We start from the raw sequence: 57,671 nt of genomic DNA, 5'->3' as shown, positions 1-57,671 counted from the left end.
ACAGAGTTATTGAGATTGCTAAGAATGTTGAGGTCTCTTCAAGGGGGGAATTGGAGATTACCTCCATTAATGAAGCTTACTTAAACCTTGGTGAGCTCGATGTGGAACTTCTAGGTCGGGGATTCACGTGGTTAGATACAGGAACTCATCAAAGTCTTGTCGACGCAACTAACTTTGTACGGACTATTGAAGATCATCAGGGTATCAAGATCGCCGCTCCTGAGGAAATTGCATATATTAATGGATGGATTGACAAAAAACATTTGTGGAATTGTGGGGAGAAGTTGAGTAAGACGGGGTATGGTCAGTATTTGATGAAAGTAGCTACAGGTAAAATACAATATTAATAACTGAAAGTGTGGTAACCATGAAAATTAAAGAAACCTTACTGCAAGGTGTATTAGTCGTAGAACCAGCTGTTTTTGGGGACCACCGAGGTTGGTTTATGGAGACGTATAGCGGAGCTAAGTTTAAAGAGCATGGAATTGACATGGATTTTGTACAAGATAACCAATCCTACTCTGCAACTAAAGGAACATTACGTGGTTTGCATTATCAATTGCATCCCAAAGCACAGACGAAGCTGGTTCGGTGTACACGCGGTGCTATTTTTGATGTAGCCGTAGATATCAGAAAAGGCAGTCCTACCTATAGTAAATGGTTCGGCATTGAACTAAGTGCTGAGAATAAGAAGCAACTGCTGATCCCAAAAGGATTCGCTCATGGATTCATGACACTAACAGAAGACGTAGAGGTTCAGTATAAGTGCGATGAGCTTTATGCCCCGGAATGTGATGGGGGTATTTTGTGGAATGATCCTTCTATTGGTATCGAATGGCCTATTCATGTTACACCAGTGCTGTCTGCCAAAGATGAGAAGGCGCCTTTATTAAAAGAGGCAAATTTGAATTTTTTTTATGAAAACTAATATTAAAGATAATAGATCGGGAGTGTGCGTTCATTGAGTAAGCAAAAGATGCTGGTTACGGGTGGTGCCGGATTTATTGGAGGCAACTTCGTACAGTATATGGTAGATAAATATCCGCATTATGATATTGTGAATTTAGATTTGCTAACTTATGCGGGTGATCTAACGAAACATAAGGATATTGAGTCTAAATCGAATTATCGGTTTGTTAAAGCTGATATTGCTGACCGGGAGGCAATATTGTCTCTTTTTGAGTTGGGAAAATTCGATTATGTTGTTCATTTCGCTGCGGAGAGTCATGTGGATCGCTCAATTACTGATCCTGCGATATTTGTTCGTACGAATGTTATGGGTACACAGGTACTACTGGATGCAGCTAAAAAATTCGGCATTACTAAATTCCTCCATGTCTCTACGGATGAAGTGTATGGCGAACTTGATTTTGATCCTACTGTATTTTTTACCGAAGAAACACCTTTGCAGCCTAACAGTCCTTATAGTGCTAGTAAAACAGCGTCTGATTTGCTAGTCCGTGCTTATTATGAGACCTTTGGGTTACCAATGAACATAACACGCTGCTCGAACAATTACGGCCCCTATCATTTTCCTGAAAAACTGATTCCACTAACCATCTCAAGAGTTTTAAACGAAGAGAAGGTTCCTGTATACGGGGATGGAAAAAATATTCGCGACTGGCTCCATGTCTGGGATCACTGCGCGGCCATTGACCTTGTCGTGCACCAAGGAGTAAGCGGTGAAGTTTATAATGTAGGTGGTCATAATGAGAGAACTAATCTTGAAGTAGTTAAGACGATTATCAGTACCTTGGGGAAATCTGAAGATTTGATTGAATTTGTAACAGATAGATTAGGACATGATAAACGCTACGCCATTGATCCAACGAAACTTGAGAATTTAGGTTGGAAGCCAACTTATACTTTTGAGACCGGAATTGCGCAGACGATCCAATGGTATATTGATAATGCTGAATGGTGGCAACAAATCCTTAGTAACGAATCGCATAAGTGATTTATGCACGACTTAACGGTTAAGAAAAGAAAAGGTAATTTAATGAATAAAAGATTTGTCCTTTTCGTATGCTTGCTATTGTTAATTACTGGTTTATTCAGTGCAGGCCGTTTCTTAGCTCTATCTGAACCTCCCAAGCAAGCCGATGTCATCATCGTCCTAAGCGGAGGCCAAGGTCGTGTGGAAAAAGCAGCTGAGTTATATAAAGCAGGCTATGCTCCTTATATAATTCTTTCCAATGCTAAAGAGTCGACGAGTAAATCGGGTGACATGGTCCAAACCGCCCTAGCTTTAGGCATACCCCAGGACGTTATTTATACCGAGAACGCGGCGGATAGCACTTATCAGAATGCCGAGTACACTCTTCCTATAATGAAAGAATACGGTTTTAAATCTGCGATTGTTGTTTCCTCTGACTTTCACATGCGGAGGGTGAAATTTCTTTTTGGTCGTGTGTACAAAAAATCGGAGATTGAGCTGACATATGTGGGTTCTGCATCAGGATATAACGCTAAACGCTGGTGGAGTGACCGAAAAAGTAGAGAAACAACGTTCAACGAGTATGTGAAAATGATCGGCAACACCTTTGGTTACAATGGTCCGGAGGCAAAAAGTACTCTTGATCAGATTAAGAACTGGTTTCGCTAATCTGCTGTAGAATGTTCACTATAATCCGACAAAAACAGTTTTTTTCTTATCTTGGCTTAAGGCGCATTACGACAAACAATATTGTTTAATAGTTTTATACTTAGAACTATATCAATATTATTCTCGTGGGAGAGACGCCAAATGCCTAATTACTATTTTAAAGAAATATGGACGCCTTTAAAATTAGTGAATATTCGTTTTTATCTGGATGATGAAAATCGTGTTTGGGTTAAAGTTTGGTCTAAGCATCGGCGACTTCTAAAAAGAGTAGAGTCTACTATATAACTTCCGAGGTCTATCTCTTTTGGCTGAGAAGTTTTAAGTCACTGAGCAGTGACTTATTTTTTTGGAGAACGGACTTTTTGACGATTTTAAGAACTAGTAGGCCCTAATGTTTCCTTTTTGCTATCACAACCTTATAAATTAGCTAAAAATAACTCATCCTAACCGTAGCGAACCTACGGTTTTTTATTTATAATAATTATTATCTGGATTTCATAAAGCGTTCAAAAAATCTGTAAAAAGTCTTATTTTCGTGTGATATACTTAACACAGTGTTTTGAGATGTTGTGAAAGTGAACGGTATGTAAGATATTAATTTATATAATTGGATTTCAGCAACTTATAGAGACTAGGATGGTGAACTATCGATGCACATCGTCGTCGTTGGCCTGAATTATCGTACGGCTCCCGTGGAGGTTCGGGAACAGTTTGCTTTTGCGGAAAGTGATCTTCCGGCAGCGCTCCATCAACTGATGAAGACGAAGGGTGTGCTAGAAGGGGTCTTAGTAGCTACCTGCAACCGTACGGAAATTTATGTGGTGATGGACCGCCTTCATATGGCTGGTTATTTCATCCGCGGCTTTATGGAGCAATGGTTTGGTGTGAAAAGTGAGCAATTTGCTCAGCATATGTATATTTATGAAGACGAACAGGCGATTGCGCATTTGTTCCGCGTGACTTGCGGCCTGGATTCCATGGTGATTGGGGAGACGCAGATCCTGGGACAGGTGCGGAGTTCTTTTCTCACAGCTCAGGCTGAGGGTGTAACTGGAACTTGGTTCAATCGGTTGTTCAAGCAAGCGGTGACGCTCGGCAAAAGAGCACATAGTGAAACGTCAATCGGCGAGAGCGCAGTATCGGTCAGTTATGCGGCTGTGGAGCTGGGCAAGCGGATTTTTGGCATGTTCACTGGGAAAAAAGTGCTGATTCTCGGCGCCGGCAAAATGAGCGAGCTTACCGTGAAGCATCTATACAGTAGTGGTGCGGCAGAAGTGATTGTCGCTAACCGTACGCTGTCGCGTGCGATTGAATTGGCGGAGAAGTTCTCGGGTAAGCCGAGCACGATTGAAGATGCGTTAACAACTCTAAATGAAGTAGATATCGTGATCAGCTCGACAGGAGCAGACGGGTATGTGCTTACGGCTGATAAGGTAGCGCATGCTATGAAACGCCGCCCTTCGCGGCCGCTTTTTATGATTGATATTGCTGTACCACGTGATATTGATCCTGCGGCGGCAAGTGTGCCGGATGTTTTTTTGTATGATATTGACGATCTGGAGGGCATTGTGGAGAATAATCTGGAAATGCGCCGAAGTGAAGCTGCGAAGATTGAAGTGATGATCAGCGAAGAAATGGATGAGTTCCAACTGTGGCTCAAGACGCTTGGGGTAAGACCGGTGATCCGGGCGCTCCAGGATAAATCGAATACGATTCATGAAGAAACGATGGAGAGTCTGTTCAACAAGCTGCCCGAGCTGGACGAGCATCAGCGGAAAGTGATCCGCCGCCTGACTAAAAGTATCGTGAACCAGATGATGCATGATCCGATCAATGTAATTAAAGAGCTGTCCGGCGGTAAGCAAGGGAATGAAGCTCTTGATTATTTTTCCAAAATCTTTGCGTTGCAGGAACAGCTCAAATCCGATTCAGATGATGGAGACATTGCCCCGGTGAAGCAGTCTAGTTCTGGAGAACGTACGGCTGGCAGCGCTGATTTCTCTGTGCCTAAAACGGCGCTTGCTCCGGCAGGCTTGCTGGGTGGGTGAATAATATGCAACTGCTGAACGGAATATATGATGCCGCTCTGCTGGTCTATGCCCTGAGCCTGCTGTTTGTTTTCTCGGATTGCCTTAAAAGGAGTCCGGGTGGGAAGCGGTTAGGCACGGGGCTTCTTGTTGTTGTTGGTCTTTTGCAAGTTGCAGGACTTGGAATTCGTTTCTCTCAGGAGAAAGGCCTGCCTATTTTTACACCTTATGATTTCTTGTTTTGGTTTGCGTTTAGTATTGTGCTGACTTCGCTTGCGGTGGCGTTTACACGTGGTGGCGAGTTTACGATTTTGCTGCTCAGTATGGCCGGGTTTAGTGTTTTTCTGCTTAATCGGGTCTGGCTGACGGCGGGTGGGCATACGCTCGAGACTTGGAGTGCGGTGTATGGCTGGCTGACGATGCATGTGATTTTGGCAAATTTGAGTTTTGCAGCACTGACGTTAGGGACGGTTTTTGCAATATTATACTTGTTCCTGCACACCAGACTCAAAAGCAAGAAATGGAGCGACCGGATCCGTCGTTTGCCGAACCTGGAGACTACAGATAAATACTCTTATACCGCTATTTTGGTGGGCACTCCTTTGCTGGGAATATCGCTGGTGGTGGCGGGTTTATCTATAGTTTCTGAGGGACGGACGCTTTTATTGAAGGATTTAAAAGTATTAACGACTCTTATCGGTCTTGGGATTTACATATTTTATATTATCTTTAAGAAGTCCGGGCGGAAAAGTGGAGTAAGTATGGCTCGCTGGGCGATTTTAGGATATGCTTTTATTATCTTAAATTTTCTGTTGAATTCTTGGTCTGATTTTCACGGTTGGAGCGGGGAGTGAAGGGCATGACGCGTTATTTACCCATAATGCTGGATTGTGAAGGGCAGCCCTGTGTGGTTATTGGCGGTGGTGTCGTGGCTGAACGTAAGGTGAGCGGGCTGTTGGAAGCTGGAGCGGCGGTTAAGGTGATTAGTCCTTCTTTGACAGATCCGCTTGATTCTCTAGCTGAAAAAGGTCTTCTGATCTGGATGGACCGTACTTATGCTCCCGGAGATCTCCGTGGGGCCTTTCTCGTATATGCAGCCACTAACGATAGGGCGGTTAATGAAGAGGTTGCGCGGGAGTCTAGACGGCTTGGAATTCATGTGAATGTGGCCAGCCATGCGGAAGCGGGAAACTTTATCACGCCCGGAGTGGTTCGGAGGGGACGTTTGACGGTAGCTGTATCTACTTCAGGTGCTGGCCCGCTTGCGGCAACGAAGATCAAAAATGTGCTTGAAAAAGCGCTGGATGCGGCGTATGAGCCATATTTGGATTTTGTGCATGCCATGCGAACCCGGATTAAGGAAAAAGAACCTTCTGCTGAAGTTCGTGGAAGGCTTTTGCGGAAGCTTGGCACGCTGGATGTGTTGAACGAGATGAGTAATGGTACCTTCATAGCGTGGAGCCCGGAGGATATGGACGCTTGGATTGCTCAGCAACGGGTGGAGTAAAAGTGCGCGTGGACACTGTAAAGATTAGAAAATTGGGTTAGATTAAGATATGAAGTGGATGAGCGGTTTTGAGTAACTATAATGAATGGCTGAGTTGGCTCGTAGTGGCTGAGATGGTGGAATGTACGGTATAGATACTGTTGAATTGGGCTTAAGTGGCTGGGATGGCGGAATGTACGGTATAAATACTGTTGAATTGGGATGGAATAGCTTAGATGGCGGAATGTACGGTATAAATGCTGTTGAATTGGTTCGTAGTGGCAGGAATGGCGAAATGAGCGGTATAAATACTGTTGAATTGGGCTTAAGTAGCTGAGATGGGGGAATGTACGGTATAAATACTGTTGAATTGGGCTTAAGTAGCTGAGATGGCGGAATGTACGGTATAAATCCCGTTGAATTGGGCTTAAGTAGCTGAGATGGCGGAATGTACGGTATAAATCCCGTTGAATTGGGTTGAAGTAGCTTAGAGGGTGGAATGTACGGTATAAATGCTGTTGAATTGGACTTAAGTAGCTGAGATGGCGGAATGTACGGTAACAATGCCCTTAAAATAAGCAACAGTCGCCGAATGAGCTAAAAGAAAGGCAAAAATGCCTCAAATTCGGCGGGAATTATCCGAAGTAGCGAATTCAAAGGCAATAATGCCTTTTTTAGAGTGAGAGTAGTTAATTGGTTAGTTTGGGTTTGGATTTCTAGTGCAAGGTTCTGCGGTGAAGAGTAAGAGGCGAACGTTACCAGGAGGAATGGACAAATGCGTAAGGTTATAGTGGGGAGTAGACAAAGCGCGCTTGCGTTGACGCAAACGGGACATGTGATTGCTGATCTGGAGCGACTTAGCGAGGAGCATGGTTTTGGTTTTACTTTTGAAGTGAAAAAGATCGTCACCAAAGGTGACCGCATTCTTGACGTTACTTTATCCAAGGTAGGCGGCAAAGGGTTGTTCGTGAAAGAAATCGAGCAAGCGATGCTGGAAAAAGAAATCGACATGGCGGTGCACAGCATGAAGGATATGCCATCCGAGTTACCGGATGGGTTGATCAATGGTGCTGTGCCGAAGCGTGTCGATCCGCGTGATGTTTTGATCTCTAACGGAGGCGTCTCGCTAGACGAGCTGCCTCAGGGTGCACGCGTAGGCACAAGCAGCCTACGCCGATCCAGCCAGCTCGCTGCGCTGCGGCCTGATCTGGTCATTGAGCCCGTGCGCGGCAACATTGACTCGCGGCTGCGCAAGCTGGAGAGCGGCGAATACGACGCAATCCTGCTGGCGGCGGCGGGGCTGTCGCGCATGGGCTGGCAGGATCGCGTGAGCGCCTACCTGCCGCCGGAGGTTTGCCTGCCCGCTGTAGGGCAGGGCGCACTCGGCATCGAGTGCCGCGCAGATGACGCTGACCTGCGGAAGCTGCTGGCATTATACAACGACGCCGATACGGCATTGACGGTAGCGGCGGAGCGCACGTTCCTTGGCGTGCTGAATGGCGGCTGCCAAGTGCCGATTGGTGCTCATGCGGTGCTTGACACAGCCGCCAAAGCTGCTACCGCTGAGCACAAAGTAATCTCGTTAACGGGGATGGTGGGAACACCGGACGGTTCAACGATTTTGAAAGAAACTTGCACGGGGATTGACCCGGTACAGCTCGGCGAAGAAGTCGCTAAAAAGCTGATTGCAAGAGGAGCGGAGAAGATACTGTCAGACGTTAGGGGATGAGTGGATTGACGGGGAAGGTTTATTTGGTAGGTGCAGGTCCCGGGGACGCAAAGCTGATTACTGTGAAAGGCCTCGAGTGTATCCAAAAAAGCGACGTACTGGTGTATGATCGCTTGGCAAGTCCTAGATTGCTGAAATGCATGAAACCCGGCGGGGAGAAGATTTATGTAGGCAAGCTGCCGGATCGCCACACGATGAAGCAGGAAGAGATTAATCAATTGTTAGTTGATTTGGCTTTACAGGGGAAAACAGTGGTGCGGCTTAAGGGTGGGGACCCTACGATTTTTGGCCGGGTGGGTGAAGAAGCGGAGCTGCTGCGCAAAAATGGGATCTATTACGAAATCGTACCGGGCATCACGTCAGCGATCAGTGTACCTGCCTATGCGGGTATACCTGTTACGCACCGCGATCATGCCTCTTCCCTATCGATTATCACCGGGCATGAGAGTCCGGATAAACTGGATCATTCCATTCATTGGGATAAAGTAACGAACGCCACAGGAACGTTAGTGTTTCTGATGGGCGTAGCTAAAATAGGTTATATCAGCGCTCAGCTGATCAAGCACGGACGGCCGCCAGAAACACCAGTGGCACTTGTGCGCTGGGGCACCCGCGCGGATCAGGAGACGCTGACGGGAACCCTCGCCGATATTGAGGCGAAGGTGAAGGCGGCGGATTTTCAGCCGCCGGCAGTCATCGTCGTCGGTAACGTGGTGCTGCAGCGTGAGCAGCTGAAGTGGGTCGAGGCGATGCCGTTATTCGGCAAACGCATCGTGGTGACACGGGCTCGCAGCCAAGCAAGCGAGCTGGTGGATAGAATTGAAGAACTCGGCGGGGAACCCTACGAGTTCCCGGTGATCGAGACGATCATGCCGGAAGGGGCAGAGAAGAAGGCGAAGATTGCAGCGGCGTTTGGCGCGCTGGAATCGTACGACTGGGTATTCTTCACTAGCCCGAACGGCGTGGAGTTTTTTTGGCGCCACTTGGCGGAGCTGGGGGCGGACATTCGCGGGCTACACCGCGCGCGTATTGCAGCGGTGGGGCCAGGCACAGCCGCCGCGCTGGCGCAGCGCGGGGTGACCGCTGAGGAACTTCCGGCGAAGTTTCAGGCGGAAGGTCTGATTGAGACGTTCGGTCCCCAGCTGCTGCCGGGGCAGAACGTGCTATTGCCGCGCGGCGATCTGGCGCGGGACTGGCTGCCGGACAAGCTGAGAGAGCTTGGCCTTCAGGTGACAGACGTGGATACCTATGAGACGGTTGTCACGGGTGAGGATGACGTCGAGCTGCTGAAGCTGCTAGAGGAAGGTCGCGTTCACGCGGTAACCTTCACCAGCTCGTCAACCGTGCGTAATTTCATACACATCCTGAAACGGATGGGGCTTGAAGATCCGCTCCCGCTGCTTGCAAATGTGAAAATCGCCTGCATCGGCCCGTTAACGGAGCAGACTGCGGTAGACGCGGGACTGACACCGGGACTCTTGCCTGAAGAGGCAACCATAGATGGTTTGGTGCAGGAGCTCTGCCGCTGGAATGCGGAGACTCAGCTGCAGTAGCGCTCGGATCGAGGATAGAACGAAGCAATAGTTTACAGGTGTGCTTAGCTTACTTTCTGGTGGGAAGGTAGAAGCTGATTACTCTGCGGGGAGAGTAGTAGCTGTTCAAAGGAGAAAGGCAGGGCCTGCTTAGAAATATAGCGCTCAGCTTATATTTAGTTAGATTACAGGCTAGAGTTTGTTCATAGTTACTAAATAGTTCGTGGTTACACGTGAGTTGGTAGTTATTAAATAGTTCGTAGTTACATGTGAGTTCGTGGTTACTAAATAGTTGGGGTTACATGTGAGTTTAGAGTTTGTTCGTAGTTACTAAATAGTTCGTGGTTACACGTGAGTTGGTAGTTATTAATGAGTTCGCGGTTACTTTTACTAACTAACATTTGTTGGTTTACTCGCCGTTATATCTACGCTCAAAAGTGCCACATCGCTACCTTCAAGTAACATATAAATTGAACTCCGAACGTAGTGACTTATGGAGTTCGGAGGATAATATTTGGTTGTAAACTAACAGGTATGTAGAGAATATGCAGTAGGTTAATGTGAGCAGATCTGCTTGAGGTTTAGGTTTAGTTGTACTTCATACAATTAAATTTTCTATATATCAGCTAAAGTCGAGTTTAGTTGTAGTATGTGCAATTAAATATCCGCTAAATGAGGAATCTTCGCACTTTTGTAATAATAACTGTAGAGAATGCAACTAAAGCTTACAATTAGGACAAAACATCGAGATAGTTGCACAAACTACAACTATACGTAGTTAGCCTGTGGTCGGCGGTTTGGTTGCGGCTAATTTAGACTTGGCTGTGGCTAGTTGTAGTTTGCTGCCAGACACATAATTTGGTTTTATATTTTATTTTTCAGGAGGATGAACAAATGAGCTTTCCAATTACACGTCACCGTCGTTTGCGCGGTTCTGCTGGAATTCGTGGCATGGTTCGGGAGACGATACTGAATGTGCTGGATATGGTACAGCCTATTTTTGTGACTTATGGAACAGGTGTGAAGAATGAGATTAGCTCGATGCCGGGTGTGTATCATTTTTCGCTGGATACGTTAAAAGCAGAAGTGGACGAGATTGCCGCACTAGGCATCCCGGCAGTATTGTTGTTCGGGATTCCTGAGACGAAGGATGCTATCGGTTCTTCCGGTTTTGCAGAGGATGGAATTGTGCAAGAGGCTACTCGCTTGATCAAGCAGTGGTACCCAGAGCTGTTGGTCGTTGCAGATACCTGCCTTTGTGAATTTACGGATCACGGACATTGTGGAATGGTGCATACGCATACGGTGAATGGTGTGGTCCATGGCGATGTTATCAACGATGCCTCGCTGGAGCTTTTGACTCGTACGGCGGTATCCCAAGCAAAAGCTGGAGCAGATATTATCGCCCCTTCCAACATGATGGATGGATTTGTTCACGCAATTCGTGCGGGACTTGATGAGAACGGCTTTGAGCATGTGCCGATTATGTCGTATTCGGTCAAATATGCTTCGGCGTTTTATGGCCCTTTCCGCGAAGCAGCGGATTCAGCACCACAGTTCGGGAATCGCAAAACATATCAAATGGACCCTGCCAATCTGCGCGAAGCACTCCGTGAAGCAGAATCCGATGTGCTGGAAGGCGCGGATATGTTAATGGTGAAGCCAGCTCTGGCTTACCTAGATGTGATTCGTACGATTCGTGATCAGTTTGATCTTCCTTTGGTGGCTTATAATGTGAGTGGAGAATATTCCATGGTAAAAGCAGCGGCACTGCAAGGCTGGATCGACGAGCAAGCCGTTGTGCTGGAAATGCTGACGGGCATGAAACGTGCTGGTGCGGACATTATTATTACTTATTTTGCAAAAGATGCAGCCCGCTGGCTGCGCGGCTAATCTTCATCACACCGACATCGCGGCAGCTAATAAATGTTTGTACAAGCTTGTGTAACCAAGAAGAGAATAGGAGTGAAGATACATGAGTAATGTGCCAATGGCGCGTAAAGAGGAAGCGTCCCGGAAGGCTTTTGATGAAGCAAAACAATATATTCCCGGCGGGGTGAACAGCCCTGTACGGGCGTTTAAATCCGTAGGTCTGACTCCGATTTATGTGGATCATGGGATAGGTTCGCGTATTTTTGATATCGACGGCAACAGCTTTATCGACTATGTGCTCTCATGGGGTCCACTGATTATGGGTCATGCGCATCCTGAGGTTGTGAAGGCATTGCAGGAGACAGCGGTAAAAGGGACAAGCTTTGGCGCTCCAACGCTACTGGAAACGGAAATGGCAAAAACCGTTGTTGAACGAGTGGCATCTGTAGATATCGTACGCATGGTTAACTCTGGAACGGAAGCTACGATGAGCGCGATTCGTTTGGCACGTGGTTACACTGGGCGCAGCAAAATCTTGAAGTTCGAAGGCTCCTACCACGGTCACGCCGATAGTCTGCTTATTAAGGCTGGCTCTGGTGTAGCTACATTGGGCTTGCCGGATAGCCCGGGTGTCCCAGAAGGCGTTGCAATGAATACCATTACGGTTCCTTACAATGATTTGGAGTCCACTCAGATTGCTTTCGAACGTTTTGGCAATGAGATTGCCGCAGTGATCGTAGAGCCGATTGCCGGCAACATGGGCGTGGTTCCACCGCTTCCAGGCTTCCTGGAAGGGCTTCGTAAATTAACTTCTGACAATGGTTCGCTGCTTATTTTTGATGAGGTTATGACAGGCTTCCGTGTTAATCGTGGCTGTGCTCAAGGCTTGTTCGGGATTACTCCGGATATTACTTGTTTTGGCAAAGTTATCGGCGGCGGACTTCCAGTGGGTGCTTATGGCGGCAAAAGAGAGATCATGGAGCAAATCGCTCCTACTGGACCGATTTATCAGGCGGGCACACTTAGTGGTAATCCATTGGCGATGGCAGCCGGATATACTACGCTCAAGCTGTTGACCCCGGAAGTATATGATCGTCTGGAACAATTGGGTGCACGTCTGGAAGCGGGTTTGAAAAAGAATTCAATTGAGACTGGCATTCCGCTCACTATCAACCGGGTGGGATCGATGGTTTGCCCATTCTTTACTGAAGGACCTGTAATCAATTTTGAAACGGCTAAGTCCAGTGACACGGATCTTTTCCGTCGTTATTTTGGTCATATGGTAAACCAAGGCATCAGTGTGCCACCTTCACAGTTTGAGGGGATGTTCATATCGGCTGCACATAGTGAGCAAGATATTGATGATACCATTGAGGGCCATTATAATGCCCTGAAGGCCCTTTGAGCATCGGAGCCGGAGAAAGAACCGGTGGTGGCGCTTGGACCCGGCGTGGAGAGTGGCTGGAGGTAACACCCGGCAAAATCATTACTGGAGCCGAGGATACGCAGGCAACGATTGACAAGTGGCTGTTAGAAACTGTAGGCATGCCCGAGAAACTTCATCTGCGGTTACGCCGCGAGGGAGGCATTCAGTGGAAAGGCGACCGGCTTCGGCTGGCGCTTTTTCCCGATCGTGAAGCGGGGCTTGAACCGATATGGGAAGAGCTTGAGGTGCTGTATGAGGATGATTTTTGCCTGGTAGCTCATAAACCAGCTGGGCTGGCGGTACATCCCGATGGCAGTGGAACAGGTGTAACTCTGGATCACCTCGTAGCTGCGCATTATATCACTTCCGGCGAAAATGTGGCTGTGCGCCATATTCACCGCTTGGACAAAGATACAACGGGTCCGGTGATGTATGCGAAAAATGAGTTCGCACAGTTAGTCCTGGACGAGAATATGCGTGAAAAAAGCATCTCGCGGCACTACGCCGCGATCGTTGAAGGCATCGTGCCGCCTGCGCTTAAGGTGATCGATGCCCCGATTGGGCGCGATCGGCATCACGCTGCGCGCAGACGGGTCTCGCCCGGCGGACAATCTGCCGTGACGCGAATCATCGAGCGCGAGGCACTGCATGGCGGAAGCCTGGTGCATGTGCAGCTGGAGACTGGACGGACGCATCAGATTCGCGTTCATCTCAGCCATATGGGTCATCCCTTGTATGGGGATGAACTATATGGCGGTCCGGTTTGGGCTTCCAGCGCTGCCGGCCGCCATGCCCTGCATGGCGAGGCATTGTCCTTCCGCCATCCTTGGAGCGGAGAACAGCTGGAAGTCAGCGATCCGTGGCCGGAGGATATGCTGCAGCTGCGAGAGCTGCTGTCTGAAGCACCCTGACAGATACGTAAGTGGCTAAGGAACAGTAGAATCAGCAAAAGCTGGTTCTGCTGTTCTTTTTCTATTTTTTCAGAAAAAAAACATCTATCCATGTCTTATTAATAAAAGCAGCATATAATACTTTGTTCTTACGAAGTAGTGCATCTATCAGCAGGCTGAAGGTTTGGTGAGCTCTTAAATTCATGAAATTTATTAGCATCCTGTCCGGTTAGTACTACCAAAGTTGTCATGCCTCTCTGTTTGAAGCATATACATGTGGGGAGTAACATTTTGGGCTTATGCTCTGGGCCTGTCTCAGGGTTAGATTATGCCAAGAAGGAGGACATATCCCGTGTTTGATCAGTCCCACGGCTTGCGGTTTGATATTTACGAACGCATTCACCTTTCGGAAGAGCTTCCGGGAATAGCTGAGCTGGAGGAGGTTGAACTACTTCCGGAAATTCAGGTGATTCAGCGGGAGGATCGTGCCGAGTTATATGGTCAGCTGTTGCTTACCGGGCTTTACCGGAGTGAAGATGACCGAACACAACGTCTGGAGCATGCCATTCCCGTGGAAATCACTGTTCCGCTTACACGCGTCAGCTCGATTGAAGATATTGGGGTAGAGATTGAGAATTTTGATATCGATCTGCTCACGATGCGCACTGTGAATATAACAGGCGTATTATCGCTGCGGGGGATCGGTGGTGCGGACCCTCAACCTCAACCAGCCTGGCAGCAAGAGGAGTATACAGTCGCCTATTCTCCTGTGAATGATGACAGGGTAGAAGCTACTACGGAGCTACAAGAACAGGAAAATGATGCACTTTATGAAAATTCTCAGTGGACCTTTGGTGAGGATGCCTCACAGGTTGCTGTAGAAGAACATGAGCATGCCGAAGCGAATGAACAGGAAGCAGAAGAATCATTAGTCTCAAGTGGAGCCGCTCATACGTCCCCTGTAGTCAATTTCTCATCCGGTCAGGAGAAGGACAAGGGAGCTAAAGCACGGACACATAGTCTGGAGTCCCAAGTTGAGGATGCTAAAGCGGGTTTATCCGATTACTGGTTTAAAGCCGAGGCCCAGAACAAAGAGGTTGAGGTGTCTCAGCTGAATCAAGCAAGCTATGTGAGCGAAGAGAACCAACAGTCGGCAGAGGAATATTTTACTCCTAGAGAGACCGCTGTTCCAGCCGTTAGTGCAGATGCAATTCAGGATATCCCTGTGTTCGCTTCTGAAAATGAGGCTAATAATGCGCTTCCTAAGCAAGAAGAGAATACTGCGCCGATTAATGAGAATGCGAACGAAGTTTTTGTTTCACAAGAGAGTGTGGCTTCTCATGAGGAGAAACAAGATCTTAAGATCGCCTTGGGCAGCAAAAAAGAAGCAGAAATTCCGGAAAAAGAACATCTCACCTTCTCCTCTTTACTAAGCTCCAGTCGTGTCCGTAAAGAGCAGGAAGCTCTGCAGTCGGATGCAAACACATCTGCAGCAGTGGACGTTCCAGAGGTTGGCAATAATACGGAATGGAAGAGCAGATTCATTGCCAGCGCGGATGGAGCTAACATGTTCCGCAAAGTTCGGCTGTGTATTGTGCAGCGTGAAGAAACACTGGATACCATAGCAGAGAAGTATCAGCTAAGTGCGCGGGAGCTGGTAATGTATAATCGCTTATCCGGGCAGAGTGTAGAGGAAGGTCAAGTGTTGTACATCCCGTAATCGAATCGTGATGCGTACACACATGAATAGGTGAATCCCGATCAGGTATTAGGATCGGGATTTTTGCTGTTTCTTTGTTGGAAGGGATGCTTCAGAAGAAATAAGTCGAAATTCAGCCTAAAGTCCCGCTGCAAAGGCGTATCCAGGTTGACTAGGGGGGGCTCAAAATGTATTATGGAGTAAGCAATATCTAAGTAAAGACTGGGAACGGGAAGAGTAGGCGGTCAGCCCTTCAGAGAGCGGAATTGCAAGTGCTGTGACATTCCGTAGGAAACAGCCCCCGAAGTCGCCCCGGAGTCGCCCTTCTGAGCTTATCTTCATATTTGTGAAGGATAAGTTAGGTTGTGGCCGGTAGCAGCCGTTATTTGTACGAGTGTCGCGCTAAGCTTCTGAATCCGTAGGGTAAGAAGTGTAGTTTTATTTTTCATTGGCGCGAAACAAAGGTGGTACCGCGAAAGAATGACCTTTCGTCCTTTGAGACGAGGGGTCTTTTTGTTTTTTTCAGAGACCTGTGCGCTCTATACAGCAACTTTATTAACAACTATAAGCAACTACAAGTAAACTAGTGGAGGTATCAGAGAATGGCTGACCAAAACCATCTAACAGCGGCAGATGCTGCCGCTACGAATGAATCTAAAAACGAGATGCCAACAACGTATGATCCGAAGGCAGCAGAACAGAAATGGTATTCCTACTGGACAGAGGGCGGATATTTCCGCGCAGGCCAGCGTCCGGATGCTAAAGCCTATAGTATTGTGATCCCGCCGCCAAACGTAACGGGAATGCTGCACATCGGGCATGCGCTCGATTTCACATTACAGGATATCCTGATTCGTACTAAACGGATGCAGGGCTTCGATACGCTTTGGTTGCCAGGTACGGACCACGCAGGTATTGCAACACAAACGAAGGTAGAGCAGAAGCTGCGCGAGCAGGGGATTTCCAGACATGACCTCGGACGTGAGAAGTTCCTGGAGCAGGTGTGGGATTGGAAAGACAAATACGCGAACACCATTCATGAGCAGTGGGCAAAAATGGGACTTTCCCTTGACTACTCCCGCGAGCGTTTTACCCTCGATGAGGGTTTGTCTAAGGGAGTTCGCGAGGTATTTGTTAAGCTTTATAATAAAGGCTTGATCTATCGCGGTAAACGTATCATCAACTGGGACCCGGCGGCTCGTACGGCGTTGTCGGATATCGAGGTTGAATATAAGGAAGTTAACGGTCATCTGTACCACCTGCGTTACCCCCTTAAAGATGGCAGTGGACATATCACTGTAGCGACCACACGTCCGGAGACGATGTTGGGTGATACGGCAGTTGCTGTTCATCCTGAGGATGATCGTTATAAAGATCTGATTGGTAAAACGCTGATCCTGCCGATTATCGGCCGGGAGATTCCAATTATCGCTGACGAGTATGTAGATAAAGAGTTTGGTAGCGGTGCGGTTAAGATCACGCCAGCTCATGATCCAAATGACTTCGAGGTAGGTCAACGGCACAATTTGCCGCAGATCAACGTAATGGATGAGAGCGGTACGATGAACGAAGAAGCAGGACCTTACAAAGGTCAAGACCGGAGTGAATGCCGTAAGGCCATCACGGCGGATCTGAAGGAGCAAGGCGTTCTGATCTCTATTGAAGATCATGTGCATCAAGTTGGACACAGTGAACGTTCAGGAGCGGTTGTTGAGCCTTACCTGTCCACACAATGGTTCGTGAAGATGCAGCCCCTCGCCGAAGCTGCCATCAATGCACAGAAGGATGGTAATGGGGTTAACTTTGTACCTGAACGGTTCGAGAGAACCTACCTGAACTGGATTGAAAACGTACGCGACTGGTGTATTTCCCGTCAGCTTTGGTGGGGGCATCGTATTCCGGCTTGGTATTCTGAATCTACCGGTGAGCTGGTTGTGGCGAATGACGAGGAAGAAGCGCGCCGGATCAGCGGCTTAACCGACCTGAAACAGGACGAGGATGTTCTGGATACTTGGTTTAGCTCCAACCTCTGGCCGTTTGCAACCCTAGGCTGGCCGAATGAAGACAGTGCAGATTTCAAACGTTACTATCCGAACGATGTGCTCGTAACGGGCTACGATATTATTTATTTCTGGGTAGCGCGGATGATCTTCTCGGCACTAGAATTCACCGGAGAGAAACCATTCTCGGACGTATTGATGCATGGTTTGGTACGGGATGCTGAAGGACAAAAAATGTCCAAATCACTCGGAAACGGTGTAGATCCGCTTGAGGTTATCGAGAAGTATGGCGCAGATGCTATGCGTTATATGATTTCTACCGGCAGCACAGCGGGTCAGGATTTACGCTTCCGCTGGGAAAAGGTAGAGCAGGCGCGTAATTTCGCTAATAAGATCTGGAATGCGTCACGCTTCGCCCTCATGAATCTTGAAGGAGTTAGCTTCGAGAATATTGACATTACTGGTGAGCTAACTACGGCTGACCGTTGGATTTTACACCGCCTGAACGAAACTTCTCGTGAAATTACGCGTCTAATTGACTCGTACGAGTTCGGCGAGACCGGCCGCCAGCTGTACAACTTCATTTGGGACGATTTGTGTGACTGGTATATTGAGTTCGCGAAGCTGTCGCTTTACGGAACGGATGCCGCAGCCAAAGCGAAGACACAGTCCGTACTTGCTTATGTACTCGACCGCACCATGCGCTTGATCCATCCGTTTATGCCGTTTATTTCGGAGGAAATCTGGCAGCATCTGCCGCATGAAGGAGAGACAATTACTTTGGCTGCTTGGCCTGAGTATGATGCTGCTCTGGAGAACCCGCAAGCGGTAGCGGAAATGAACCTGCTGATGGATGTAATCCGGGCAGTTCGTAATATCCGTGCTGAAGTAAATGTACCGATGAGCAAAAAGGTTGATTTGATTATTAAAGCGAGCAATGAGGAAACGCTGAGCATCATTACTCGTAACGACAACTACATCGGACGTTTCTGCAATACCTCTTCTTTCGAAGCTGGCCTGAATCCGGAAACGCCAGACAAGGTAATGTCCGCTGTAGTAACGGGAGCGGAACTGCTTCTGCCTTTGTCGGGGCTGATTGATATTGAACAAGAAATCGCTCGTCTGGAAAAAGAAGTGCAGACGCTGAACAGCGAAGTAGAACGCGTAGAGAAAAAGTTGAGCAATCAGGGCTTCGTGGCCAAAGCTCCCGCAAAAGTTATCGAAGAGGAGCAGGCGAAGCAGGCAGATTATTCTGCCAAACGTGAGAAAGTACTTGCCCGCATAGCAGAGCTGAGAGGATAAGAGACATGGATGACCTAAATCGGGGCGGGAGCACCGCCCCTCTTGCGACATATACCGAAGCGGTTAACTGGATCAAGGGCCTGATTCCTTTTGGAATCCGGCCAGGTTTAGACAGAATTGAGATGTTGATGGACAAGCTGGGAAACCCGCACCGTCGGCTGAAATTTATTCATGTGGCGGGTACCAACGGCAAAGGCTCCACCTGTGCTTTTTTGACAAGCGCACTTTTGCAAAGCGGCTATTCTGTCGGCACCTTCACGTCTCCGTATATTACGAAGTTCACGAACAGGTTCCAATATAATAATACGGACATTCCTGAAGAAACTCTTCTTGAGCTAGTGAATACCCTTCGTCCTTTGGTAGATGAGATTGCAGAAACGGAATTTGGCTCACCAACGATGTTTGAGGTAACTACAGCTGTGGCCATTCTATTTTTTGCGGGTGTTTCTTGTCCGGATGTTGTCGTATGGGAGACTGGGCTTGGGGGAAGGCTGGATGTAACGAACATCGTTACTCCGATCGTGTCGGTGATTACAAATGTCGGCCATGACCATATGGATATTCTGGGAGATACACTTGAGAAGGTTGCAATGGAGAAAGCCGGAATTATCAAACCCGGTGTACCTGTTGTTAGCTGCGTAAATCAACCGGAAGTCGTGGCTGTACTCAAGGAGAAAGCGGCGGCTTGCCGCTCTACTCTTTATCTTGCCGGAGAAGATTTTAGCTATGAAGCTACTGGAATCCATGGGGATGTGCAGACCTTTAACTTTAAGGGTCCCTTCCGTTCGCTTGAACTTGGGATTGTGATGAAAGGCGAACACCAGATTAGCAATGCGGCGGGAGCCATGATGGTTCTTGAAGTTTTGCGCCAGTATATGGCGTTCATGTTAGAGGATGAAGATGTTCTGGAAGGATTGCGTCATGCATTTTGGGCTGGAAGGCTGGAAGAGGTAAGTAAATCTCCGAGGATCGTACTGGATGGAGCACATAATCCGGAAGGCGCGGAGAGCCTTGCCAAAAGCCTGCCACAGCTCTATAAATACGGTAAATTAAATTTACTTATGGGAATGATGGCAAATAAGCATCATGAATCCTACTTTAAGCATATACTGCCTATAGTGGATACGCTCATCCTGACCGAACCGGATTTCCAGAACAAAATGGACGCGGAGAATCTGCAGGTTATCGCAGAAAGTCTGCGGGATAAATATGCCAAGGAAAACTTGGTAATCATAGTAGAACATAATTGGGGAAAAGCGCTGCAACAACTGAAGTCGATTACAGCGGAGGATGACCTTGCCGTCGTATCTGGTACGCTGTATTTGATTTCTGACGTGCGCGGTACACTTTTGCAGCAACCCGATACTGAAAAAGGCTGGTGACGACTGTTGGATACTACTGAACGCGTGCATTTTATAGGGATCGGCGGCTACGGTATGAGCGCGATTGCCCGAGTAATGCTAGAAATGGGATATACGGTTACGGGCTCCGATGTGGCTGCCCAAGAATTGACGGATAAATTGATTGCTAAAGGTGCCAAGATTTATATTGGGCATACAGCAGAACAAGTAAAAGGTGCGGATCTGGTCGTGTACTCAACGGCTTTGTCCAGCGATAATGTGGAATGGGTAGAAGCAGAGCGTCTTAAGATTCCAATTCTGCACCGCTCACAAATGTTAGCCCGTTTATTGAACGAACGTAAAGGGGTAGCCGTTGCCGGAGCGCATGGTAAAACAACTACATCCTCTATGATCGCACTTGTAATGGAAGAGTGTGAAGTTGATCCTACGTATATTATCGGCGGAGAGATTATGAACGTCGGTACGAATGCAAAGGCAGGACAAGGCGATTATGTAGTGGCGGAAGCGGATGAGAGTGATGGCTCTTTCTTGCACTATCACCCTTGGCTTGGAATTGTCACGAATGTGGAAGCAGATCACTTGGAGAATTACGGCGGAGATTTTAACCGTCTCAAGGCTGCTTATGTACAGTTTATGAACCAGACCCGTGAAGACGGCACTGCGATTGTGTGTGCAGATGACGAGAACGTGATTTCTTTATTGCCTGAAGTGTCAGGTAAGGTGATTACTTACGGCATCAAGTCGAAGACTGCAGATTATATTGCCACAGACATCGTTCTTGGCGACCGTCAGGTTTCGTATACGATGAACCATAATGGCGTAGTATTGGGACAAATTGAACTATCCGTGCCAGGCCAGTACAATCTGTATAATTCAATGGCTGCGGTTATCGCTTGTTTGAAGTCAGGAATCTCTTTTGAAAAAATCGCTGAAGCGATCGTGAAATTCCATGGTGCGAAGCGCCGTTTTCAAGTGCTCGGAGAAGTCGATGACATTCTGGTCATCGATGATTATGCGCATCACCCAACTGAAATTCAGGCGACAATCAGTGCTGCTAAGGCAACGGGGAAACGGATTATTGCCGTATTCCAGCCTCAGCGGTATACACGTACGTTCTTCCTGCTAGATGCCTTCAGCCGTGCCTTTAGCGAAGCAGATGAGGTGATCATCACCGACATCTACTCTCCGGCAGGTGAGAAGCAGATTGAGGGGGTTACATCTGCGAAGCTGGTTGAGCTTATTGTGCAGAACAGTAACGCTGGTGCAAGACATCTGCCAACCAAAGAAGATGTGCTTGCTGATCTGAAACCTCGTATTGCCCCAGGTGACCTAGTGATTACGATGGGCGCAGGCGATATCTGGAAGGTTGGATACGCATTGGCGGACGGCTTGAAGAAGCGTTAATACAAACACAGGCCTACACGAGAATATTCATATTCTCTTGACCATAGCACTTCCCCCGAGGTTCCATCAGATAATCTACATGTTTATCTGGATAGGGCTTTTGGGGGGGTGCTTTTTTACTTATATTTATATGTATGAAAAGAATATGTACTTATTTAATATGGTAAAAAAAACCTATAGTATATACCAATAGTCTTGTATAGTAATAGTAATGATATAAGGAAAAGGAGAATACAGAATGATAGCCCCAAAGAAACACAAATATTTTATAGGTATGCTTTGTTTATTACTTATTTTTACGTATTCAATGCCAGCATTAGCAAAAAACACTGTTGAAAGACAACACTGGGCAGCTCAAACCATCGCCACATGGAATGAAAAGGGATTGCTAGATATTAATGAGAATATCTCGATTTCACCTGATCAGCGAGTCACACGTGGAGAATTAATTGCATTGATAAACAATGTTTTTGGTTATGAAGATACAACATCTACTGAATTTGTGGACATCCCTATTAATGCGTGGTATCAAAAGGATGTTGAGAAAGCTGTTAATGCTGGATATTTAAAAGGCATTATGAATTCAAAAGGTCAGTTAGAGGCTGGAGCGGAACAAAAAGTAACACGTCAAGAAGCGATGACATTAATCAGTAAAGCGTTTGATTTTCAGTATAGTGAAGCAGATCAGAATTCGCTTAAAAAATTTGTGGATTATAAAAAAATTGCTCCCTATGCCTATGACAATCTTACATATGCTGTAAATAAAGGATTTCTCTCTGGTTTTCCTGATAAAACCTTAAGACCAGGTGACCAAGTTACCTTTGCAGAGGCACTGACGATATTAAATAATATATCCGGAGAAATAATTACAAAAGAAGGAACTTATAGCACGATGTACAAAAATAACGTAGTGGTGAATACCCCTAACGTTACATTTAGTAATACGACAATTCAGGGTGATCTGTATCTTGTTGAAGGAATTGGTGCAGGTGATGTTACTTTGGATCACGTAACTATTAAAGGGGATATATATGTACGGGGCGGTGGAGAAAACAGCATTAAGCTCAATGATTCTACTGTAGAGGGTAAACTGTCGGTTGCAAAACAAAACGGTAAGGTTAGAGTTTTGACTACAGGGAGTACACATATCCCTAGTGGAGAGCTTTACAGTGGGGCAATTATACAGTCCGATAATGGAAACATTGATAATATCAAGGTTGTAAACAATGCAGCAGATCATTTAATCAAGTTGGCTGGAAATTATAAAAAGGTCGAGCTAGCTTCAGTTAATACGAGAGTGAATTTTACTAACGGAAATATAGATCATTTAGAAGTTATTAATCCCTTAAGCTCTCCTAATAAACTTCCTTATATTCTTATTCTTGATAAAGGTACTACAATTTCGAAGATGCTTATCAAAGCAGGAATTAATTTATCTGGTGAAGGCGAGATAGATTATGCGAAGGTCGAAGTTAATAATGTATCATTTGAGTTTACACCGAAGAAACTGGAATTGCTAGAGGGTATAACCCCAACCCTGAAAAATACGCAACTTAATACTGGCGCTGTAGTGGGCGGAGCCAGTGGTGGTGGTAGCGATAGTGGTAGTGGTAGTGGTAGTGGTAGTGGTAGTGGTAGTGGTAGTGGTAGTGGAGGAGGGTCAGAAAGTATTGTTGATCCAGATGAAGAGGATGTTTTACAAGCTAAATCAGCATTGTTACTTGAAATTGACTCAGAAAATGTCATGAGCAATTTAGTATTACCCTCTAAAGGCTTAAATGAAACTACTATATCGTGGAATTCTTCTAATCCTGAAGTTTTACAAGCTAACGGTACTATCAGTCGTCCTGGGTTAGGAGAACCTGATGTTAGCGTTTTATTAACGGCTACGATAGTCAAAGGGGGATTTTCAGTTAACAAGCAGTTTGAAGTGATTATTAAAGCTAAACAACAAGTAGAAGTGGATGAAGATGATCGTCTTGCCTTACAGGAGGCAAAGCTGGTATTCACCTTAGGAGATACTAGTCAGGTTACGCAGAATTTGATTTTGCCAACTATGACCCAGGATGGTATTAGTATTGTCTGGACCTCTCAAAATCCAGAGATTGTTAGCGAGAGTGGTCATATTTACAGGTTAGAATCAGTGGATAGGGATGTTGTCTTGAACGCGACGCTTACAAAAGGTAACATTCAAGTCACAAAAGATTTTGTGATTATCGTAAAATCCATTCGGTTTGACACTATTTCAAGTGATCTTCTTGCCGCTAAAGAAGCCTTGGATTTAGGAGATATAAGTTCAGTAACCGGAGATGTTTATTTACCTACAAAAGGATTAAATAATACTTTGATTATTTGGCACTCAGATAATACTAATGTGATCTCTGCCAAGGGTAAAGTGACAAGACCAGAGTTTGGAGAACCTGACGCAACGGTTACATTAACCGCTACGATATCCAAAGAAGAGGTTTTGACATCTAAAGTTTTCAACGTCACTGTAAAAGCAAAACTTGAGGGTTCCCTGAAGAGTTTTGTATACAATGGATATAAAGCTTCTATTGACAACTCCAAGGGGCAGGTTAATTTGCTTGTACCAAGGTCAACAAAGCTTGAAGATGGGATTATTAACTTCGTTACTACGAACGGAACCTTAGCTATTGATGGGATACCAATAACTGAAGGTCAAGCAGTTAAACTCCAATCTAAACAGGAGATAACTGTTACTGAAGAAGGAAAAGAAGTAAATAGCTATCTGCTCATTGTGGAAGTATTAGAGTCGGGATTGCCAGCAGTAATTATTACCACGGAGGCTAACCAGGCAATTCTTGATAAAGAAAATAAAATTGACGCAGCTATGAAGATCGTTGATGGAAGCACTCAAACCTATGGAGTAGGATTGTACGATGGCGCTATCACGATTAAGGGCAGAGGAAACAGTTCTTGGAATATGCCTAAAAAATCATATGCAGTTTCTATAACGAATTCAGCTCCCGTCCTAAATATGCCAAAAGATGAAGATTGGGTACTTATTGCTAATTATGCGGATAAGACACTCTTGCGAAATTATACGGCATATAATCTTGGCGAAATGATAGGTATGAAGTATAGCCCAAGAATGAGGTATGTAGATCTATTCCTAAATGGAGAATACCTAGGGAATTATCTCATAGGGGAAAAAATAGATATATCAAAATCACGTTTAAATATTAATAAACTGAGTGCAAATGATACATCTGAAGAGTCGATAACTGGTGGATATTTGATTGAGAAAGACTGGTTAAATAGATTGGATGTAGATGATAACTATTTTCAGACAACACGAATCGCTGGTGAAAATGTTTTTGCCATAAAAAAGCCAAAATCAAATAAGATTAATTCACAACAATTAAGTTATATCAGTACTTATTTTGAGGAAGCTGAAAAAGCATTGTACAGTGATCATTTTACGGATATATCAACGGGATATAATAAGTATTTTGATGTTGATTCTGTCATCGATTGGTACTTAATCAATGAGATTTTTAAGAATGCAGATGCTGCTTTTGGAACTAGTGTTTATTTCTACAAAGACAAAGGCGGAAAACTATCAATGGGGCCGCTCTGGGATTTTGACATTGGTGGGGGAAATATAAACTATGCTGATTGTGACGACCCTGAACAATTTTATATTAAAAATGCAGAGTGGATATCCAGATTTTTCGAAGATCCGAAATTTGTTCAACGTGTAAAAGAACGATGGACAGAGATCAAAGGTAATCAACTACCTGCTATGTTTAGTTTAATTAATCAAACTAGCTCAACACTAGAACTTTCTCAGAGATATAATTTTGAGAAATGGCCAGTTCTGGGAATGGACATATGGCCTAACCCCGATGGTTGGCAAGATCGGATTACGTATGATTCAGAGGTGGATTATTTTATAAATTGGTTAACCAAACGTATTCAATGGTTAGATGACGCATTTTTAAAAATGTAAATTGAAATAGAGCTACAAAAGCACTTCCCCCGAGCTCCGTGCAGGGGGAAGTGCTTTTTTGTATACTTAAGCGGTGTATGTACATTCTAAAAAATGAAATAAATAGGGTATTTGCTGAACTAGCCATTGAGTGCTATAGTGCTGTCAGTAGAGGATCAATTTTTCCGTGTAGGTGGTGACTCATGGACTCCCAGCTTGATATCAAAACGTTAGTGTATTTATTTATTTTTGGAAATCTATTTATATTGCTGCTGATAACCAATTACCGGAGGAGCGCTCCTAAAGACAGGGCATCCACCTTATTCATACGCTCAAAGGCGGTGCAGCTGCTCTTCTGGTGTTCATTATTATTATGGGGTCATATCCCCCGCGCTTTATCCATTCCACTTAGCAACGCTTTGATTCTTTTAGGCTGCTGTCTGGAGATTATTGCTTTATTGCTGATGATGGGAATCCTTGGTCAGCGGATAAAGTTGTATTACATAACGCTTTCCATACTTAGTTCGATTACTTTTAGTATTGTAGCGATCTTCTTTCATCATTCCAGCTGGCGCATAGCCTGTACCTCATTATGGTCGATACTGTTTATTGTCTATCCAGCTTACCACCTCACGGTGAACCCCAAAGGCACCCCTCTTCAGAAGATACTCGGAATATTGTTTTACGCTTTTGCAGGGATTATGCTGCTCCGCGCGATTGTTGCATTGATCTGGGAGCCAGAGATGAACGTGTTCACAACTAATCTTTCGCAGTATTTATATTACCTGGGGATGTATTTATTGTTGATTGTGGGAGCCGCAGGCTTTATTCTACTTTCTAACGAGCATTCCTTTGTAAAACTGAAACGAATCGCTAGCTACGATGATCTGACTGGAATCCTTAACCGTGGAGCATTTCTTGAGGAAGCTGAGGTACGGCTTGAGAAGGCAGTTGCTGAGCAAGAGTACTTTTCGTTTATGCTGCTGGATTTGGATCATTTCAAAGAAATCAATGATACATACGGCCATGATACCGGCGATGTGGTTCTGGAAGAATTCGCATTGACGATTAAGGACAACCTCGAAAACAGCGATTTATTCGGCAGGCTTGGCGGCGAGGAATTTGCAGTTATCCTTTGCGGGCTGGATGAAGCTAGCTGTGACCGGAAAGCTGAAGTGTTACGAAAGGCAGTAATGAAGACACCTCCACAAAAACTCTTACAAGGCTATACAGTTAGTATAGGTGTAATTACAATCATGCCGGATCAGGAGATCTGGATAAATAAGTTGTACAAGCTGAGTGATAAAGCGTTATACCAAGCCAAACAAGAAGGAAGAAACCGAGTGGTCAGATACAATTATATTTATTGAGCTTGGAGAATACAGGGGGTGAAATTCACTAACATGCATCTGGATCTCAAGACACTGCTGGTCTGCCTCTTTATGTGGCAATCCTTTACGGTATTACTTATTGTCGTCTATCGTTTGCGTTACGCGCAGGAACGGACTTCTACCTTCTTTGTCACGGCAAAATATTTGCAGCTGGCAGCTTTAATTCTCCTTTTGCTGAATGATTTCACAGACTCACGACTTCCCATTCCTATCAGTATGCTGCTTGCTCTAGCTGGAGGTACGCTGGAAAGCTTAGCGCTTCTGATGCTTCTCAGAGTTTTTGGGAGTAGGATTGAACGATATTATACGATCCTGTTCGGAGTATCCATTGTCATCATAGTGCTACTGCATTTAATTATGCCAGATGAGCGGTTCGTTATGGCTGCAACTTGTCTATTTGGGATTATGATCATAGCTTTGCCTGCTTACATATTAGCTGTGAAGATTAGAGAAACCTCTCTCCAGCGAACCATAGGATTGTTGTACTTTGTTGTAATTTTAGCGCTGGTTAGCAAGGGACTTGAACCGTTTTATTTGATGTTAGGATGGAATGCTCAGACCTCTCACTGGCTGCAGATATTTTTTTATCTGGGGATTTATTTGCTTATGTTCTTAGGAACTGCAGGCATCATGCTGCTTTATAGGGAGGATTCCTTTACAGAATTGGAACGGGTGGCCACTTATGATGTGTTGACAGGTATTTTGAATCGCAGATCCTTTGTACAGCGCGCCCGGCCTTTAATAGCTGCCTCAGCAATGAAGAAGCTGCCGTATTCTTTTTTACTGCTGGATGTGGATCACTTTAAACGCATAAACGATACCTACGGCCACAATACCGGCGACCACGTTCTAAAGGATCTGGCTCATAAAATAAAACAGCAGCTTGGCAATGGTGATCTGTTCGGAAGATTCGGTGGTGAGGAGTTCACTGTGCTGCTGCATAGAGCCGATGAACAAAACAGTGATATGATTGCAGAGCGGATGCGCACAGCCGTTACAGGGGCGGTCATTCATGGTGTACCCTTGCATTACACGATAAGTGTTGGCATCATCACGGTGGATTCAGGTGAACGATACTCATTGAACACTCTTTACAAACTTAGTGACACTGCATTGTATCAGGCTAAGAAAAAGGGCCGGAACTGTGTAGTTAGAAGCTACGACATCTAAAGTGTCTTCCATTCGACAATAAGCGAGGGAGACGCTTTTTTTGTATGCAAAGAGGCGTAGTACATATTACCTAACGTTTCAAACTCTATAAATTGAGCAATTCATGATTATGTATGCCGTGAAAAAGGGGTTTTGAGTCTATTTTTCAGAAAAGGCGGCGTTTTATAAGGGGAAATCGTGATGGATTTCTGGAAACTCAGAAAAAAACTTAAAAAATTTTAGACTTCTCCTATAAATCGACAAAACTTTTAAGTGAAATGAGTTACTATTGAACTGCATCTAAAGTTTCAGTTAGTAGATGGGGGTTTTTATTACAAAATACAAGGAGCCAGAGTCATGCGAGAAAGAATGCTGTTCCTATCAGCCCAGAATCAAACCGCAGAGGATTTAGAAGGAGAAATGAGAACAGGGAGTATTCTCGAGATTTTGCTTGGGAAATTTGATATAGATTTGCTGACGTACGGTAGTGCCAATCAAACCGTGTCTATAAAGGAGCGGACGGCACTTACGGTTCATAACATTAATGAAGATTATACGACCTGGAGGCCAATGCTGCGCCCCTTACATAAATTGCGGAATTTCTCAAATTTGAGTCATATAGATAAAGATATGAAAAACACTATTTTGGAGCTTTGCCGTTCAAATAATTATAAGCATGTATTTATATCGCATGTCCTACTGGGAAAATGTATTGATATGGTGCGGAACCTGCTTCCAGAAGCCAGTGTGATCACAGATACCTATAGTTTTGCAAACGGAAGCGGAGGATCTGCCGGAGAGACTGGGAAGTTAAGCAGGAATAATCCGTATAATAAACTCAATGCTGCATGGGATCGTAGGAATAAACGGCGATTAATGAATAAAACGGGTCTACTTTTAGCAACCTCGGAATGGGATGCACTAGCGTTCAAATCTCTATCATTTGCTGATGCCCGTAAGGTTCATGTTGTCCCTCACTTCATCAAGATGAATGAGTATGAGACTTTTGCAGAGCCTGTGACTAAAGAAAATTTAATTGTGCTGCACTGGAATATGAATATGAGACTGGGAATAGATGCAGCCCGAGTATTCTTTAAAAAAACCTATCCCATGATTAAGGAGCAAGTGCCCGATATCAAAAGTTATATTATCAGCTCAGAGGTTCACCCGGAGGTCATGACTTTGATTAAGGAAGATGAATCGGTCATAGTCACTGGACCAGTTAATTCCTCCGCTGAATACATACGACGTTCTAAAGCTGTTTTGGTGCCTATCCTTGAAGGCTGCGAAGTTTCTAGAAATATACTGGAATCCTGGGCGCTCAAAACGCCGGTGGTTACTAGCTCTATCATGTGTGAGAAGCTGAATTGTGAGCATAACCGAAATATTTTGTTGGCTAATACCTCGGTTGAGATTGTTGGAAGTGTATTGAATTTACTGAAAAATCCTGAGCTTGGCGCCATTATTGCGGATCGTGCGCATGAGACTTTGTTGAAAAATTACGAAATGAATCATGTTAAGAGTAAGATTCTTAGTCTTGTATAGAGGGTTGTCAGACATGAGGCTTGCTGCTCTGGACAACAAATAACCCGCGAGGACCATTAAAAGTCCTACGCGGGTTATTTGTTGACAGGATTTTAGAGCAAGTTGCGGCGCAGTTCTTCTGGTGATTTCGGAGACAACATCCCAAGTGGAATATCGAAAACAGTACGCGCTCCGCTTTGACCTTCTTGACTCATACGCTGAGCAGCTCTGGCATAAGCCACAAGCACACTAGCTGTAAATTCAGGATTGCTCTCCAGCTTCAGGCCAAATTCAACAATTTGTTTCGTGCCTTCTCCTGTTACACCACTGCGAATAACAAACCCGCCGTGCGGAATACCGCTATGCTGAGCTGCCAGTTCTTCTTCATTGATGAAAGTAACCGTAGTATCATAATCTGCAAAATAGTTCGGCATATTCACGATTTCTTCGCGAATGCGCTCTTGATCTGCACCAGCCTCAGCTACTACAAAACACTCTCTAAGATGTTTTTCACGAGTAGTAAGTTCTGGTGTTTCACCCGCACGGATGGCCTCGATAACCTCTTGTACTGGAACAGTATATTGTACGCCACCTTTAACGCCTTCTACTCTGCGAATGGCATCGGAGTGACCTTGGCTGACGCCTTTACCCCAGAAAGTATATTCTTTACCTTGTGGCAGAATAGCTTCAGCTAGCAGACGGTTCATGGAGAACAGGCCTGGATCCCAGCCCGTAGAAATTACGCTGAGTGTTCCGCCTTGTTTAGCTGCGGCATCAACGGTCGCAAAGAACTCAGGGATTTTGGCATGAGTGTCAAAGCTGTCCACGGTATTAAACATCCGGGCAATAGCTGGTGTCTGTTCTGGCAGATCGGTAGCCGATCCTCCGCACAGAATCATAGCATCTACTTTTCCCTTATATTGTTCGACGGCAGAGATATGCTCGAATTTCACACCGGTTTCACCGGCTTCCAGTTGTCCAGGCTCTCTGCGCGTAAAGATCGCAACCAGCTCGATATCTTCACTTTGGTTAATAGCCTTACGTACACCTTTTCCTAAATTACCGTAGCCCACAATTGCTGCTTGAATTTTTTGTTTCAGAAAAAGCCCTCCTAAACTGTAATGAACTAAAATCCTATTTCTAGCTTAACTAGTATAGTGCACACTTTTAGCTCTTTTTATATAGTATATAAAAGTTACATGTAATGTAAACTGAATCCGTATAACTTTCATTATTCATTTGGCTATAAAAATAGCATATCTCTCTATTGTCTATCATATATTTCCATATAGATTAGATGAGGTGAGGTGTTACTGTTGAATAACGGAAGAATGACATTCCGATTTGACGTGAATAAGGACGAGCCTAAGCCAAAACCGCAGGTAGTGGAGCGCTGGTCCAGTGGCGGACTGGGTACAGCTGAAGAATATGCAGAGGAGCTGCGCAAGGAGGTCGGTCCAGCACAGCAGCATACTTGGGTGCAAGAACCTGATCTACGCTCTATGCGTGAGGCACCGCCGGAGGATGCTTACGACTATTACTCAGGAACTGTAGATCCACGCCAGCAAGAATGGGACGAACAGGATAGAGATTTCAGAAATACGCAGCAATCGTATCTGCTCTCAGATTTGGTACTGGATGATAGAGATAAATCAGCAGAGGTTTATACGGGAGGTTATGGGGGCTCATATCATACTCGTCGCCCATCGTATTGGTGGAAATTATCCCTGTCTGTGGTGGGGGCCATCGGCACAGGTCTACTGCTTGGGTATGCGGCGCTTTCCTTTTTTTATGGAGGAAACATGGACAGTAGTTCAGGAACCGGGATAACAGATACATTGGCTACTTCAGGGCAGACTTCCGGAGCTAATGATCCAGCAGGTGTAGGAACCTCGGGATTGCCGGTTACGGGCACAGATGATGCCGGCAAAAACAGTATTCCTGTTCAAGTGGCTGCGCAAAGCTACTACCTGCTGCAGTATGGCGTATTCAGTACGCCGGCAGGCGCGGAACAAGCTAGACAAGAGCTGTTGGACGCTGGCTTGGCTGCAGGCTTGGACCCTGCTGACGGAAATCGTGTATATGCCGGAATGTCCTCTGACCGTGAACAAGCTAAGCTGCTCAGCAGTGGACTGAAGAATCAAGGGATTGAGCTTTATGTAAGAGAGGTGGATCTTCCCGGAGTGGAACGATTAGGATTTGCCGGAAATGCGGAGGCTGTGAATAGTTATTTTGCGGTGAGTGGACAGTTGCTCAGTGAACTAAGCAGTCAATCCGCTTCTTTACTCAGTGGCGGACAAACGGATGCGGCAGCTAATACCTCAGCTGTGAGTGATCTTCATCTCCAATGGAGTGAAGCTGTTAAAGCTCTGGAGCAAGGCATAACGCCTGAAGCCAAAAGCATTTGCGCAGCGCTAGAGAAATCTATGAGCCAAGGAATTTCAGCACTGAGTGAATATAACAAGAACAAGGCGCAAGCCCTGCTTTGGGAAGTGCAGGAATCCATGCTGAGCTTCTTGACCAGCCAAAAACAGCTGCTGTCTGCTATGAATTGAATGCTTGGATTGCGGATTCAAAATAACAACAAGTCTCCGGGGAATTGGGGGCTTGTTGTTTTTTTCGGAGAAGGGTATCGTTCCGCAACTTTTAGGGCAAAAGGTGGTAAACATTACCGTAGGGGATTTTACGTTTGTATTGATCACCGTTTCACCGTATAATAATTAGGGTGTCAAAAAATGGCGAGGGAAGACTGAGATGAAGAAGAAAAATGTAGGAACACTGCTGTTATTTCTAATTCTAGGCTGGCTGGCTGGAGCCTGGATCGCCAAGCTGCTGCAGCCCGTAAAGGCTCTGTCTTTTCTAACAACATCGACTGTGCTCAAATGGTCTCCGCGAGCCGATTTAGACATCATAACCTATGACATCACTATTCATTTGAAATTGTGCATGCTTAGTCTCGCCGGTATTATTACAGCTGTATGGCTGTACCGCAGACTGTAACTCTCGTTACTGAGCAAGAAGGGACGTTTACAACGTGGACAACTCACCACTCATTATTCTAGCCTCAGGTTCACCGCGTCGACGTGAGCTGTTATCCTTACTGGGTTTACCCTTTGAGGTCATTACCAGCGAAGCTGATGAGAGCACACCGCCGGATTGGACGCCGGAGAGAATCGTGCGCAGTCTAGCTTTGCGAAAAGCAGAAGCCGTAGTAGCTACAGCCGGAGAGCGTAACGCAGTCATTATAGGAAGCGACACAATTGTTGTACTAGATAATACTGTGCTAGGCAAACCGGTGGACAAGCTGGACAGCAAAGCGATGCTTACCAGACTTCAGGGCCAAACTCATAAGGTATACACGGGTGTAGCCTGCCTCGGACTCCCGAATGGGAAGACTATAGTGGAGCACCGTGTTACTTCCGTAACGATGAGGGCAATGACTGAAGAGGAAATTGCTGCTTATATAGCTACGGGAGAGCCCGCTGATAAGGCTGGCTCTTATGCGATACAAGGGCTTGGGTCCATTTTGGTGGAACGAATTGAAGGCTGTTATTTCAATGTAGTCGGATTGCCTTTGTCGCTTCTTGGCGAAATGCTATCCGAGTTCGGTATAACTGTATTGAGCCGGTAGGAAGCCTGGGGAAAGAGGGATAGGGATGGAGTCGCAACCAATTATGCTGCGGGACCTCCCCCATGAAGAACGACCTAGAGAGCGCATGATGCATTATGGGGCGGAATCATTAAGTCAAGCGGAGTTGTTAGCCATTCTGCTGCGTACGGGAACACGCCGCGAGTCGGCTATTCATATTGCACAGCAGATGCTGGGGAAGATCGGTGGCCTGCGTGGGCTAGTTGACCTTAGCATCGAAGAACTGACCAAAATCAACGGTATCGGTCCTGCCAAGGCCGTACAACTAAAAGCAGGCATCGAACTGGGAAGGCGCCTTGCGAATTCCAGGTTCAATATGCCGGTCATTATCCGCTGTCCTGGGGACGCTGCTGAGATTCTGACTGAGCAATTGCGTTATTTGCAAAAGGAGCATTTTGTCTGTCTGTTTCTGAACACGAAGAATCATGTGATTGGACAAGAAACATTGTCCATGGGCAGCCTGAATGCTTCGATCGTTCATCCTCGTGAGGTATTCAGAGCAGCTATAAAATGCAGTAGCGCCTCTATTATATGCGCGCACAATCATCCTAGTGGTGATCCAACACCTAGTCCAGAAGATATTTCCCTAACTGCTAGATTGCTTCAGGCAGGTGAGATTATCGGAATAGATGTGCTGGACCATCTAATTATCGGAGATAGCAGTTTCGTAAGCTTGAAAGAAAAAGGACATATGTAATATAAATGTAGATTTACTTAGGAAAAGGAGAAATTAGCATGTTGGGTGGTTTCACAAAAGATTTAGGAATTGACTTGGGGACAGCGAATACGCTTGTCTACGTACGCGGTAAGGGTGTTGTTGTAAGAGAGCCTTCCGTTGTAGCCATTAACACTGATACTAAGACGATTGAAGCTGTGGGTGAATCCGCCAAAAAAATGATCGGTCGTACACCTGGAAATATCCGTGCGATCCGTCCGATGAAAGATGGCGTTATCGCTGATTTTGATACAACGGCTACGATGATTAAATATTTTATTCGTCAAGCACAGAAACAGCGTTCTATGTTCCAGCGTCACCCTAATGTAATGGTCTGCGTGCCATCTGGCATTACTGCTGTAGAGCAACGTGCGGTAGAAGATGCTACCAAACAAGCTGGAGCTCGTGAAGCTTACATTATCGAAGAGCCTTTTGCTGCTGCTATCGGCGCGGATCTGCCAGTATGGGAGCCTACAGGTAGTATGGTTGTAGATATCGGTGGAGGTACAACTGAAGTTGCTGTAATCTCGCTCGGCGGTATTGTTACTAGCCGTTCAGTGCGTGTTGCAGGTGATGAAGCGGATGAGTCCATCATTCAATACATCAAACGTCAATACAATCTGATGATCGGTGAACGTACTTCGGAGCAGCTCAAAATGGATGTTGGCTCTGCCCTTCCTCTTGAAAAGGCTGAAACCATGGAAATTCGCGGCCGTGATCTCGTAACAGGTCTGCCAAAAACACTTACAATTACTTCTGATGAAATCTGTGAAGCTTTGTCTGACACAGTGAATGCTATTATTGAAGCTGTTAAAGTAACGTTGGAAAAATGTCCGCCAGAGCTTGCAGCAGATATTATGGATCGTGGAATTGTTTTGACAGGTGGGGGAGCTTTGCTTCGCAACTTGGATAAGCTGCTTGCACGTGAGACGGGAATGCCGGTTATTGTTGCTGAGAATCCACTGGACTGTGTAGCTATTGGAACCGGTAAGGCACTTGAGAACATTCATTTGTTCAAGAGCCGCAGCGGATCCAGTCTTCGTTCGAAGAGATAAGATGATGTTCTACCACTTGTGTAAGTCAACCCCTGTTATGGGAGAAATACTGTTGTTAGAGGGTGTTGAAACTGTTTAAACTCTTAAGCAATAAACGTCTGTTTATTCTGTTGATTACACTGGTGCTGTTCATTGTGGTAATGGGCTTCAGCTTGGCAACAAGGAAAGGCTTGTCCTGGCCGGAGAACTTTCTCAGAGATTCGACTGGTTTCGTGCAAAAAATGTTCTACAAGCCCGCTGGATATGTAGCGGGCTTGTTTGAAGATATTGGAAATCTGAGTGATCTTGCTAAAGAAAATGAACAGCTTAAAATTATGGCTGCCCAGTATGCACGTGATAAAGCCCAGTATAATTTTATTAAAGTACAGAATGAAGACTTGGAAAAAAAATGGCAATTCACTAAAGAACAGAAGAATTTGTATAAGTATGAATATCGTATTGCGCAAGTAATTAGCCAGACTACAGAACCAAGCAACAGCACCATTGTAATTGATTTAGGCTCCAAAGATGGTGTCAGACCTAATATGTCTGTTATTTCAACCGATGGTCTGGTAGGTGTTATCAGTCAAGTTAGCAATTTCACTTCTACTGTGAAACTGATGACCATGATGGACACTAATGATCCTAATTCCCAGCCGCCTATTGCGGCAACTGCCTTTAATAAAGAGGGTAAGTCCTTTGGGATGATTGAGAGTTATAATCCAGAGACGAACAGACTGCTGATGACCAAGATTCCACCGGGTGATCCTATTGCAGCGGAGGATACTATTCTGTCTTCCGGTATTGGAGGCTTGTATCCAAGGGGGTTGACAATAGGCACAGTTGAAAGCGTCGATGTTGGTGAATTTGGATTAACCTCCACAGCAGTGATAAAGCCTTCAGCAGAATTTCAGGACTGGAAGCATTTGATTGTTGTGTTTACGGAGGAGCGTGCTGAATAGTGAATATGCGCAGATCAGTTCTTATTCTGATACTGTTCCTCTTATTTATTGTGGAGGGAACCATCTTACCTTGGCTGATTCCAGATGTGTGGCAGATGCGAATCATTCCGAATTTGGTTTTTGTAGTGTTATTGTTCGTGACTATATATCATCATCGGCATACAGCACTTATATTGGGATTATGTTTTGGAATGCTGCATGATGTCGTTTTTTACGGCAGAATTCTTGGAGCACACTCTTTTGCGATGGGATTGTCGGCTTATTTAATCGGCCTTTTATTTCAGATTCCACGTGCTCCGCTGCCCCTTATGATGACTGTGGTTCTGCTTGGAAGTCTACTTGGGGATAGTATACTATTTGGTATCTATAGTGTATTTAATCTTAATCAAGAACCTTATAGCTGGGCGATTTTGAATCACATGCTGCCGACGATGCTTTTTCATTTTGCCATCGGGCTACTCTTCTACATACCGGTTCGGCGCCAGCTTGAGCTAATCAAGAAAGAAACGAATAAGGAAGAAGCGGCTTAAAGAGCTTCTATTTTCTTTCTATACAAAGCAGGAATTTAAGGGGCCCGGCACGAATGAATGAGGATAGGGGGCCAGGCATATGACAGTAAAATCCAAGCATGTAAGGATTAAGGGCATCAAGGATGGCCTGATATTCCTGCTAGACGACAAATGTCCCTTTGAAGATCTTCTGAGCGAGCTTCGCTATAAGCTGGAGCACAGCCATCAAAATATTTTAACTGGACCGATTGTACATGTGGACATAAAGCTGGGCAATCGTACCGTAACTGAGGAAGACAAGGAAGCTGTGCTGGAGATTCTTAAGGGACAGGGAAATCTGTTGATTCGATCTATAGAGGCGCTTCCAGCGCCCGGCGGTGAGGATAATGACGCATTGTTTCTGATGAGCGGAATTCTACGTTCCGGTCAGGTGCTGCACCATAACGGAAATCTTCTATATCTGGGGGATGTGAACCCTGGGGGGACCATAACCTGTTCAGGCGATATTTATATACTAGGTTCGCTAAGAGGGATGGCGCATGCTGGAGTAGACGGGAATGAGGAAGCGATTATAGCTGCTTCTTTAATGTCTCCAACGCAGCTGCGAATTGCCGATATTATTAGTCGTCCGCCCGATGAATGGGAAACCCGAGAAAGCAGTATGGAATTTGCATATTTAACAAACGGAGCTATGCAGATCGATAAGATTCATAATTTGGTCAAATTACGTCAGGATTTAAATGTGTTTAAAGGGGTGTAGCCTCCATGGGAGAAGCGATAGTCGTAACCTCGGGCAAAGGCGGAGTTGGCAAAACAACCACAACAGCCAACATTGGAACCGCACTTGCACTGCAGGGCAAAAAAGTATGTCTCGTCGATACCGACATTGGACTGCGTAATCTGGATGTAGTTATGGGGCTTGAGAATCGTATTATTTATGATCTTGTGGATGTAGCGGAAGGACGTTGCCGCCTTAATCAAGCGCTCGTTAAAGACAAGCGCTTTGATGAATTGTATATGCTGCCTGCAGCTCAAACAAAGGATAAAACGGCTGTCTCTCCTGAACAAGTAAGAGATATCATTCTTGAACTAAAGAAGGAATATGAGTATGTTCTGATCGATTGTCCGGCAGGAATCGAGCACGGCTTCCGCAATGCGATTGCCGGTGCGGATAAAGCGATTGTGGTTACCACACCAGAGCATGCCGCTGTACGGGATGCCGATCGTATAATCGGACTATTAGAACAGTCGAGTGTGGAATCGCCGAAATTGGTGGTAAACCGTATTCGCCCAGGTCTTGTGAAGTCTGGGGATATGCTTGATATTGAGGATATATTACAGGTGCTGAACATTGATCTTATCGGAATTGTTCCGGATGATGAATTAGTCATTAAAGCCGCAAATAACGGAGAACCTACAGTTATGAATCCCGATTCTTCAGCTGCTATTGCCTATCGCAATATTGCACGCCGAATTCTAGGTGATGCTGTACCCCTGATGCAGCTTGACCGCAAACCGGGAGCATTTAAGAAACTTAAGAAATTTTTCGGCATGTCCTAGTCTTAAGTCTAGCGATTTTACTATAAAAACATAATTGATCCCATCCATAGAGAAATCTACGGATGGGATTTTTTGTATTATAATAGGCAATGATACAATGCAAAGAATTGGGGCTCATGGTACATAAACAAATTCGGATGACCTTCCCTATGGAAAAATGAAAGAAGAAAAGTTACTGTGAACAGATGATAGAGAGTTACTGGGCAGACCCGATATGCTGTCCATGCTGTAAGCACCGAATGTTGCTTGTGGTCATTTGGCACACAGAATATGGACGGATTTATTATTATGACGAGAAGTGAGAATATAAAAATCAAAAGAAATGAGTAATACTAAGGAATGAAAAAAGAGGAAGGTCAAAAGATGCAATAGGATAAGGAAAGGGAACAGTCCCTATGGAGTCCATAGGAGGAAGATATGAAGCCTGAAGAATGGGTGGATTATGTCTGTGTGGAATGAGGGATGGTAGATCCTGTACCCGAATTTATAGTGACAAAGTGCTCATATGAGCTGGAAGCCGGAGAATTTCTAGAGTTTTTCTGTCCAGCTTGTAACGGAACCTTTGTGAATAAGCTTACTAGCCAGCAGACAAATGACCGCTGGCTAGTAAGCTTATTCACCCGTAGGGTGGTTTTGTTCTGTGATTGCGTCAATATCATCACCTATCTTTATCCAGCCTTAATCCTCTTCGAGTTGAAATTTAATTTACCTCAACTGTCGGCCCACCTTAAGCACCATGCCTCACACCTTAACATCCTACACTGGATCAAACAGTACAAGCGTTACCTGCTTCCGCTCCTACAGCGAGTACTGTCAGTAGAAAAATAAAGGGTTAGACTCGATGCTATGTTCCACGCGAGTATCCCAATTGTCATACTTTATAAAATATGTTTTTTACTTCCCCTAGCAAATTAAACAGCGACAGCAAAGGACGAGAAAATAAAGTCCAAGACTGTCGCTGTTTAATTGGATTTCGGTAAATGCCCCAAAATAAAATTATTACATTTAGTGATTATTGGTAGTTTCTAATATATCCTTTTGCTGTATGAGTCTCCGCAAATACGTAAACTTTATATTGCCAACCTAAATTCATGTAGAAAGTAAGTGAGTCTGAGCCTTGGCCTGCATCTAATAAAATAAAACTGGTTCCTGGATCATGAATATTCATCGAGGTCCATACTCCATTACCTGTATTGTAGTAAACATATAATGAAGCTTTTCCAGCTGATTCAAGTGTAATTTTTCCGTACTGGCCAGCTCCATTAATGGGATTTGAGAATTGATAGGTAACAGGAGCTACAACAACACTCGTAGATTCTCCCGCTACAAAAGGTGCAATAGAGTCAATCGAAGAAGGGCTTGTGTTAGCACTAGATTCATTCGCAGGAAACGTAGCTTCCCCCGCTACAAAAGGTGCAATAGAGTCAAACGAAGGTGGGCTTGCGTTAGTACTAGATTCATTCGCAGCAAACGTTGGAACTGCACTTACTAAAGAAATAGCAGCCGTTAAAAGAAATAAACTAGAGATTTTTTTCATAAGATGTTTTTCCTCCAAATATATATTTTTTGTACTTAATTACCATATCAAATACTGATATAGAAGTGAATGGTTAATAAGTAAAATGATCCCTTTTTCCTACAGGATATTTATCCAAAAGAAATAATGTCGATTTTTGTCTTGTTTTTCAATCATGATAGTTCAGTTCGCCACATTATGGGATGGCAGATATTCCGGAATTCCATTTATTCCAGAGCAGGCCAAGCTGAACCTGCCGCTCCAGTGGAAGATTAAACATGCGGAAATACTGCACAGATTCCCAAAAGGCCAGTTGAGTAAAGATAGGCATGTTGGGATGAATTTCATCAAAAATGTATTTCTGGAGCACATAGACGGCAAGGACCACAAATAATTGACTATATACCGCATTTTCTGTCGTTCCAAATAGATAAGGCACATTCAGATGCTGTTTAATCCACCGGAAAAAGACTTCAATTTGCCAGCGTGTCTTATAATTCTTAGCGATAACGTGAGGGGCAGCTTTTCTCACATCGGTCACAACCCGCACAATTTCACTCCGGTTATTTTCAAATTCAACGACCCGATGCCGATGTCGCTTTGCGATCGATTCCGCCACGTTCAGAGGTATAGCTGGTCATGAAACAAGGTGCCATGCAACTTAATGCCCTCTGATTTTTTTGTATGGGGCCCAAGGCACTCGGGAGTTTGCCGCTGTGACCGTAGTCGAGTCAATCAGTAGAAGATCTCTGGGAAGATTCAGATGACGCCAGGTTTGACGGTTACATATTTTTCCTTAACAATGTGAGCTTAAGGAACAGTCTTATATATCTCGCTTAAAAGCTTAGCTCATTCTAGTACTTTCCGGTATTTATATGGCCTACCTTGGAGGGGCTTGTTCTAAAGAGACTTCCGTGCTTCATAAAATGGAAGTAAAACAAGCCCGTCCGGAGGGATAAATATGGATCAGAAATCAGATATCAAGAATCGCCGCAAGGAGCGTATTCGTAGTTTATTGGAGGAACTCCCGGAAGTCTCAGCAGTCTCAGGAGTTTCGGAAGTCCCGGAACTTGAAATAGCGGACGCTCCCCCTTTATTTATTATGCCGGATAAGAGTACGAGCTTTAAGGAATGGGGAACAGGATTTAAGAATGCGGATCAATCCTCTGTAGAGCCCGATCCAGAGGTGATGTGGAAAAAGAGTCGTGGAGGCTGGGAGGATAACGGCGGTGGAGGCTCAAATTTCACTGCTGGTTTTATTCGGCGCTTTGTTGCTAGTGTTCTTGTGTTTGGAGCGGTGTGGGGGATTTTTGCGGTACATCAGCCATGGTCCTATAAGATGCAAGCTTTTATTAGTGATGCGTTAAGCAATGACATGGATTTCACGGCTGTGAGAGTCTGGTATGAGGAGAACTTTAACGGAGCTCCAGCGTTCATTCCGATATTTGGGGATAAAGATGAGCCTGCTCAAAAAGTGGCCGCTCATCATCAACTTACTGCCCCGATAGCTGGGAGCATTGTCCAGCCTTTTGCATCTACGCTAAAAGGGGTGGAAATTATGCCTCAAATCGATTCAACCTTAAATGTGACGGTGAAAAGTATAGACATGGGACGTATTCTCTCCATCTCTAAGGAGCTGGAAGGGGGCATTCGAATTGCTGTTCAGCATTCAGGCGGTGTCACTGCAGAATACGGACATTTGAGCGGCACCAAGCTGGAGGTTGATGACTGGGTGCAGAGCGGGGATTCACTCGGTTGGATGATGGAGAAGGACGTATCCTCAGCTTCAACACTATTTTTCGCAGTGATAAAAGACAAGACTTATATTGATCCTACAGAAGTGGTATCGTTTGATTAGGATCTTTGGTATCGAACTGTCACTACATCCACTGTTCGTGATCATTATGTTATTCTCCGTGGTCACGGGACAATTTCTAGAGCTGCTCACCTTATTTACGATTGTCTTCATTCATGAAATGGGACATGTCGTTGCGGCTCTTTTGGCCGGTGTTACAGTTAAGTCGGTTCAGCTTCTTCCGTTTGGCGGAGTGGCTGTTATTGAAGATCATGGGCGGCTTACAGCCAGTCGTGAGATCGGAATAGCCCTTGCCGGTCCACTGCAAAATGGAATTATGATCGTTATTGCTTTTGGACTTCAACAAGCCGGTTATGGCAATCAGGAATTTCTGACCTATTTTATTCATGCCAATGCCATTATTGGGCTTTTTAATCTAGTGCCAGTGCTGCCGCTTGACGGAGGTAAAGTGCTTCAGGCCACTATTAGTTTAGTACTTCCTTATTACTACACTTTGTTATGGACTGGACGGGTGAGTGTAGCCGCAAGTGTCCTTGTGATTATATATGCGCTGCTGCCTCTTGGAGCGGGTGGAGGCCTTAGGCTGAATATGGTCATGATCGGAGCTTTTCTGCTGTATTCGAATTTCACCGACCATCGTAATTTACCGTACCGGTTTGTTGCTTTTTTGATGAATCGGGAGGCTGTTTATGAGTATCATTTGCGAACAGGAAGCGTAGCTCGTCCAATAGTTGCATTATCTGCGAAACCTTTAGATGATATATTGCGTCTATTTAAACGTAATCAATATCATTTTATCTATGTGTTAAACGGTAAAGGAAATGTTGTTGCTGTTGTGCCGGAACAGCGCTTAATATCAACCTACTTCGGAATATAGTGTATTTATGCAGAGAATGTGAAGGAATGAACGAACGAAACCAGAGGTGAAGCCATGAAACAGATGATCGTTCACTGCACGCAGCACATTACCCGAATGGCTCTTCTGGAAAACGGAAGGCTGGTGGAGTACGCGGCTGAACGCGATCAGCAGCAAGGGTTGGTCGGCAGTTATTACAAGGGCCGTGTGATTAACGTACTTCCAGGTATGCAGGCTGCTTTTGTTGATATCGGACAGAAGAAGAATGCTTTTTTATATGTTGATGATGTATTGCATCCTAATTTGGATAAACAGCCTGATGTGAAGCCCTCTATCGAGACGCTTTTGCAGCCGGGACAGGATATTGTTGTTCAAGTGCGGAAAGAGCCGAGCGGCGGAAAAGGCGCGCGTGTAACGACTCATTATACGTTGCCCGGGCGCTGGATGGTGTACATGCCCTTTGCAGAATACGTCGGTGTCTCCAAAAAAATAAGCCGGGATGCAGAGCGCAGTCGTCTCAAAGGAATCGGAGAACGTCTGCGAATGAAAGAAGAAGGGCTTATTATGCGGACGGTTTCTCAGGACGAGCCACATGAAGCTGTGGAGGGTGATCTTTCTTTTTTGCGTGCCCAATGGGAGAATATTACACGTAAGGCACAAACGGTAGAGGCTCCCGCTTTACTACATCGTGATCTTAGTATTGTCCAACGCTTTATAAGAGATGCCTTTAATCCGCAACGGGATCAGTTGATTATTGATTCATCTGCCGCAGCTAGAGAAGCAACAGCCTTTCTGGACGACATGGCTCCTGAAGGGTACAAGCCAGTCTGTCTTTATAATGGAGCGGAGTCTATTTTCGCTGCTTATGGTATTCAGGATCAATTGCTCAAGAGCTTCAGCCGCAAAATCACGCTGGAGGGCGGAGCAACAATGATCTGGGATGAGACAGAGGCGTTAACCGTAATTGATGTCAACACCGCTCAATACATTGGCGGAGCATCGCTTGAAGAAACGGTTACTAATACGAATTTGCTCGCAGCTGAGGAGATCGGTCGTTTGATCCGGTTACGCGATACTGGTGGAATCATTATTGTCGATTTTATTGATATGGAACAAGAGCTTCACCGCAAGATGGTCACAGAGCGATTAGAGAAAGTGATCTGCAAGGATCGCACCAAAACACATATTTTGGGGTGGACAAGACTCGGGCTGCTCGAGATGACCAGAAAGAAGGCAAGGCATGATTCAGCCAGCTTTGCGCCTGTGATTTGCCAGTGCTGCGGGGGAACCGGAAAAGTTGGAGAATGGCTGGAATGAGTTGACGATAAGTCATAAGTATGATACTATCTTCAAGTATGTGTTTGATGCAGTTGATCCTGCACATGCTGTAACCGCTCCGATCGGGTACATAAGCGCAGTTCCTACGGGAATTCTGCCACCTAGACTAGGCGAGTCTGAGACATGAGGAGGTGCAAGTAAAATGTATGCAATTATCGAAACTGGTGGTAAACAATACAAAGTCCAAGAGGGCGACGTTTTGTTCATTGAAAAGTTGGAAGCTGAAGACGGCGCAAGTGTAACTTTTGACCGTGTATTGGCTGTTTCTAATGATGGTGGTCTGACTGCAGGAACTCCGCTAGTAAGCGGCGCGTCTGTAACAGCTAAAGTCGAGAAACATGGTAAAGGCGCTAAGGTTGTAGTTTACAAATACAAACCTAAGAAGAACTACCACAAGAAACAAGGTCATCGTCAACCGTACACGAAAGTAACTATCGAGAAGATTCAAGCGTAAGAAGGTGCGTTAATGATTAGCGTGCGGATTACACGATTATCGGATCTAGGAACTATCGTTGGCTTTGAGGTTAAGGGGCATGCGGGTTATGCGAAGCGTGGCGAAGATATCGTATGTGCCGGGGTATCCGCTGTAACAGTTGGAACCGTCAATTCGATTGAGACCTTGACCGGAATCTCCATGGATACATCCATGAAGAACGGATTCTTAAGTGGAACATTAAGTTCTGTTGAAGATTTCGATACTTCCGCGAAGGTACAATTGCTGCTTGAATCCATGGTCGTAATGCTGAATGATATCGCAGAATCATACGGGAAGTATATTCAAATACAGCAAGTAAATATTTAAAGAAGGAGGTTGACAACATGTTGAAATTGAATCTTCAATTGTTCGCATCGAAAAAAGGTGTAGGTTCCACAAAAAACGGACGGGATTCCCATTCCAAACGTCTTGGCGTGAAACGTGCTGACGGTCAAGCAGTAACCGGCGGTAACATCTTGGTTCGTCAACGCGGAACAAAAATTCACCCAGGAACTAACGTAGGCATCGGTAAAGATGATACTTTGTTCGCAATGGTGGATGGCGTAGTGAAGTTCGAACGTTGGGGCCGCGATCGCAAAAAAGTGAGCGTGTACCCAGTTGATGTCGCTCCGGTAGCAGCGGCACTGGAAGCGTAAGCTTACGGACCATATGAGCAAGTAGAAGCCTCCGGCATGAGTGCCGGAGGCTTTTTTGTAGAATATTCATAATTATTTGTGATGCAAAGTTGGAATGGTTAGATAGATGTGAAATTCTCGTTATTATCTCTGGTGAACTACAGTGAACGCGTGTGTTATACTAGGAAATGGTAAATGATACTAACAAAACAAATTATCTAAACGAAGTCATGAATTTTGCGAACTGAGGGACGGGGAGAAAGAATGAAATCCTGGAAAAGTGCAATCTGGGCAGTCATGTTATCCGTAATGCTTCCTTTAGGTCTTTTGTATTGGCATACTTCTCTTCTGACGTGTCTATTACTCGGAGTCTGGGTAGTGGCAATCGTTGCTTTCAGTTTTATCTGGAGCCAGCGTCATTATGAACGGGAGCTGCGTATACAAGAGAACACTCTGCAACAGGCGGCGATTCGGACACTGAATCATCATCGACATGATTGGATGAACGATTTGCAGATTCTATACGGATATATTCAGCTTGGAAAGCCTAATAAATCCGTGGAGTGTGTGGAAAGAATAAAGGAACGCATAGCACTTGATAGTCGTATCGCTAAGTTGGGCATTCCTTCATTGGTTTTCTATATCCAATCCTTCCGAACTAACAGGTCTAGTCTGGAATTGGAAGTTCAGGTGGAGGAAGGGTTGCAGCTAGAGGACAAGCTAAATCCAGAAGCAGGAGATGAGCTGACTTCAGTGATTATGCAGACCATACGGGCTTATCAGTACAACGGGCTGGCTCCTCAGGGGGAGACGCGCAAGCTGCGCCTTGGCTTTTTTCAGGATGGAGGAGACATTCTTATCTCCTTCGAAGGCGAGGGGGAGCATGGCAATCCCGAGCTGCTCAAAGGGCAAATTTATAATATAGTACAAGGAAAAATCATGAAAGCAGAGCAGTTTAAGCCTAGCAGGGCTTATGTCGAGCTGCGATTACCGCTTGAAATGTGAGGAAGGTGAACATTTATGTTCGTAGATAAAGCTAAGATTTATGTTAAAGGCGGTGACGGCGGGGATGGTCTCGTTGCGTTTCGCCGGGAGAAATATGTACCGGAGGGTGGTCCTGCCGGTGGTGACGGAGGCCGTGGAGGCGACGTTATTTTCCGTGTAGATGAGGGACTGCGCACGTTGATGGATTTCCGTTATCAGCGCCACTTCAAAGCTGACAAAGGGATTAAAGGACGGAACAAAAGCCAACATGGAGCGAATGCGGATCATATGATCGTTCGTATTCCGCCAGGAACCATTCTGATTGACGATGATACGCAAGAGATCATTGCCGATATGACGCGTCATGGACAACAGGTTGTAGTTGCACGTGGAGGCCGTGGAGGCCGGGGTAACACCCGTTTTGCCACAGCTAATAATACTGCACCAGAGCTTGCGGAGAACGGTGAAGAAGGCCAAGAGCGTTATGTTGTTATGGAACTTAAGGTAATGGCTGATGTAGGGCTTGTAGGCTTCCCGAGTGTGGGTAAATCTACGTTGCTGTCGGTTGTGTCCGCAGCTCAGCCCAAAATCGGAGCTTACCATTTCACAACAATTACACCGAATTTAGGGGTAGTGGATGTTGGGGATGGCCGAAGCTTTGTGATGGCGGATCTGCCTGGATTAATCGAGGGAGCTAGTGAAGGCATAGGTCTGGGTCACGAATTCCTGCGTCACGTTGAACGCACGCGTATCATCATTCATGTAGTTGATATGTCTGGCTCTGAGGGCCGTGATCCCTTCGAGGATTGGGTTCTAATTAATGATGAGCTGAAGCAGTACAATGCTAGTCTAATCGATCGTCCGCAGATTGTGGCGGCGAATAAGATGGATATGCCTGAATCAGAAGAGAATCTTATTTCTTTCCGCGAACGCGTAGCTGAGGTGCGGCCGGATTTAGAAATCATGCCAATTTCATCCCTTACCCGTCAGGGTGTTCAGGAGCTCCTATATCGTGCAACGGATATTCTCGACAGCATTCCGGTTGCGCCGGTGGTTGAGGAAGTTGCTGAAACTACTGAACGTAAGGTGTATAAGCTGGAAGCAGAAGAGGATAATTCCTTTACTATTACACGGGATAACGAGGCGTTTGTGGTCACAAGCCCACGTATCGAACGTATGCTGAAGCGCATGCAGCTTAGCACACATGATGCGATTCTCAAGCTGGCACGGACTTTGCGTCATATGGGTGTAGATGCAGAGCTTCGTAAACGCGGTGCTGTAGAAGGAACGATTGTCCGTATCGCTGATTTCGAATTCGAATTCGTTGAGAACAGCAGCTACTATTAATATTTAGCTGACTATGAAGCGCCAACTATGGTTTTCCTGTAAAGGGATAGCATAGTTGGCGCTTTTTTTGTGAGGAGATCAGTAATTTTTTTCAATAAAAGAACCCAAAACACGATATATATCGTATACAATAAATATCGAAATACACTAATTCCCATTTGGGAGCGTACACGTTATTTATATATAAGATAATGAAAGAAGGAATAGCAGATGGCAATTATAGAAGTGGTGAAGTATGACGGTCCTCCAGGTATATTCGCATGGAAATATCCTAACCAGGAGCTGGGGACATGGACACAACTAATCGTTAATGAATCCCAGGAAGCGATTCTATTCAAGGGCGGACAAGCGCTTGATTCTTTTACAGCTGGGCGGCACACGCTAAGCACCGCTAATATACCTATTTTATCCAATATCGTTAATCTTCCTTTTGGTGGAAAATCACCATTTACGGCTGAAGTATGGTATGTGAATAAGACGAATTCGATGAATGTCAAATGGGGAACGAGCTCACCTTTACAGCTTCAGGATCCCAAATACAAAATTATGATTTCTGTTCGTTCTTTTGGGCAGTTTGGTGTAAAAATCGATGATCCGCGAAAATTCTTGCTGAAGCTCGTAGGGACGCTCCCGCAGTTTGATCATGAAACGCTTATCAGTTATTTCCGCGGACTGCTGATGTCGAATATAAATGAACTTATTTCTTCTTACCTTGTGCACAAGCAAATCAGCATACTGGAGATTAATGCTTATGTTGCAGAGATCTCCAAACATATTCAGGGCCGACTAGCCTCGGCTTTCTTGGATAATGGCATTGAGCTGAATAATTTCTATATTGATTCGATCAATATTCCAGAGGATGATCCGGCAACGATTCGTTTGAAGGAAGCTTTGGCTAAAAAAGCGGAAATGGATATCATGGGCTTCACCTATCAGCAGGAGCGTGGTTTTGACACGATGGAAGAAGCGGCAGGTAATCCCGGCAATCTTGGAGTGGGCATGATGAACACCGGGATGGGGCTTGGACTTGGAATGGGATTTGCTGGACCCGCTATGGATATGGTGAACCGTATGACTAGAGGGATGAACTTGGATTCAGGGACTACAGTTATACGTCAAGAGCAGCGTTCCTGCTCTAAGTGTGGAGTTATGAATCCAGTAGAGGGACGGTTCTGCAGCGGTTGTGGGCAGGCGCTTGGAGGCAACCCGCAAGGTTCTCCCTCTGCGAACAAGATCAAATGTTTTGAATGCGGGCATGAACTAAATGCAGGAGCTAAGTTCTGTCCAGGTTGCGGGAATCCTTATCGTCCTTGCCCATCCTGTAAAGCAGATAATCCTGAGGGAGCGGCTTCTTGTGTCTCCTGTGGAAAAGAAATGCCTAAAGCTTGCGGTAAATGTGGGACTATGGTAGCGCCAGGGGTGAAATTCTGTCCTCATTGTGGAGACAGCATGGTGATTAAATGCAGCGGCTGTGGACATGAGCTGAAAGCTGGACAAAAATTCTGTGCAGAGTGCGGAACAAAAGCAGGCTAAGGAGGACCTAATGAACAAAAGCAGGAGATATATATACATTATTACCATCATTTATGCGGTAGCTATAGTACTGACAGTGTTCTCGTTTATTGGATTAGGTTTCTCCGACTCACTGTTTCGGTTCATAATTTCTTTATCCGCGGTTCTGTTAGCAGAAAGTGTAATCTATGGCTATTGTATTTTTTGGCTCCGAACTGCAAGTAGCATTCAGCAGACTCCGCCTGTTCTTATCAGCGGCGCAATCATTACGGGAATCTATGCAGCCATCGTATTTGTATCGGCCTTACTCTTCGATTGGCTGCTGGAGTTACCCGCCTTGTGGTACGCAGCCGAACAATTGCTGATTCTTGTGTTAGGAGCGATCACTTTGGCCGCGATAGGGCTTTACGGGTGGAATGCTGGGGCAGGGGAACAGCAAGCCAAAAGGTCTTTACAAAAGTTTCGGCGGTATCAGAACGAATTAACTGAAATGAGTGAGCTGGCTAGTAGCTGGAAGAATTCCGAATCCGAGCAGCTAGTGAACGTGTTAGATATGTTGGAGGAAAAATTTAAGTACAGTGATCCGATATCAGAACCGTCTTTATATGCTACAGAGGATATTCTGCAGCAGCAGATTTCTCTGTTACATGATCACGTGAAGCTACTGCTGGCGACCCAAGAGCCACATGAGGGCTGGCAGGTAGAAGTAAATGAGATGTCAGAGAGTATAAAGTCTACACTTCAGCGGCGTAACCGTGAATTAGCGGCACTTAAATAGGAGGAGTTTACTACATGAACAGTTTGAACCTACAAGAGCCGTCACCGCTCCCGGGAGGAAATGCAGTCGTTCCCCGGCTTAAATACGAACGTACCGGGTTTGATTATGTTATTCTCGCGGCTGCTTATCTGCTGATGCCAGTTGGACTTGTGCTTGCCTTGTTACGTTTGATGACAACGCATTACAAAAATTACCGCAGACCGACTAACCTCAATCTGCTGATGCATGTATTTATTGGTGGGTTTGTTGAACTTTCTATTGCTATGTTTTCTAGTGCGCTCAATGGGGAATTTGGAACTTCTGAATTAGTATCAACGCTTATTTTAATTGCAATCATGTTTTTGACTCCAGCTTTTATACTGGCCAGTGTGACAGCGAAAGCTAAATATACCCTTTCTAAGCTTAACACTTCTTATATAGAGCTGATTCAAAATAAGAATATCCGGCATATTGGCAGTATATCTGAACGAATAGGCCAAAGTGAAAGTGATGTACGGAGAGATGTCCAGTATCTGAAGGATAAAGGACTGCTTGATATTGATGTCGCATTATCCGAAGGGCGCCAGACGCGAGAACCATCAGCAGCTAATCAAGGTTACCCTGAAAGTACTTCGGGCTTTGGAGGAACGGGGAGAACCCAAGCATCGGGGCAGCAAATACCTGCGCAGCCTCAGTCTCCGCCGCAACTGCCTAAGTCTATCCGTTGTCCGGGGTGCGGAGCCCAGAATACTGTGCTCCCAAGCCAATCTAAAAGCTGTGATTACTGTGGAACGAAGATCCCGTACAATTAATGCCGTCAACCAACAGATTAGCTGCATCGCATATAGGATTACATAAATAAGGGGATTAAAGACAAAATGAGTGGATTGGATATACGCAGACAGCCGCCGGCATCGGGAAAACCTGTGTACAAGCATGAATATGAGCGGACGGCGTTTGATTATACCACTATTGTGTTTGCGTATGTATTTGCTCCGGTTGGCTTTATATTGGCTGCCATTCGGTTATTATCTACACATTCCAAGAGACAGCGCAAAGCAAGCAATATTAACCTGTTTTATCATGCGTGTATGGGTGCCTTTGTAGAATTGGCGATCTATTTCATTATTAGCAAGCTACTCGGTCAAATCGATTATGTCGCACTCTTGATCAGGCTGGTGATTATCTACGCATTGTTTAGGATTCCCGCCATCAAATTATCCGTTAGGGCCGTAGGATGGAGAGAGGGATTCACCTATCTTTGCAATGACTATATCGCATTGGTTCTTGTGGACGGCATAAGGCATATCGGCAGCCTATCCGATATCCGCGGATTCAGTGAAGAGAATGTCCGCGAGGTTTTGGAATATTTAAAAGATCAGGGAGTGCTTTCTCCAGATATTGTTTATTATGAAGGACGTGTAGACAATTCATTTGTGAAATTGCCGCCGAAGCTTATTTATTCCAAACGGGCACAAGCACTGGTGCGTGCGCCTGAGAATAACCTTCGCTACCGTAACAAACGAGACCAGACAGTGTTTGATCGAATCATCATGGCGATTGCCTATTTGTTTGCTCCGCTTGGGTTTGTACTTGCGATGCTTCGTTTTGTAAGCACTCATTATAAGAATGAGCGGAAATCATTTAACTACAAATTGCTCTATCATGTATGTATGGGAGCTTTTATGGAACTTGCTGTCCTCTTCGCCGTGGGGACCTACAAAGGGGATTTTAAGTGGTACACTTTATTGATCATTCTGGTGGTCCTCTACGTGATCTTTATAATTCCGGCAGACAGCTTTGCAGGGAGGGCTACCTTCGCAACAGAAAACTTTGATTTTCTGTGCAAGAAGTATCTCATGCTGATCGTAGTGGATGATGTTAGGCATATTGGTAATTTAGCTGATATCACGAAACAAAGTGAAGATGATGTACGTAGAGACCTACGGTATTTGGTGAGATGGGGGTTACTTGCTTCTGATCTTGTCTATTATGAAGGACGTGTTAAGCTCTTAGATAAACAACCGCCCAATCTTGTACATCCTGACCGGGCACAGCCCTCCGCGGCAACAGAGAACCAGCCATCATCTGGACGGCAGTCATTGCCGGAGAATAGGCCTAAGCCACCTGTCCAACTGCCGAAATCCATCGTTTGTCCGAGTTGCGGTGCTAAGAGTAGAGTACTTCCTGGGCAGGATAAAATCTGTGACTATTGCGGGACGACGATTCCATACAGCTAGTGTACATACGATTGCCTTCTGCCCCCGGGAATCCGGGGGTTTTACTACACCTAACTACCCGGCCTTGGAGCATCCAGATAAAGTTATTGCATTTTACAAGCCTTTTCCGATATAATGTCCACTAAGAAAACACAAAAGTCTTTGAGGTGAGGACGTTCGTGAGAGAACGCTATTATTTGGTCCGGGAGGACATATTGCCTGATGCTGTACTTAAGACTATGCAGGTTAAACAATTGCTTGAGGCCGGGGATGCGAAGACCGTAAATGAAGGTGTAGAGCAGGTGGGATTAAGCCGAAGCGCTTTTTATAAATACAAGGATGGAATTCACTTGATCCATCAGCTCGAACGAGAGCGGATCGTTACGATTTCCATGGATTTGGAGCACGAATCTGGAATGCTTTCCAAGGTACTAGGCTCTGTAGCAGGACATGGGGCTAATGTGTTGACGATTCACCAGAGTATTCCGCTGCAAGGCCGGGCAAATGTGGTGATCTCCGTAGAAATTTCACACTTAAATGAGGAGCTCGGAGAGATGCTGGATAGTCTGAAAGAGATTCCAGGAGTGAAGCGTGCTTTAATCGTTGGACAGGGATAGGAACTATATTCGTAAACTTTTAGGAGGAGACAGATGAAGCCGGTTAAAGTGGGGTTGCTGGGCCTGGGAACAGTAGGCACAGGTGTAGTTCGTATCGTGGAAGGGAATCAAGAGGATTTAAGCAGCCAGGTAGGCTCTTCAATTGTCATTGAACGTATAGCTGTGAATAATTCTAATAAACCACGCGAAATCGAGGTTGATCCTGCTAAAATAACGACAGATCCATGGGATGTGATTCGTGATCCTGAAATTGATGTCATCGTTGAAGTTATGGGGGGAATCGCGGGAACCAAAGAATATATTCTTGAAGCTTTGGAACGCGGTAAACATGTCGTAACTGCGAACAAGGATTTGATGGCGCTGCACGGCTCGGAGATTCTTGCTAAGGCGCAGGAGAAGCAATGTGATGTCTTTTATGAGGCTAGCGTAGCAGGAGGCATTCCGATTATCCGCACACTTATCGAGGGCTTTTCCTCAGATAAGATTATGAAGATTATAGGTATCGTGAATGGAACGACTAATTACATACTAACCAAAATGAGCCAAGAAGGCGCATCCTATAATGATGTGTTAAAAGAAGCGCAGGATCTGGGATACGCAGAGTCTGATCCAACCTCGGATGTGGAAGGCCTGGACGCTGCCCGCAAAATGGCGATTCTCGGAACCTTAGGTTTCCGTACTAATGTGGAGCTGCATGATGTAAGTGTGAGTGGGATTTCTCAGGTGAGTAAGGCGGATATCGCCTTTGCGAAACGTCTCGGATATGAAATTAAGCTGTTAGGCATCGCTGAACGTCAGGATGAAGAATTCAGCATCAGTGTTCAGCCAACCTTGATTCGGGCTAGTCATCCCTTGGCTTCCGTCAATGGCGTGTTCAACGCAGTTTACGTATACGGGGAAGCAGTGGGAGAGACCATGTTCTACGGTGCGGGTGCGGGCGCAATGCCAACTGCAACCTCAGTGGTAGCTGATTTGGTAGCTGTCATTAAGAACCTTAAACTAGGTGTGAATGGATTGAAGCAAAAAGTACCTTACAAGCAGAAAAAGCTTAAGAGTGATGAAGCTATTTTTTATAAAAACTTTTTGCTTCTGCATGTTGATGATAAAGCAGGGGTATTGGCTAAGATTACTCAAGTGTTTGCCGAATATGATGTAAGTTTGGATTCAGTAGTTCAGCAAGCCAATCCCAATAATCCTGATGCGGAGATCATTATTGTCACTCATAACGCTAGTAAAGCAAGCATGAACAAAGTGCTGCGCCATTTCGAGGAGCTGAAAGTCATCCGCCGGATTAAGAGCCATTATCGTGTGGAAGGTTAACCAAGCCACTGAACTAATACTTTCATATTTCAAAACATAGTAAGGAGATTGTACCTGTTATGAGTATTTACGGAAGAGCTAGGGTTAAAGTGCCTGCTAGTACTGCCAATCTTGGTCCGGGCTTCGATACTCTGGGTATGGCTTTGCCGCTATATGCCTGGATTGAGATGGAGGAAGCAGAGGAGACTGTTTTTCATCTATATGGTGATGAGATGAATGGAGTGGCTCAGGATAAGAGCAATTTACTCTATAAGGTCGCTCAAATGGTATTTGCAGAGGCAGGCGTTACGGTGCCTGAATTATCGATATCCATGTACTCGGAGATTCCGCTTACGCGTGGACTCGGCAGCAGTGCCTCAGCTATTATTGGCGGAATGGTCGCAGCGAACACAATGATTGGCTCTCCGCTGGATAATGCTAAGCTGTTTGATATGGCTACCCAGCTTGAGAAACATCCCGATAATGTGGGTGCCTCCTTGTTTGGCGGCATTATTACTGCCGTGTGGGATGGTGAACATGCGGATTATGTTCGGCTAGAACCACCACAAAATCTTGAGGTGCTGGTGGTTATTCCTGAATTCGAACTGGAAACCACAAAAGCGCGGGGATTGCTTCCAACAGAAATCTCAGTTAGTGATGCTGTGTACAACATCAGCAGAACCTCTCTATTGACGGCTTCGCTGGCATCAGGCCGGCTTGACCTGCTTAGCAGAGCGATGCAGGATCGCCTGCATCAGCCGTATCGTGCACCGCTTATACCGGGCATGGAGAAGCTGCTCGCAGAAGCTCCTGAACACGGTGCTTTAGGGATCGCACTTAGCGGTGCTGGACCGACTCTGCTATGTTTAGTGGATCGCCAAGAGACCCGTAAGAGTGAGCTTGAGGCCTTCTTGAAGAATACGATGCAGGAACATGGCATTTCCGCTCGGACCTGCTGGTTAACACCTTGTGCTTCTGGAGTTACTACAGAGCTGCTCGAAATAAACGAGATGCAAAACGTATCATTTTTGGATATGATAAAAGGAGTACGGTCATGAAATCAATAGCGGTATTGCCGCAGGGCTCGGTATCCCACGAAGCGCTGCTGCATTTGTTTAACGGTGAACCTGTAAAGCTTGTGCATCACAAGTTAATTTCCGATGTATTTCTCTCTACGGCGAATGGTACCACCGATTACAGCGTGATTCCGATTGAAAATACCATTGAAGGCTCAGTTAGTCTTCACATCGATTGGCTCATCAATGAAGTGGATCTGCCAATGCAGACGGAATGGATTTTTCCATCGATACAGAATCTTATCGGTAACCCAAGGGAATTCACAGATACAGACGGCAACAAGGATTTCACCAAGATGGTAAAAATCCTTTCGCACCCCGTAGCAATGGCACAATGTATGCAATTTGTTCGTAAGCATGCCCCTTGGGCTGAACTGGAGTCGGTTGGAAGTACCTCTGAAGCTGTAGAAATCGTCAAAAACAATCCCGGCAAGGGCTGGGCTGCTATCGGTACCGCTCTTGGCGCCGCTACTCATGGGCTGGAGATTGTAGATCGGCAAATTACAGATCACAACAACAACTACACACGGTTTGTCCTGGTTGGTCCACAGAAGATAGATCTTCCGCGGAGCAGCACAGGAGTAAAGACGAGTGTTCTAGTAACGCTGCCAGAGGATTTTCCAGGTGCCTTGCATCAGGTGCTTGCTGCTTTTTCCTGGCGGAAACTGAATTTATCGCGTATTGAATCACGACCAACGAAGAAGAAGCTGGGTACTTATTATTTTTATATTGATGTGCTGGAACCGATAGAATCTGTTCTGCTGCCAGGGGCTATTGAAGAAATTAGTGCTTTAGGCTGTCAGGTAAGGATTCTGGGCTCGTATCCCACATACACCTATGAGGAAGAGAAAGCGGAGGTGCAGTAAATTCATGGCTGAGCAATGGATCTATTTGGATGGACAACACGTAACGAAGGAAAATGCAAAGGTATCCGTTTTTGATCACGGTTTTTTGTATGGAGACGGTATTTTTGAAGGTATCCGTATCTATAACGGCAATATTTTTAAATGTAAAGAGCATTTGGACAGACTGTATGATTCGGCAAAATCGATCATGCTGGACATTCCGCTAACGTATGATGAGATGCTGGAAGCTATGGCTGAAACGATTCGTCTTAACGACATGCGGAACGGTTATATTCGACTGATCGTCTCCCGGGGACCAGGGAACTTAGGTCTTGATCCACGCCGTTGTCCAAAAGCTAGTGTAATTATTATCGTTGAGCAACTGGCTATTTACCCAGAACAAGCGTATTTGAACGGACTTCGTGCAGTTTCTGTGTCCCAACGCCGTAATATTCCGGATGCACTCAATCCAAAGATCAAATCGCTTAATTACCTAAACAATATCCTAGTAAAAATCCAATCCAACTTGGCAGAAGCCGACGAAGCCATCATGATGAACGCTCAAGGTTATGTTACTGAGGGATCGGGCGATAACATTTTCATCATCAAAAATGGTGTAGTTTTCACTCCTCCATGTTACTTGGGAGCCCTTGAAGGAATTACCCGTCTGGCGATCATTGAGCTCTGTGAGAAATTAGGTATTAAACTGAAAGAAGAACCGTTCACAATGCATGATGTTTATATAGCGGACGAGGTGTTCTTCACTGGCACAGCTGCTGAGGTTATTGCAGCACGTGAAATTGACGGCCGGATCATTGGTGAAGGACAAGCGGGTCCAATCACTTTGAAGCTGCTCGAAGAGTTCCGTAATGTGGTTGATAAAGATGGCTATAAGGTTTGGGAATAAAGACTAATCATACAACGTAAATAGCATTGAATACGCATCAGAAGTCCTTTTATGCATACATGCAGAAGAAAACGGGAGTCTCCGGTTAATCTTTTCATGGATCATGAAAGGATTTTTTTTATTTCGGGGATGTCATTCGCCCATGGGCTGCATAAGATGTAGTAACGAAGGAGGCGGCTGTACCGCATATAACTTTGTAAGAGAGCAATGTTCCATGAAAAGGGTGTTTGCTTTCGAAGTCAGTTTTGCTGTGTAGCTGTAAAGAAAGCAATACTCCACAAAACTTTTAGGAGGTTAATGCTACGTGAAAATACACATTGTCAAACAAGGCGATAGTTTGTATGCCTTATCGCAAAAGTACGGAGTGCCGTTACAAAAAATTATTGAAGCAAACCCGCAGATCAGTAATCCGAATGTGTTAGCGGTTGGAGACAAAGTAAAAATACCTACGGCCCCTGTATCCGTACCGGAGAACAGTGAAGTTTACTACAAGCACACAGTTAAACAAGGAGATACCTTGTGGAAATTATCTAAAGCCTGGGGAATTCCTTTGAAGGATATGGTTGAGGCCAATCCCCAACTAAAGAATCCAAATGTACTTATGTTAGGGGAAGTAGTTAATATTCCTAAAAAAGTATCCAATACCTCACCGACACAGCCTGGGTATACGCCGTCTAACGCGTCAGAGAAAACGCAGGTGGGTGGCAAGGAATATACAGGTCCCAAAGAACAGCCTGCTGCTGAAGTAGTGCCTGCACCTAAACCAGAAACTAAACCAGAAGTAAAACCAGAGACCAAGCCAGAAGCTAAACCTGCACCTAAACCAGTGACAAATATCTCACCTGAATCCAATTCTGCACCACACCCATCGCTAAACATCGCCCCTATTAATACACAAAATATTGCACCCAATCCTGCGCCTAATATGCAAATGGAAGTTGCTCCAGTGCAAGAAATTGAAATGCAGAGTTTATTTGTTCAGATTACGGTTCCAAATCAAGAACCGATTGCTCAACAAGAAGCACCTAAAGCTGAGAAGAAAGCAGACAATGATTGCACATGGGATAATTCCAACGGATACCCGGGCCTGGGAGGAAATCCTTATCTCTATGATTCATATCAAAATAGCCCTAATATGAACATGAACTGGGCACCAAGTTATGTTCAGCCAATGGCTTATGCACCAGAATGTATTTCACCATGTTATTTTTCGGGCAATATGTATTCTAATATGAGTCCAGAACAGTGGAATCCCAATGCCGCGCCAAACATAAGCCCAGAACAGTGGAATCCAAATGCCGCGCCAAACATAAGCCCGGAACAGTGGAATCCAAATGCCGCGCCAAACATAAGCCCAGAACAATGGAATCCAAATGCCGCGCCAAACATAAGCCCAGAGCAATGGAATCCCAATGCAGCGCCTAACGTGAGCCCAGAACAATGGAATCCCAATGCTGCCCCTAATATGAGTCCAGGACAGTGGAATCCGATGGAGGCTAATGTTGCTGGCATGAATGTTGGCGGGGATTTCTCCCCGTATGCTGTTCCTCAATATGGAGGACAGACGCCGAACCTTCCTTGGCCAACTTGTGGGTGCGGAGGCGTGCATATTCAACCAGTGCAAACTTATTCATATGACATGCCTGTATATAACACCTATCCTGAATATGGGAATCCAAACGCTTTTTCCGCAT

Annotated in this window: 52 protein-coding genes and 2 other annotated features (2 of these 54 cut by a window edge); of the genes, 49 read left to right on the top strand and 3 right to left on the bottom strand. The window is 45.3% G+C overall.

All coding sequences use genetic code 11. From position 1 onward, the window contains the following. The 21 genes from rfbA to NST58_RS26230 form a co-directional block, all read left to right on the top strand. Positions 1-347 carry the 3' portion of a glucose-1-phosphate thymidylyltransferase RfbA gene (rfbA, locus tag NST58_RS26330; protein WP_076220842.1) on the top strand. The gene continues 532 nt to the left of window position 1, outside the view, so only the last 347 of its 879 coding nucleotides appear in the window; its start codon lies off the left edge, out of view; it ends in the stop codon at positions 345-347. A gap of 20 nt (positions 348-367) precedes the next feature. Further along, positions 368-928: a dTDP-4-dehydrorhamnose 3,5-epimerase gene (gene rfbC, locus NST58_RS26325; protein WP_076277496.1), complete on the top strand. Its 561-nt coding sequence runs from the start codon at positions 368-370 to the stop codon at positions 926-928. A gap of 33 nt (positions 929-961) precedes the next feature. Then, positions 962-1,957 carry a dTDP-glucose 4,6-dehydratase gene (rfbB, locus tag NST58_RS26320; RefSeq protein ID WP_339244644.1) on the top strand — a complete coding sequence of 332 codons (996 nt, stop codon included), beginning with the start codon at positions 962-964 and terminating at the stop codon, positions 1,955-1,957. Between the two features lie 42 nt (positions 1,958-1,999). Continuing rightward, on the top strand, positions 2,000-2,605 hold the full coding sequence (locus NST58_RS26315; RefSeq protein ID WP_175617378.1) for a YdcF family protein: 606 nt from the start codon (positions 2,000-2,002) through the stop codon (positions 2,603-2,605). A 650-nt stretch (positions 2,606-3,255) separates the two neighbouring features. Next, the gene (hemA, locus tag NST58_RS26310) at positions 3,256-4,653 is read left to right on the top strand and encodes a glutamyl-tRNA reductase (protein WP_076194493.1); all 1,398 of its coding nucleotides are present in this window, start codon (positions 3,256-3,258) and stop codon (positions 4,651-4,653) included. Between the two features lie 5 nt (positions 4,654-4,658). Further along, entirely contained in the window at positions 4,659-5,486 is an 828-nt protein-coding gene (ccsA, locus tag NST58_RS26305; protein ID WP_076129405.1) for a cytochrome c biogenesis protein CcsA, read from the top strand. Positions 5,487-5,491: 5 nt separating this feature from the next. Then, a complete protein-coding gene (locus tag NST58_RS26300; protein WP_339244641.1) occupies positions 5,492-6,139 on the top strand; it encodes an NAD(P)-dependent oxidoreductase in 648 nt (215 codons plus the stop codon). 121 nt (positions 6,140-6,260) lie between these two features. Continuing rightward, on the top strand, positions 6,261-6,455 hold the full coding sequence (locus tag NST58_RS26295; RefSeq protein ID WP_076220853.1) for a hypothetical protein: 195 nt from the start codon (positions 6,261-6,263) through the stop codon (positions 6,453-6,455). Between the two features lie 438 nt (positions 6,456-6,893). Then, on the top strand, positions 6,894-7,847 hold the full coding sequence (gene hemC / locus NST58_RS26290; RefSeq protein ID WP_076129403.1) for a hydroxymethylbilane synthase: 954 nt from the start codon (positions 6,894-6,896) through the stop codon (positions 7,845-7,847). Between the two features lie 5 nt (positions 7,848-7,852). Next, a complete protein-coding gene (cobA, locus tag NST58_RS26285) occupies positions 7,853-9,400 on the top strand; it encodes a uroporphyrinogen-III C-methyltransferase (RefSeq protein ID WP_339244636.1) in 1,548 nt (515 codons plus the stop codon). 873 nt (positions 9,401-10,273) lie between these two features. After that, on the top strand, positions 10,274-11,272 hold the full coding sequence (gene hemB, locus NST58_RS26280; RefSeq protein ID WP_076129402.1) for a porphobilinogen synthase: 999 nt from the start codon (positions 10,274-10,276) through the stop codon (positions 11,270-11,272). A gap of 97 nt (positions 11,273-11,369) precedes the next feature. Beyond that, complete coding sequence (gene hemL, locus NST58_RS26275) at positions 11,370-12,656, top strand: glutamate-1-semialdehyde 2,1-aminomutase (protein WP_076129443.1); 1,287 nt, start codon at positions 11,370-11,372, stop codon at positions 12,654-12,656. After that, complete coding sequence (locus NST58_RS26270; RefSeq protein ID WP_256717565.1) at positions 12,653-13,588, top strand: RluA family pseudouridine synthase; 936 nt, start codon at positions 12,653-12,655, stop codon at positions 13,586-13,588. The genes hemL and NST58_RS26270 overlap by 4 nt, the downstream gene beginning before the upstream one ends. Before the next feature lie 331 nt (positions 13,589-13,919). Continuing rightward, positions 13,920-15,287: a LysM peptidoglycan-binding domain-containing protein gene (locus NST58_RS26265; RefSeq protein ID WP_076219618.1), complete on the top strand. Its 1,368-nt coding sequence runs from the start codon at positions 13,920-13,922 to the stop codon at positions 15,285-15,287. Between the two features lie 194 nt (positions 15,288-15,481). Further along, positions 15,482-15,765: a binding site (T-box leader), on the top strand. Between the two features lie 103 nt (positions 15,766-15,868). After that, positions 15,869-18,568 carry a valine--tRNA ligase gene (locus NST58_RS26260; protein WP_076219617.1) on the top strand — a complete coding sequence of 900 codons (2,700 nt, stop codon included), beginning with the start codon at positions 15,869-15,871 and terminating at the stop codon, positions 18,566-18,568. 5 nt (positions 18,569-18,573) lie between these two features. Then, positions 18,574-19,950, top strand: a complete 1,377-nt coding sequence (locus tag NST58_RS26255) for a folylpolyglutamate synthase/dihydrofolate synthase family protein (protein ID WP_076219616.1) — start codon at positions 18,574-18,576, stop codon at positions 19,948-19,950. Between the two features lie 6 nt (positions 19,951-19,956). Beyond that, the gene (gene murC, locus NST58_RS26250; protein WP_036685137.1) at positions 19,957-21,333 is read left to right on the top strand and encodes a UDP-N-acetylmuramate--L-alanine ligase; all 1,377 of its coding nucleotides are present in this window, start codon (positions 19,957-19,959) and stop codon (positions 21,331-21,333) included. A gap of 238 nt (positions 21,334-21,571) precedes the next feature. Beyond that, positions 21,572-25,306 (top strand): immunoglobulin-like domain-containing protein, encoded by a 3,735-nt coding sequence (locus tag NST58_RS26245; RefSeq protein WP_339244631.1) that lies wholly within the window; start codon positions 21,572-21,574, stop codon positions 25,304-25,306. A 182-nt stretch (positions 25,307-25,488) separates the two neighbouring features. Continuing rightward, complete coding sequence (locus NST58_RS26240; RefSeq protein WP_076221057.1) at positions 25,489-26,655, top strand: GGDEF domain-containing protein; 1,167 nt, start codon at positions 25,489-25,491, stop codon at positions 26,653-26,655. 18 nt (positions 26,656-26,673) lie between these two features. Then, complete coding sequence (locus NST58_RS26235) at positions 26,674-27,846, top strand: GGDEF domain-containing protein (RefSeq protein ID WP_143761943.1); 1,173 nt, start codon at positions 26,674-26,676, stop codon at positions 27,844-27,846. Between the two features lie 336 nt (positions 27,847-28,182). Next, complete coding sequence (locus NST58_RS26230; protein WP_076218581.1) at positions 28,183-29,370, top strand: glycosyltransferase; 1,188 nt, start codon at positions 28,183-28,185, stop codon at positions 29,368-29,370. A gap of 92 nt (positions 29,371-29,462) precedes the next feature. Here the strand turns inward: NST58_RS26230 and NST58_RS26225 are convergent, their stop codons facing one another. Beyond that, positions 29,463-30,449, bottom strand: a complete 987-nt coding sequence (locus NST58_RS26225; protein WP_339248802.1) for a diaminopimelate dehydrogenase — start codon at positions 30,447-30,449, stop codon at positions 29,463-29,465. Positions 30,450-30,665: 216 nt separating this feature from the next. On the opposite strand from NST58_RS26225, the gene NST58_RS26220 reads away from it, so the two are divergent. The 9 genes from NST58_RS26220 to minD all read left to right on the top strand — a co-directional run bounded on the left by NST58_RS26220 (position 30,666) and on the right by minD (position 37,778). Continuing rightward, positions 30,666-31,904, top strand: coding sequence for an SPOR domain-containing protein (locus NST58_RS26220; protein WP_339244626.1), 1,239 nt, complete (start codon positions 30,666-30,668; stop codon positions 31,902-31,904). A gap of 199 nt (positions 31,905-32,103) precedes the next feature. Next, entirely contained in the window at positions 32,104-32,349 is a 246-nt protein-coding gene (locus NST58_RS26215; RefSeq protein ID WP_036685144.1) for a DUF4321 domain-containing protein, read from the top strand. A gap of 34 nt (positions 32,350-32,383) precedes the next feature. Continuing rightward, a complete protein-coding gene (locus NST58_RS26210) occupies positions 32,384-32,980 on the top strand; it encodes a Maf family protein (protein WP_339244622.1) in 597 nt (198 codons plus the stop codon). A gap of 25 nt (positions 32,981-33,005) precedes the next feature. Next, positions 33,006-33,695, top strand: a complete 690-nt coding sequence (gene radC / locus NST58_RS26205) for a DNA repair protein RadC (RefSeq protein WP_036685147.1) — start codon at positions 33,006-33,008, stop codon at positions 33,693-33,695. A 38-nt stretch (positions 33,696-33,733) separates the two neighbouring features. Continuing rightward, complete coding sequence (locus NST58_RS26200; protein WP_036685150.1) at positions 33,734-34,768, top strand: rod shape-determining protein; 1,035 nt, start codon at positions 33,734-33,736, stop codon at positions 34,766-34,768. Between the two features lie 62 nt (positions 34,769-34,830). Further along, positions 34,831-35,709, top strand: a complete 879-nt coding sequence (gene mreC / locus NST58_RS26195; protein ID WP_076305453.1) for a rod shape-determining protein MreC — start codon at positions 34,831-34,833, stop codon at positions 35,707-35,709. Continuing rightward, positions 35,709-36,239 (top strand): rod shape-determining protein MreD, encoded by a 531-nt coding sequence (gene mreD, locus NST58_RS26190; protein ID WP_081386380.1) that lies wholly within the window; start codon positions 35,709-35,711, stop codon positions 36,237-36,239. The genes mreC and mreD overlap by 1 nt, the downstream gene beginning before the upstream one ends. A gap of 79 nt (positions 36,240-36,318) precedes the next feature. Next, on the top strand, positions 36,319-36,978 hold the full coding sequence (minC, locus tag NST58_RS26185; protein ID WP_076280016.1) for a septum site-determining protein MinC: 660 nt from the start codon (positions 36,319-36,321) through the stop codon (positions 36,976-36,978). Positions 36,979-36,983: 5 nt separating this feature from the next. Then, entirely contained in the window at positions 36,984-37,778 is a 795-nt protein-coding gene (gene minD, locus NST58_RS26180; RefSeq protein ID WP_076218577.1) for a septum site-determining protein MinD, read from the top strand. Between the two features lie 1,012 nt (positions 37,779-38,790). Here the strand turns inward: minD and NST58_RS26175 are convergent. After that, on the bottom strand, positions 38,791-39,315 hold the full coding sequence (locus NST58_RS26175) for a hypothetical protein (protein ID WP_076218576.1): 525 nt from the start codon (positions 39,313-39,315) through the stop codon (positions 38,791-38,793). A gap of 175 nt (positions 39,316-39,490) precedes the next feature. Continuing rightward, entirely contained in the window at positions 39,491-39,913 is a 423-nt protein-coding gene (locus NST58_RS26170; RefSeq protein WP_339244617.1) for a transposase, read from the bottom strand. A gap of 342 nt (positions 39,914-40,255) precedes the next feature. On the opposite strand from NST58_RS26170, the gene NST58_RS26165 reads away from it, so the two are divergent. The 19 genes from NST58_RS26165 to NST58_RS26075 form a co-directional block, all read left to right on the top strand. Then, positions 40,256-41,152, top strand: a complete 897-nt coding sequence (locus tag NST58_RS26165) for a M23 family metallopeptidase (protein ID WP_339169459.1) — start codon at positions 40,256-40,258, stop codon at positions 41,150-41,152. Beyond that, positions 41,145-41,987 (top strand): M50 family metallopeptidase, encoded by an 843-nt coding sequence (locus NST58_RS26160; RefSeq protein ID WP_036685160.1) that lies wholly within the window; start codon positions 41,145-41,147, stop codon positions 41,985-41,987. The genes NST58_RS26165 and NST58_RS26160 overlap by 8 nt, the downstream gene beginning before the upstream one ends. A gap of 54 nt (positions 41,988-42,041) precedes the next feature. Continuing rightward, positions 42,042-43,283, top strand: a complete 1,242-nt coding sequence (locus NST58_RS26155; RefSeq protein ID WP_076129388.1) for an Rne/Rng family ribonuclease — start codon at positions 42,042-42,044, stop codon at positions 43,281-43,283. Beyond that, positions 43,264-43,431, top strand: a complete 168-nt coding sequence (locus NST58_RS26150; RefSeq protein ID WP_155288184.1) for a hypothetical protein — start codon at positions 43,264-43,266, stop codon at positions 43,429-43,431. The genes NST58_RS26155 and NST58_RS26150 overlap by 20 nt, the downstream gene beginning before the upstream one ends. Continuing rightward, positions 43,346-43,432, top strand: a sequence feature (ribosomal protein L21 leader region). Its footprint overlaps the gene before it by 86 nt. 14 nt (positions 43,433-43,446) lie before the next feature. Beyond that, entirely contained in the window at positions 43,447-43,758 is a 312-nt protein-coding gene (gene rplU, locus NST58_RS26145; RefSeq protein ID WP_036685166.1) for a 50S ribosomal protein L21, read from the top strand. Positions 43,759-43,770: 12 nt separating this feature from the next. Next, positions 43,771-44,106, top strand: coding sequence for a ribosomal-processing cysteine protease Prp (locus tag NST58_RS26140; protein WP_036685168.1), 336 nt, complete (start codon positions 43,771-43,773; stop codon positions 44,104-44,106). 17 nt (positions 44,107-44,123) lie between these two features. Beyond that, entirely contained in the window at positions 44,124-44,435 is a 312-nt protein-coding gene (rpmA, locus tag NST58_RS26135) for a 50S ribosomal protein L27 (RefSeq protein WP_036685171.1), read from the top strand. A 243-nt stretch (positions 44,436-44,678) separates the two neighbouring features. Next, positions 44,679-45,419, top strand: coding sequence for a Spo0B domain-containing protein (locus NST58_RS26130; RefSeq protein ID WP_076105522.1), 741 nt, complete (start codon positions 44,679-44,681; stop codon positions 45,417-45,419). 15 nt (positions 45,420-45,434) lie between these two features. Further along, complete coding sequence (obgE, locus tag NST58_RS26125) at positions 45,435-46,745, top strand: GTPase ObgE (RefSeq protein WP_036685174.1); 1,311 nt, start codon at positions 45,435-45,437, stop codon at positions 46,743-46,745. 210 nt (positions 46,746-46,955) lie between these two features. Next, positions 46,956-48,278, top strand: coding sequence for an SPFH domain-containing protein (locus NST58_RS26120; RefSeq protein ID WP_038573034.1), 1,323 nt, complete (start codon positions 46,956-46,958; stop codon positions 48,276-48,278). 10 nt (positions 48,279-48,288) lie between these two features. After that, entirely contained in the window at positions 48,289-49,035 is a 747-nt protein-coding gene (locus tag NST58_RS26115; RefSeq protein WP_076129386.1) for a hypothetical protein, read from the top strand. A 14-nt stretch (positions 49,036-49,049) separates the two neighbouring features. Then, positions 49,050-49,826, top strand: a complete 777-nt coding sequence (locus tag NST58_RS26110; RefSeq protein ID WP_339244612.1) for a hypothetical protein — start codon at positions 49,050-49,052, stop codon at positions 49,824-49,826. A 66-nt stretch (positions 49,827-49,892) separates the two neighbouring features. Further along, positions 49,893-51,254, top strand: a complete 1,362-nt coding sequence (locus NST58_RS26105) for a hypothetical protein (protein WP_076194469.1) — start codon at positions 49,893-49,895, stop codon at positions 51,252-51,254. A gap of 158 nt (positions 51,255-51,412) precedes the next feature. Continuing rightward, the gene (locus NST58_RS26100; RefSeq protein WP_038573029.1) at positions 51,413-51,850 is read left to right on the top strand and encodes an ACT domain-containing protein; all 438 of its coding nucleotides are present in this window, start codon (positions 51,413-51,415) and stop codon (positions 51,848-51,850) included. Positions 51,851-51,883: 33 nt separating this feature from the next. Beyond that, positions 51,884-53,170: a homoserine dehydrogenase gene (locus NST58_RS26095; protein WP_036685184.1), complete on the top strand. Its 1,287-nt coding sequence runs from the start codon at positions 51,884-51,886 to the stop codon at positions 53,168-53,170. A gap of 59 nt (positions 53,171-53,229) precedes the next feature. After that, positions 53,230-54,207 (top strand): homoserine kinase, encoded by a 978-nt coding sequence (gene thrB, locus NST58_RS26090; RefSeq protein ID WP_076280022.1) that lies wholly within the window; start codon positions 53,230-53,232, stop codon positions 54,205-54,207. Next, positions 54,204-55,091 (top strand): prephenate dehydratase, encoded by an 888-nt coding sequence (gene pheA, locus NST58_RS26085; RefSeq protein ID WP_036685188.1) that lies wholly within the window; start codon positions 54,204-54,206, stop codon positions 55,089-55,091. The genes thrB and pheA overlap by 4 nt, the downstream gene beginning before the upstream one ends. Positions 55,092-55,095: 4 nt before the next feature. Then, complete coding sequence (gene ilvE / locus NST58_RS26080; RefSeq protein WP_036685189.1) at positions 55,096-55,977, top strand: branched-chain-amino-acid transaminase; 882 nt, start codon at positions 55,096-55,098, stop codon at positions 55,975-55,977. 304 nt (positions 55,978-56,281) lie between these two features. Continuing rightward, positions 56,282-57,671: the 5' portion of a LysM peptidoglycan-binding domain-containing protein gene (locus tag NST58_RS26075; protein ID WP_339244609.1), read on the top strand. Its footprint extends 377 nt past the window's final position; only the first 1,390 of its 1,767 coding nucleotides appear in the window; it begins with the start codon at positions 56,282-56,284; the stop codon falls past the right edge of the window.

The organism is Paenibacillus sp. FSL R10-2796, assembly GCF_037965315.1.
GTDB lineage: Bacteria > Bacillota > Bacilli > Paenibacillales > Paenibacillaceae > Paenibacillus_AQ > Paenibacillus_AQ odorifer.
Note: the sequence above shows the minus strand (reverse complement) of the source record. Positions and strands in the feature narration are given on the sequence as shown.

Coding starts and splice junctions, on each gene's coding strand:
- rfbC (WP_076277496.1), top strand. CDS start 368: ATGAAAATTAAAGAAACCTTACTGCAAGGTGTATTAGTCGTAGAACCA.
- NST58_RS26315 (WP_175617378.1), top strand. CDS start 2,000: ATGAATAAAAGATTTGTCCTTTTCGTATGCTTGCTATTGTTAATTACT.
- hemA (WP_076194493.1), top strand. CDS start 3,256: ATGCACATCGTCGTCGTTGGCCTGAATTATCGTACGGCTCCCGTGGAG.
- ccsA (WP_076129405.1), top strand. CDS start 4,659: ATGCAACTGCTGAACGGAATATATGATGCCGCTCTGCTGGTCTATGCC.
- NST58_RS26300 (WP_339244641.1), top strand. CDS start 5,492: ATGACGCGTTATTTACCCATAATGCTGGATTGTGAAGGGCAGCCCTGT.
- NST58_RS26295 (WP_076220853.1), top strand. CDS start 6,261: ATGTACGGTATAGATACTGTTGAATTGGGCTTAAGTGGCTGGGATGGC.
- hemC (WP_076129403.1), top strand. CDS start 6,894: ATGCGTAAGGTTATAGTGGGGAGTAGACAAAGCGCGCTTGCGTTGACG.
- hemB (WP_076129402.1), top strand. CDS start 10,274: ATGAGCTTTCCAATTACACGTCACCGTCGTTTGCGCGGTTCTGCTGGA.
- hemL (WP_076129443.1), top strand. CDS start 11,370: ATGGCGCGTAAAGAGGAAGCGTCCCGGAAGGCTTTTGATGAAGCAAAA.
- NST58_RS26260 (WP_076219617.1), top strand. CDS start 15,869: ATGGCTGACCAAAACCATCTAACAGCGGCAGATGCTGCCGCTACGAAT.
- NST58_RS26255 (WP_076219616.1), top strand. CDS start 18,574: ATGGATGACCTAAATCGGGGCGGGAGCACCGCCCCTCTTGCGACATAT.
- NST58_RS26245 (WP_339244631.1), top strand. CDS start 21,572: ATGATAGCCCCAAAGAAACACAAATATTTTATAGGTATGCTTTGTTTA.
- NST58_RS26240 (WP_076221057.1), top strand. CDS start 25,489: ATGGACTCCCAGCTTGATATCAAAACGTTAGTGTATTTATTTATTTTT.
- NST58_RS26230 (WP_076218581.1), top strand. CDS start 28,183: ATGCGAGAAAGAATGCTGTTCCTATCAGCCCAGAATCAAACCGCAGAG.
- NST58_RS26215 (WP_036685144.1), top strand. CDS start 32,104: ATGAAGAAGAAAAATGTAGGAACACTGCTGTTATTTCTAATTCTAGGC.
- radC (WP_036685147.1), top strand. CDS start 33,006: ATGGAGTCGCAACCAATTATGCTGCGGGACCTCCCCCATGAAGAACGA.
- NST58_RS26200 (WP_036685150.1), top strand. CDS start 33,734: ATGTTGGGTGGTTTCACAAAAGATTTAGGAATTGACTTGGGGACAGCG.
- minC (WP_076280016.1), top strand. CDS start 36,319: ATGACAGTAAAATCCAAGCATGTAAGGATTAAGGGCATCAAGGATGGC.
- minD (WP_076218577.1), top strand. CDS start 36,984: ATGGGAGAAGCGATAGTCGTAACCTCGGGCAAAGGCGGAGTTGGCAAA.
- NST58_RS26175 (WP_076218576.1), bottom strand. CDS start 39,315: ATGAAAAAAATCTCTAGTTTATTTCTTTTAACGGCTGCTATTTCTTTA.
- NST58_RS26165 (WP_339169459.1), top strand. CDS start 40,256: ATGGATCAGAAATCAGATATCAAGAATCGCCGCAAGGAGCGTATTCGT.
- NST58_RS26155 (WP_076129388.1), top strand. CDS start 42,042: ATGAAACAGATGATCGTTCACTGCACGCAGCACATTACCCGAATGGCT.
- rplU (WP_036685166.1), top strand. CDS start 43,447: ATGTATGCAATTATCGAAACTGGTGGTAAACAATACAAAGTCCAAGAG.
- NST58_RS26140 (WP_036685168.1), top strand. CDS start 43,771: ATGATTAGCGTGCGGATTACACGATTATCGGATCTAGGAACTATCGTT.
- rpmA (WP_036685171.1), top strand. CDS start 44,124: ATGTTGAAATTGAATCTTCAATTGTTCGCATCGAAAAAAGGTGTAGGT.
- NST58_RS26130 (WP_076105522.1), top strand. CDS start 44,679: ATGAAATCCTGGAAAAGTGCAATCTGGGCAGTCATGTTATCCGTAATG.
- obgE (WP_036685174.1), top strand. CDS start 45,435: ATGTTCGTAGATAAAGCTAAGATTTATGTTAAAGGCGGTGACGGCGGG.
- NST58_RS26120 (WP_038573034.1), top strand. CDS start 46,956: ATGGCAATTATAGAAGTGGTGAAGTATGACGGTCCTCCAGGTATATTC.
- NST58_RS26115 (WP_076129386.1), top strand. CDS start 48,289: ATGAACAAAAGCAGGAGATATATATACATTATTACCATCATTTATGCG.
- NST58_RS26110 (WP_339244612.1), top strand. CDS start 49,050: ATGAACAGTTTGAACCTACAAGAGCCGTCACCGCTCCCGGGAGGAAAT.
- NST58_RS26105 (WP_076194469.1), top strand. CDS start 49,893: ATGAGTGGATTGGATATACGCAGACAGCCGCCGGCATCGGGAAAACCT.
- NST58_RS26095 (WP_036685184.1), top strand. CDS start 51,884: ATGAAGCCGGTTAAAGTGGGGTTGCTGGGCCTGGGAACAGTAGGCACA.
- thrB (WP_076280022.1), top strand. CDS start 53,230: ATGAGTATTTACGGAAGAGCTAGGGTTAAAGTGCCTGCTAGTACTGCC.
- pheA (WP_036685188.1), top strand. CDS start 54,204: ATGAAATCAATAGCGGTATTGCCGCAGGGCTCGGTATCCCACGAAGCG.
- ilvE (WP_036685189.1), top strand. CDS start 55,096: ATGGCTGAGCAATGGATCTATTTGGATGGACAACACGTAACGAAGGAA.